Here is a 57671-nt window from a genome sequence, read left to right as displayed (position 1 = left end):
TCCCCGGCCCTTCTCCCACAAGGGGAGCAAAGAACAAGGAGCCATTGCTCGCAACGGCTCCAATAGAAAGGCCCCGCCATCACTGGCGGGGCCTTTTCGTTACCGAAACCCGAGCGACTTAGGCAGTCGGGGTCAGGGTAATGGTGACGCGGCGGTTCTGGGCTTTGCCGGCTGCGGTGCTGTTGGTGGCAATCGGCTGATCCGGGCCAACACCAGTGGTAGCAATACGGCTGCCTGCAACACCCTGACCAATCAGCTGGGCGGCAACGGCATCGGCACGCTCACGGGAGAGCTTCATGTTCAGATCGCGGGAACCAGTGCTGTCGGTGTGACCGACTACGTTCAGGCGAGTCTTGTCGAACTCGGCAACCACCATAGCCACGCCGGACAGGGTGTTGGCGCCGGCCGCTTTCAGCTGGGAGCTGGAGCTGTCGAAGGTGACGTTGTTCGGCATGTTGAGGATCAGATCGTTGCCATTACGGGTAACGCTGACGCCAGTGCCCTGCAGCTTCTCGCGCAGCTTGGCCTCCTGCACATCCATGTAGTAACCGATACCGCCACCCAGCGCGGCACCGGCGGCCACGCCAGTCAGGATACCCTTCTTGCGGTCACCCTTGCTGGAGGAGAGCGCGCCTACTGCGGCACCGGCAGCGGCGCCAGCCAGCGCGCCCCAGGCACCTTTGGAGGTCTGGGATTCACCTGTGTAGGGGTTGGTGGTACAGCCGCTCAGGGCAACGGTCAGTGCCAGAGCAGGCACCAGGATCTTGGCTCGCATGAAAAAACCTCTGTGAAAACAATCCGGCACCATGCCGGGGGCCGGATTGTAACGCGCTGGCACGCCATTGTCTGACGCAAGCCTGAACAGATGGCGAGAGTGATGTTTTTTTGGCCAATCGGCGGGTCGTCAGCGCGGTAACTGACACTCGGCGTGACAAGGACAGCTGACCAGATGATCGTTCACCATCCCCACCGCCTGCATAAAGGCGTAACAGATGGTGCTGCCGACGAAGTTGAAGCCGAGCTTCTTGAGCGCTTTCGACATGGCATCCGACTCCGGCGAGGTCGCCGGAATATCGCCCTGCCGCTGGTTGACGATTGCCCTGCCGCTGGTTGACGATGGGGGCGCCGCCAACAAAGCCCCACAGGTAGTCGGCGAAGTCGATCCCCTGCTCCTGCAACGCCAGATAAGCGCGGGCATTTCTGATGATCGACTGCACCTTGAGCCGGTTACGGATGATGCCGGTGTCCTGCATCAGCCGCTCCACATCCTGCTCGTCGAAGCGGGCAATCTGCACCGGATCAAAGTCGGCATAGGCGCGATGGTAGCTCTCGGTGCGCTTGAGGATGGTGATCCACGACAGCCCCGCCTGCTGGCCGTCGAGGCAGAGCTTGGCAAACAGCTCGCGGGCGTCATAGACCGGCCTGCCCCATTGTTTGTCATGGTATTCGATGTATTCCGGGTCCCTGGTCACCCAGGCGCAGCGCAGTTCCATTTCCTCTCCCTCGTTATTTCAGCAGTTTGCCCAACCCTGCCCACTCCGCAGGCGGCACTGCTCACATCATATACCGGACATCCCGCCCGACCAGCCATGGCGCAGCACCATCCCGCGAATCCGCTGCAATTTCGCCTATTATCCGACCATGCCAGACGGTATACTCCCTCGGTTCACATTCAGCAAATCTTGCTCTGATTTTCACTTCGCGCGAAAAAAATTATGCAAAAATTCGATGTCAAAACCTTTCAGGGCCTGATCCTGCAGCTGCAGGACTATTGGTCCCGCCAGGGCTGTACCATCATTCAGCCGCTGGATATGGAAGTGGGTGCCGGTACTTCCCACCCCATGACCTGTCTGCGTGCCCTGGGCCCGGAGCCCATCGCCTGCGCTTACGTGCAACCGTCCCGCCGTCCGACTGACGGCCGCTACGGTGAAAACCCGAACCGCCTGCAGCACTACTACCAGTTCCAGGTGATCATCAAGCCTTCCCCCGACAACATTCAGGAACTCTATCTGGGCTCCCTGAAAGAGCTGGGCATGGATCCTGAAATCCACGACATCCGCTTCGTGGAAGACAACTGGGAAAACCCGACTCTGGGTGCCTGGGGTCTGGGTTGGGAAGTGTGGCTGAACGGCATGGAAGTGACCCAGTTCACCTACTTCCAGCAAGTTGGCGGCCTCGAGTGCAAGCCGGTCACCGGCGAGATCACCTACGGTCTCGAACGTCTGGCCATGTACATTCAGGGCGTGGACAGCGTCTACGATCTGGTCTGGTCTGACGGCCCGCTGGGCAAGACCACCTACGGCGACGTGTTCCACCAGAACGAAGTGGAGCAATCCACCTACAACTTCGAACACGCCGATGTGGAGTTCCTGTTCCACTGCTTCGAGCAGTACGAGAAGGAAGCCCAGAATCTGCTGGCACTGGAAAAACCGCTGCCGCTGCCTGCCTACGAGCGCATTCTCAAAGCCGCTCACTCCTTCAACCTGCTGGATGCCCGCAAGGCCATCTCGGTCACCGAGCGTCAGCGCTACATCCTGCGCATTCGCACCCTGACCAAGGCCGTGGCAGAGGCATACTACGCCTCCCGCGAAGCGCTGGGCTTCCCGATGTGTCAGCGCAGTGAGAACAAGCAAGGTTAAGGAACGGACATGGCACAACATACATTTCTGGTAGAGATCGGTACTGCTGAGCTGCCGCCCAAAGCCCTGCGCTCCCTGGCCGAAGCCTTTGCCGACAACTTCAAAGCCGAACTGACCAAGGCCGATCTGGCCTTCGGCGACGTCGAGTGGTTTGCTTCACCGCGCCGTCTGGCGCTGAAGGTGAGCGAGCTGGCTGGCGAACAGCCGAGCAAGAGCGTCGAGAAGCGCGGCCCGGCCGTAGCGCAGGCGTTCGATGCCGAAGGCAAGCCGACCAAGGCTGCCGAAGGCTGGGCCCGTGGCAACGGCATCACCGTTGAGCAGGCCGAGCGTCTGGTCACCGACAAGGGCGAGTGGCTGGTTCACACCGCCAAGGTTGAAGGTCGTCCGGCCGTCGATCTGCTGGGCGAGCTGGTTAGCCAAGCACTGGCCAAGCTGCCGATCCCGAAAATGATGCGCTGGGGCGACAAGACCATCCAGTTCGTGCGTCCGGTCTTCACCGTGACCCTGCTGCTGGATGGCGAGCTGGTGCCCGCCCACATTCTGGGTATCAACTCTGCCCGCACCCTTCGCGGCCACCGCTTTATGGGCGAGAGCGAGTTCACCATCGACAACGCCAGCCAGTACCCGCAGATCCTGCAGGAGCGCGGCATGGTGATTGCCGACTTTATGGCGCGCAAAGCCAAGATCAAGGCTGACGTCGAAGCGGCCGCTGCCGCCTTCGGTGGCGTTGCCGATCTAGACGACGCTCTGCTGGAAGAGGTGACTGCACTGGTCGAGTGGCCGGTGGTGCTGACCGCCAACTTCGAAGAGAAGTTCCTGGCCGTGCCGGCTGAAGCGCTGGTGCACACCATGAAGGGTGACCAGAAGTACTTCCCGGTCTACGACAAGAGCGGCAAGCTGCTGCCGAAGTTCATCTTCGTCACCAACATCGAGTCCAAAGACCCGAGCCAGATCATCAGCGGCAACGAGAAGGTGGTTCGCCCCCGTCTCTCAGACGCCGAGTTCTTCTTCAAGACCGACCTCAAGCAGACCCTGGCCTCCCGCCTGCCGCGCCTTGAAACCGTGCTGTTCCAGCAACAGCTGGGCACAGTCAAGGCCAAGGTCGAGCGCATTGAGACCGTCGCCGGCTTTATCGCCGAGCGTATTGGCGCCGATGTGGCTCAGGCCAAGCGTGCCGGTCTGCTCTCCAAGTGTGACCTGATGACCAACATGGTCGGCGAGTTCACCGACACCCAGGGTGTCATGGGGATGCACTACGCCCGTCACGATGGCGAAGACGAAGCAGTGGCCGTGGCCCTCAACGAGCAGTACATGCCGCGCTTTGCCGGTGATGCCCTGCCGTCCGGTCTGGTTGCCTGCGCCGTCGCGCTGGCCGACAAGTTCGACACCCTGGCCGGTATCTTCGGCATCGGCATGCTGCCGAAGGGTGACAAGGACCCGTTCGCCCTGCGTCGCGCCGCCATCGGTGCCCTGCGCATCATGACCGAGAAGCAGCTGGATCTGGATCTGGTTGAACTGGTTGAAGAAGCGGTACGCGTCTACGGCGACAAGCTGACCAACAAAACCGTCGTCACCGACGTGGTCGACTTTATGCTGGGCCGCTTCCGCGCCGCCTATCAGGACGAAGGCATCGGTGCCGACGTGGTGCTGGCCGTACTGGCCCGCCGCCCGACCCGTCCGCTCGACTTCGATCGTCGCGTCAAGGCCGTCAGCCACTTCCGCACGCTGGATGCCGCCCTGGCACTGGCTGCCGCCAACAAGCGCGTGAGCAACATTCTGGCCAAGGTCGAAGGCGAACTGCCGACTGCCGTCAAACCGGAACTGCTGGTCGATGCCGCCGAGAAGGCGCTGGCCACCCAGGTTGCCGAACTGCAAGCCGAACTGGCCCCGCTGTTCGCTGCCGGTGACTATCAGGCTGCCCTCACCCGTCTGGCCGCCCTGCGCGAGCCGGTCGACACCTTCTTCAACGAAGTGATGGTGATGGCCGACGACGAAGCCCTCAAGGCCAACCGTCTGGCACTGCTGAACAACCTGCGCAACCTGTTCCTGCAAGTCGCGGATATCTCCCTGCTGCAGTGATTCTGGTTTAGTAAGTGATATTAAAAACGGCGCCGCAAGGCGCCGTTTTTGTTTGTTCAAAACATTTAAAAAATCTATTTTAAAAATCATTGTCTTAAGCGTTATTGTAACTCTGACCTTTTACTCATATTTTCATGATATCAATTGAATATTATTTGATAAAACGTAAGAATCATGCTCTCAAACGGAGGAATGATACATGGCCACCAATTACTCAATTCGTATTGACTTTGATAGAGAGCAAGAAAATCCTCAGCGAGTGTTCATCGCTATGGCCATGTATATTGAAGGATTTAATGCATTACAAGAGTCTTTTATGCAAGGTTTTGGCAAGGGTATCGAATTTGATACTTCCCTTGAAAAAACTAGAGAAGGGTCATGCATTGCAGACATAGCTATAAAAGTGAAAGATATAATAAGAGGTGTTCGCTTAGAGAGTCTTTACGATTGTATTATGAAGGAATCAAGAAAGAGATTAGTACATCGGAGAAAATTGATTCAGAAACAGATGTGAAAACATTTATAAAAAATGTTTACTCTGCTTCAGGGGCAAGCTCACCCCAAGATAAATTATTTACTTGTCATGGTGATGCAGACCCTATAGATATAGCTGACGCACTTAACAAATATACAAAGCCAATAGTGAATTGAGTAAGAATGATAAAGTTCAGTTCGGGAGAGGAGATGATTTAACCGACATTAGTGAAACCTTCTCATGTCCAAGAAATGGCAGCCAAATATTTTCTAACACTGTAGAGGATTTCCCTGCCAAGGAAATTCTTATTGTTCGTCGTCCATCATATGTGAAAGGTTTACAATGGGATTTTGAAAGAACTCATGGTAAAAATAAAAAGATAACTGCAGCAATGCTAGATGATGTTTGGTTCGAAAAGTGGGTTAGACACGAAGATGCACTATGGCCAGGGGATGCACTACATGCGTATGTCAGAAAAAAAAGAAAAACAAATAAGCTAAGACCTCACCTCGCATCATACGAGAAAGAAATTGTTAAAGTCATACGCGTAGTCCCTCAAGGGGAAGTACAACAACTAAGCTTGGAGCTAGATCATGAATAAAAGAAATTATGATGTGGCGAAGAAAGAAGTTGTATTTATTGCACTTCCCTTACTTCTTCTATTCATAATAAAGTTATTTGACGATGCTTTAATGTCATTTGTTAAAATATCTGACTTCTCATTAGCTTTATCTATGATGTATGGTCAACTGCTGGCAAAAAGCCTTGATGTGCCTGATACAAAAAAACGTATAGAAAGATTTAGTACATATCAGGTTTATATCTTTGCGATATCAATGATATCCATAACAATGTATATTTCATTTAATCTCATCCCATCTGTCAGGGTCGAATTCTATATTGCCCAGATAATTATCTTTATCGTGGGGATTATCTTTTATATTCCTATGTCGACTCTGATGAGTGACCTTTCAAAGAAATAACCCGTAGGTTCGATTAGCCGTCAGGCGTAATCGGACGTTCGCGTAAATGGATTCTCTCGCCATAACGGCCAGCCGCACTTCCCCCTCCAGCTGGCCGCCCCTGTTTCACGGCAACAACCTTAATCAAAGCCTCTCGATCGTCCGATTACGCTGCGCTAATCGAACCTACAGGGGGGTGATCAGCTGTTATCATTTGAGACAGTGCCCAGCGCCGCCACGCCCAAGAGGAAAGTCATGGATATACCTGCCGCCCCATCCCCCGCCATCTGCCAGCTGTGTCAGGAACAGGTGGATCTCGACTTCGACTTCACCATGGCCTTTCAGCCCATCGTCGATTGCAGCAAGCGCACCATCTTCGGCTACGAGGCGCTGGTGCGAGGGCTCAACAACGAGCCGGCGCAGAGCGTGATTGCCCGGGTCAACGACGGCAATCGCTACCGCTTCGACCAGCTGTGCCGGATCAAGGCCATCGCGCTGGCCGCCCGGCTCGATATGCGGGGCATGCTGAGCATCAACTTTCTGCCCAATGCGGTCTACCGCCCGGAGCGCTGCATCCGCACCACCCTGCAGGCGGCCCGCGAGCATCTCTTTCCCATCGAGCAGATCATGTTCGAGCTGACCGAGGTGGAGCAGGTGCAGGATAGCCAGCATCTCCGCGGTATCGTCGATCACTATCAGGCGCTCGGCTTCAAGACGGCGATCGATGACTTTGGCGCCGGTTACTCAGGCCTCAACCTGCTGGCCGATTTTCACCCCAATATCGTCAAGCTCGATATGCACCTGCTGCGCGGCATCGACCAGGACCCAACCCGACAAGCCATAGTCCGCCACTGTCTGGCGCTGTTTGCGGAGCTGCAGATCACCCCGCTGGCGGAGGGGATCGAGACCCGCGAAGAGATGACCTGCCTGCGGGAGATGGGCGTCAGCCTGATGCAGGGCTATCTGTTTGCCCGTCCCGGCTTCGAAACCCTGCCCGAGGTGGATTTCGCCAGCCTCTAAGCCATATCGGCCTGCCCTGCCCCCCTCAACCCACTCCCGCCTGAATAAGAAAACGGACACCCGAGGGTGTCCGTTTTTATGTCATATCACCTTGCCCCGAGGGGCTGTGTGCTGACGGTTTACAGATAGCTCTCATCGACGCCGATATGAGCCAGCGCAGCCAGTTCGAGCGGTGTCAGCTGGCTGGCGGAGTCGATCATGGTCGGCTCGCCACGGGCGGACCCGGGCAGTTGCAGCCGCTCCTTGAGCGCATCGGTCAGGCTGCCCACCAGATTGCCCATGCGGGTCAGGCGGGAGACCAGCACGGCCTCAGGGCTGCTTGCGCTATCGGCAAAGCCGGAGACCTGAGCCACCGCGAAGTCGCAGATAGCCCTGGCCCGATCACCAAAAGCCCCTTCCAGCTGTTGCAGTACCTGCCGTGCCTCGCTGTCGCCGAGACGCCCCAGCTCCGCCTGCATATGGCCGGTGTCAAAGCGCAGTCGCGCCCCGGCATCTAGCCGTTCCTCTCGCGGCTTGAGCGCGGTATGGTCCACCCACGCCTGCTCGGTCTGACCGGCAAACTGCATCAGGCCGCCCAGCACCAGCCGCTGGTTGGGACGCGCCGAGGCGAGGCTGTCGAGGGCATGACCAAGGGAAGAGCCCTTGGCATCGCTGCCGCTGGCCAGCGAGAGCGCCAGAGTGCGCAGGGTTTGCAGGTCGCCGCGGGTCTGCAACTTGGCCATGTGGGAACTGTTGAGGGAGCCATCGGCAATGTGTTGATGCAGGGCATTGAGATCGCTGCTGCTCAGGGTCACCTCGGTCGAGGTTTGATCCCGCAGCAGGTAGCTGGCCTGATAGCTGATAAGATCCAGCGCCAGCTTGTAGCCGGTGGCCGGGGTCTGCCGCGCCATGACGACCTGTTCGCGGGCAGCCCCTTTGCTCTCACCGCGTTGGACGGGCACCGCATCCGCTGTTGTGGCCGCGCTTTGCGCCGGTTCGCCAGCGATTTCAGCCTTGACGGCCCGCTGCAGGTCGGCCACTTCACCCATCGCGGTGTGCAGCTGGCTCATCGCCTCCTGCAGCAGTTCGGAGGTGGCGCTGGCGAGCAGGTCGGTCACCTTGCCCCCCACAGTGCCCCACTGCTGGAGCGGGATACCGGCGATGGGGCGGGCCAGCAGCCCGGCAGCCAACTCCCGGAGTTCCGGCTGCTGGGAGCCGACGACAACAGCCTGCAACGCGGTGCAGAGAGAGCGCAGTGGGCCGTTGCCGGTCGCCAGAGTGGCGTGCTCCTTACCCAGTTGTTCGGCGCCGATGTTGTTCAATACGTCCGCCTTGGCAAAGCCACCCAGCGAGCTACCAAATGCAGCCTGCTTCATCAGGCGCTGAAGATCCTCGGGAGAAGTGGCGGTTTGCGTCTTCGGCGCAGCGGCACTCTTGCCGCTCCCAAGCAGGTTGCCAATCCACTCTTTGATGGCCACAAACGGGCGGGCCAATTGGGCCCCCAATCGCGAAAGCTGCCCCTGCCCTTTTTGCGGTTCGCTGCGGTTGCCCAGCAAGATCGCATCTTGCCCGGTAGCGACCTGACGCGCCTCCAGCTGGCCCATCCGGCCAACCCCTGTGGTTGCATCACTGTGGTGAGCGACGGCCTGTGTGCCGACGGTGTTTGCTTGAATCTGCATGATGATTGTCTTCTTGTGATGTTTCGCCGTCAGTCTAGGAGAGGCCATCAACAGGGACTATCGGGATTGGTCGCGATTTTTGTACTGAGCGCGGCGTGCTATCTCGCTGGCCGAAAAGCTAAAAAAAGAGAGCCACCAACTTGCACTGACCCCCCTATAGCCCACTCCCGCCAGAATAAAAAACGGACACCCGAGGGTGTCCATTGGTATCAGTTTTCGTGCTATCTGGTCACGCCAGATCGAGGCCGCGCATCTTCAGACGGATATCAACCTCTTGCGGCTTGTCGGCACCGCCCGACCCTCTTGCCAAATCCAACGCATCCAACAGCCCCTTGCTATGGCCGCTTTGTTCCCCCAACTGGGCCTCTTCCAGTACCCGCCTGGTGACTCCCCGCTCATCTTTGGCACTCAGCAACACCCGCATATCCGTCGCCTTGTTATAGAGGATCTCCTGCTCATCCCCTTCAACGGATATGTCGCTGACATCGATCCCCGAGCGGCCAAATACCGTGGAAATAGTGCCTGAACCACCAAAGCTGGTGGCCACCTTGGGATCCCGGGAGGTGGAAAAATAAGCGGTATCATGACCGACTTGCCCCTCTGCCACCCCGCTGAACGCATCGCCACCGTGGGTACCGCGGAAGGTCTTGACCAACTGCTCGGCGGGAGTGCTTTTTTCAAAAGCAGCAGACATGCCCTGATCGATCAATGCTTGCCCTGCATCCAGCTGCTTTTCCTGACGCAGCGAGCGATTCAGGTGCTGGTACTCGCCATTGGTGTAGAGACCAAGCGCCATGACTTCAGCATCGCTGTAAAAACCGTGGGGCTGTTCACCCAGATATTGTTCAGCCTCCAGGCCAAATTGATTCTGCAAACCCTCAGCCAGCGCCTTGTCGGCAGGCTCACCTTTAACTTCGCTCTCGACGGCATAGCGTAATTGGGCAACCTCATGCATCAGGTCGTTCAATCCGGCTGCAACCTCACCGAGTTGCTCCTGCGTGGCGGAGCTCACCCATTCGCTGGCCTGCCTGCCCGTGGTTCCCCATTGCTGCAGAGCAATCCCGCCCAAATTCAGTTCAAGCAGGCAGGCGGCCTGATGAGTGGTTGCCTCGATTTTTGATCCATCACGAATACCGCTCAGGGCAGTGACCAAGGAACGCAGAGCACCGTTGCCAGTCGCCAGAGTGGTGTGGTCCTTGCGCAGTTGTTCAGCATTGATACTTTTCAGCTCGCTTGTCTTGTCGAGCGCGCTCAGGGTATAGGGCAGTGCCTTTTGCAAAAAAAGACGTTTCTGATCCGCCATGGAGAGGTTTTCTGCTACCTGAGTCTTCGGCGCAGCGGCACTCTTGTCACTCCCCAGCAAGTTGCCGATCCACTCTTTGATGGCCACAAACGGGCGGGCCAGTTGGGCCCCCAATCGCGAGAGCAGCCCCTGCCCTTTTTGCGGTTCGCTGCGGTTGCCCAGCAAGATCGCATCTTGTCCGGTGGCGACCTGACGCGCCTCCAGCTGGCCCATCCGGCCAACCCCTGTGGTTGCATCACTGTGGTGAGCGACGGCCTGTGTGCCGACGGTGTTTGCTTGAATCTGCATGATGATTGTCTTCTTGTGATGTTTCGCCGTCAGTCTAGGAGAGGCCATCAACAGGGACTATCGGGATTGGTCGCGATTTTTGTACTGAGCGCGGCGTGCTATCTCGCTGACCGAAAAGCTAAAAAAAGAGAGCCACCATTAACAGTGCCGCTGGCGGTGACCTGCTCTAATGGCGCCATCATCAATCTGGAGCCATCAATGAACTCTCTTTATCACGCAGCCATCCACCAGCTGTTTCTCTCCCTCTCCCTGCCTGCGCCGCAACAGGAGGAGAGCGTCACCAGCCTGCAGATCGGCGAACTGACCTGCCATCTGACCGAACACCCGGCCGACTATCTGCTGATGTTTACCCGCCTCGACGCAGCCACCAGCGCCCAAGCCGCGGCCCAGAACCTGTTCAGTCAGGACCCATGCAAGCCGGTACTGGGTTTCGATACCGAGAGCCTGACACCGGTGCTGTGGAGTCGTCAGCCCTTGCAGCAACTGGATCGCACCCAGATCCACCACCAGCTGGAACAGCTGGTGCACGCCGCCAGCAAGATCAACAAAGGCCAGGACGGTACCATCCGACCTTGAGCCATTAGCGTGACCACACCCCACGTCACCATAGAGGGGTAACCACACCTCTGGCCTGAGCAAACTGGGCAGCGGGCCCCCGGACTGATATGGTTTTGCCATCAATTCATCAACGACCGAGATATCATGAAACGCAAAACCATGGCCCTGCTGCTGGGCACCCATCTGCTGGTCGCGGCGGCAGGCTTTGCCGCTGGTGTCTACACCCTGCCGATCCTGATCGCGCCACCCGCACCTGATACCGAGCAGGTAGCGGCCAGCCAGCAGCAAGCGAGATTCCACGGCACCTTTCGCCGGGATCTGAAAGACAGCGATCGGCTGCACTGGGGGGAGGGCAAGGTGAGCATAGGGCCGGATGCCGTCAGCCTGATGGGCAAGCTGGCACCCGGGCCGGACTACCAGCTCTACCTCTCCCCCGAGTTTGTCGAGACCGAAGCCGATTTTGCCCGCCTCAAGGATCAGATGGTGCGAGTCGGGCCGGTGAAGACCTTCGACAACTTTATCGTGCCGCTGCCCGCCACGATCGATCCGGCCCGCTACAGCAGCGTGATCGTCTGGTGTGAAACCTTCGGCCAGTTCATCACCGCCGCCCGTTATCAGGATGAGAGTCCGGAGCAGTAACCTCGCCCCAGACCCGCACCATGAAAAAGGGCTGACATCGCTGTCAGCCCTTTGGCTATCAGGCCCGCTCGTCATTAACGCTCCGGCTTGGTCATCTCCCGCAGCAGCTGATCGATGCAGCCCACTACCTGCTCTGAGTTCTGCTCGATCTCGCGGTAGAGCGCCTCCGCCTCTTCATGCTTGTGCTGATTTTTCAGCTCGATAATCTGCTGGATCACCTGATGCAATCTGGCGTGGGGGGCGGCCATCGCCCTGAAGGCGGGTTGATCGCCGCAGCATGCCTGCCCTTCGCTGAAGTACCAGTGGCCAAGGCGGCACTCCTTGTCACTGACCGCCTCGTTGCGCGACAGCCCCTCCTGCCCATCCAGATAGGCGCGCACCCGAGTCTTCCAGCCCATGTGAGCGGCGCGGGCGCGACTCAGCACCATCCGCACGTTGGAGCCATCCTGGAACTGCCCGGCCAGATCCCCCAGCTTGTCCACCAGGGTCGCCACATGGCTGGCGATATGGGCGGTATCCCGCGCCACCAGCGTGGTGGCCTGGGAGATCTCGTGGACGCTGACGATATTGCGGGTGATCTCGTCGCTCACCGAGGATTGCTCTTCCGAAGCGGCAGCGATCTGGGTGTTCATGTCGCGAATGCTGTTGACCGCCCCCTTGATCCGGCCGAGGGCTTCTCCCGCCTGATTGGCCCGCTCCACCGACTCCCCCGCCCGCGAGACGCTGTGTTCGATCATGGTCACCGTGGTGCCCACCGCCCGTTGCAGTTGCTCGATGGTGCCGCGGATCTCGGCGGTGGAGTGCTGGGTGCGCCCGGCCAGCGAGCGCACCTCGTCGGCCACCACCGCAAAACCGCGCCCCTGTTCACCGGCCCGGGCCGCCTCGATGGCGGCGTTGAGGGCCAGCAGGTTGGTCTGCTCGGCGATGGACTGGATCACCGCCAGCACCGAGCCAATCTGCTCGCTGGCCTTGGCAACCTCTTTCACCGTGTTGCCCGCACTGGCGATCTCCTCGGCCAGCTGTTCGATCATGTTGACGCTCTGCTGCACCACCTCATCACCGGTGACCGCCTGATTGTCCGCTTCGTTGGCCGCTTCGGCCGCCTGCGCCGTGTTGTTGGCCACCTCGTGTACCGTGCTGGTCATCTCGGTCATGGCGGTGGCGAGCTGGGTGGCCTGTTCCTGCTGGCGCGTCATGTTGCCAAGGTTGCCCGACGCACTGCGCGACAGCCGCTCACTCTCGCCAGCCAGTTCGCCCAGAGTAGCGGTGAGCTGGCTGATGGTGTCGCGGATCTTGGCAACAAAGCCATTGAACGCCGACCCAAGGCGGCGGATCTCCTCCGGCCCCGCCACCGGCAGCTTGCTGCCGAGATCGCCGGAGCCATTGGCCAGCGCCTCCAGCGCCTTGACGCTGTCGAGCAGCGGACGGCTAAGACGCGCCAGCAGCAGCACCAGCGCCACCGCAATCAGAGCGGTGCCAAGTAGCACGATCATTACCATCTGCCAGCTCTGGCGTACCAGTGCGGCAGCAACCTCACTGTGATCACGCGCCAACTCGATCACCCCGACCGCCTTGCCGGAGAAGTCGCGCAACGGTGCCGCCATCACCAGAAAATCGCTCCCCTGCTGCTTGATGGTGGTGAAGCGGCTCTCTCCCGCCAATACCTCCTGATACCAGTCCACCGACTCACCAAGCATGGAGGTACCAGTCAGCATAACGGGCTTACCCTGTTCAAACAGATAGATGGCAAGGCGACTGTCCTTGCCCAGCAGATCGGCAAACAGCGAGGTGTCGAGGGCGCGGCCAAACTCCACCGAGCCGACCGACTGACCATTGAAAGTGACCGGCACTACGCCGCGGATCCCGGTGCCGCCCTGACCGGTCTCCAACCCGCCGACCGGTTGATGATTGCGGTTCACCTCGACCACTGCCAACCGTGTAGTAGAGAGGTCGTCGCCATGATTTGCGGGCTTGTGTACCCGATAAAGGGAAGTAGCCGGGGGGATGTGAAAGTGAAACTGCTGGATCCCCTGCGCCTTGAGGGCGGGCCAGAGCGGATCAAACAGATTGGCGAGGGTCTGCCAATCCTTGTCGGCCACAGCTCTGGCTGCATCCGGCCGCTGGGCGATCAGGGTTGCCGCCAGCACGGTTTCATGGCTGGTGTTTTTGATCACCGCTTCCACATTCTGGAGCTGGCTCCGCAGTGCAGCCTGCTCGGCCGCGAGCGCCCGCTGGCGATTTTCAAACAGGTTAAAGGTAAGCAGCACCACGGCGAGCAATACGATGCCGCCGATTGCCAGCAGCGTGATCTGGTGACCCAGCTTGCGAGGGGGGAACATAAGACACCATCCTTGACAGTCATACCCAACCTACAGGATGGAACGGTTAAGTCGGGAGTCCATCAGAACTTAACCCTTTGTTGATATTGATCAAACGATTAACAGGCAAAATGCGAGGTGGGTCAAACGGGGGGAATATTCACTCACAAGACCGAGATCGGCACTGCGAGCCACAGGTTGAAAGTAAACCGCCCATAAACAAAAACCCCTCCAACGTGACAGAGGGGGTTTTTCGTGTTGGCAACGGGTGCGGATTAACGCAGCGGTTTGACCGAGCGACGGACAATCAGCTCGGGCTGTACCGTCATCGACTCCACTTCCAGCTCCTTGTTGCGGATCCGGCTGACCAGATGCTTCACCGCCAGCTGGCCCAGTTCGGCCTTCGGGTGACGGATGGTGGTCAGCGGCGGGCTGGAGAAGCGCGCCATCTCCACATCGTCGTAGCCGATGATGGAGATATCGTCCGGCACCTTGACTCCGGCTTCCCAGGCAGCGCAAATCGCGCCGATCGCCATGGGATCGTCAAAGGCAAAGACCGCGGTCGGACGAGGCTGCAGGGCCAGGATGCGCTGCATGGCATCGAAGCCGCTCTGGCTCTCGTAGTCCCCTTCAAAGACCTGTTCATCTTTAAGGGTCAGACAGTGCTCGCCCAGCGCATCACGTACCCCGTCCAGTCGCTGCTGGGTGGTCGGCTTGGAGAGCTGGCCAGTGATGCAGACGATGTCGCGGTGCCCCAGCTCCAGCAGATGGCGTACGGCCATGCGGGCGCCGATGCGGGCGTTGTCGTTGATGACGTTGGCGAAATCGCACTCCGTGCCCCAATCCAGTACCACCTGCGGCACGTTCTTGTGGATGCGCAGCATGTCACGCAACGGGGTGTCGATATCGGTACCCAATACCAGCAGTCCATCCACCCGTTTTTCCATCAGCATTCTCAGGTAATGCTGTTGGCGAGGCGGCTGGTTTTCGGTGTTGCAGAGGATCAGGCTGTAGCCCTGTTCGAAGCAGTACGCTTCAACCCCTTGCACCACTTCTGCGAAGAAGGGGTTTACGCTGGTGGTGACCAGCATACCAATGGTCTTGGTCGAATTTATTTTAAGACTGCGCGCTACCGAGTTGGGCGCGTAGTTGAGTTCTGCCACCGCCTCAATCACTTTCTGGGTCGCGTCTTCGCTGACCCGCCGAGTGTGGTTGAGCACATGTGAGACGGTGGAGATGGATACGCCTGCGCGCGAGGCGACATCCTTGATAGTGGCCATCTCTGTCTCCTGACTGTCAAAGGCGGAACATTAGCAGATTTCCCGAATAAAGGCTTGGTTTTAACGAGCTCTGCCACGGAATTGTCAATGCCGGCTAATTTAGGCGCTCATTTCTGTTTGCGCAAATGGATTGTGGTCAAAATGGGAGCGCTGTCAGAGTAAAATATCACCAGATTAATCCTCTGGCGTTTGTCAGAATCGCCTCTCGTTACCAAGATGTTAAGTCAACAAATCGAAATTAAGCTCTGATTAGCCGAAAATAACAGGTCATTTATTTCAAAATCCGCCCATTCAACCCCCTCTGGTTAGTATCTTTAACAGCTTGTTATTGCCCCGTGAGGAATGATAGAACCATACCTATAGCCGGATGCACGGGATGTAGATCCGGAATGGCACACGGAAATGAAACAATCCACTGATTAAGGGACGAATCAATGCATAAGTTGAGCAAAATCACAGTTGGCGCAGCGGTTTCTTTGGCTCTGTTTGGATCGATCTCCATCGCCCACGCGGCAGACACCATCAAGATAGGTATCGCAGGCCCGGTCACCGGCCCGGTCGCCCAGTACGGGGACATGCAGTTCACCGGCGGCAAGATGGCGGTCGAGCAGATCAACAAGGCTGGCGGCATCAATGGCAAGCAGATCGAAGCGGTCGTCTATGACGATGCCTGCGATCCCAAACAGGCGGTGGCCGTCGCCAACAAGGTGGTGAACGACGGCGTCAAGTTTGTGGTCGGCCACCTCTGCTCCGACAACACCCTGCCCGCCTCCGACATCTATGAAGACGAGGGGATCCTGATGGTCACCCCTGCCTCCACCAACCCCAAGATCACCGAGCGCGGTTACCAGCTGACCCTGCGCACCATCGGCCTGGATAGCGATCAGGGCCCGACTGCCGCCAAGTACATCATCGAGCAGGTCAAACCCCAGCGCGTGGCCGTTATCCACGACAAGAAGCAGTACGGTGAAGGGATCGCTTCCAGCGTCAAAGCTGCGCTCGACAAGGCTGGCGTGAAGGTGGTGGCCTTTGAAGGGATCACCGCCGGTGACAAGGACTTTTCCGCCCTGATCGCCAAGCTGCAGAAAGAGAACGTCGATTTCGTCTACTACGGCGGCTACCACCCGGAGCTGGGTCTGATCCTGCGTCAGGCTGGCGAGAAGGGGCTGAAAGCCAAGTTCATGGGCCCGGAAGGGGTGGGTAACAAGGATATCTCCGCCATCGGTGGCCCGGCTTCCGAAGGCCTGCTGGTGACCCTGCCAAACAAATACGATCTGGTTCCTGCCAACGCCCCGCTGGTGGCGGCGTTCAAGGCCAAGGGTCAGGACTCCTCCGGCCCGTTCGTCTGGACTACCTACGCCGCGGTGCAAACCCTGGCAGCCGGTATCGCCAAGGCGGGTGAAGATGACCCGGCCGCCGTTGCCGCCGCCATCAAGGCTGCGCCGATCGATACCGTGATGGGCCCCCTGACCTGGGCACCGAACGGAGACCTGAAAGGCTTCGAATTCGGTGTGTTCCAGTGGCACGCTGACGGTACTTCCAGCCAAGTCAAATAATCTGCCGATCGGGGGTGAGTACGCTCACCCCCTCCTCTCTTTGCGGGCAAGTACAGGGAACGCAGTATGTCCGAACACCTCCTCTATCTGGTTCAGCAACTGCTGAACGGATTAACCATAGGCAGCACCTATGCGTTGATCGCCATCGGCTACACCATGGTCTATGGCATCATCGGCATGATCAACTTCGCCCACGGCGAGGTGTACATGATCGGCTCCTATGTCGCTTTTATGGTGATGGCGGGGCTCATGATGATGGGCATCGACAGCACCTTTCTACTGCTGGGAGGCGCCTTCCTGGTCAGTATCATCATCACCGGCACCTATGGCTGGAGCATCGAGCGGGTCGCCTACCGGCCACTGCGTGGTGGCAACCGGCTGATCCCCCTCATCTCCGCCATCGGCATGTCGATCTTCTTGCAGAACATGATGCGGATGGCTCAGGGCTCACGGGATATCGCCATGCCCAGCCTGATCTCCGGTGGCTGGACCCTGGGGGGGAGGATGGTTTTCAGGCCAGCCTCTCTTATATGCAGCTGATCATCTTCGTGGTGACTTTCATCACCATGCTGGCGCTGACCCAGTTCATCGGCCGCTCCCGCATGGGCCGCGCCTGCCGCGCCTGCTCGGAAGATATCAAGATGGCCAACCTGCTGGGCATCGACACCCACGTGGTCATCTCCATCACCTTCGTGCTGGGGGCCGCGCTGGCCGCCGTCGCCGGGGTGCTGCTCGGCATGTATTACGGCGTCATCAACCCCTACCTCGGCTTTATGGCCGGTCTGAAGGCCTTCACTGCCGCTGTATTGGGTGGTATCGGCAGCATTCCGGGCGCCGTACTGGGCGGCCTGCTGCTCGGCGTGGTTGAAGCGCTCACCGCCGGTTATCTCAGCACCGAGTACAAGGATGTGATGGCGTTTGCCCTGCTCATTTTTGTGCTGCTCTTTATGCCGACCGGCATTCTGGGTCGTCCGGAAGTGGAGAAAGTGTGATGAAACATCAATTTATCCACGCCTGTATCGCCAGTCTGGTGCTGCTGGTGCTCTCCTTCTGGCTGCTCGGCTTCAAGCTGGAGACCGATGGCTCCAGCCTGCAGGTAGTGAGCCGCCTCGATGTGTCGCTGGCCTGGCTGCTGGGGGGAGCCACCATTGTTTTCTGGTTCCAGATGCTACGCGGCCAGATTGCCAAGCTGTTTCAGGCCTCCATCAGCGGCTTCTCGGTCGGCTTCACCAAGCTGGTGCTGCCGAGCCCGGAAGAGGCGCCCAAGCTCTATAACCTCACCGCCGTGCTGGTGCTGCTGTTTGCGGTGAGCTGGCCCTTTATGGCCTCTCGCGGCGCCATCGATCTCGCCACCCTCACCCTGATTTACATCATGCTGGGGCTGGGGCTGAACGTAGTGGTCGGCCTCGCCGGTCTACTCGATCTCGGCTATGTCGGCTTCTATGCGGTCGGCGCCTACAGCTATGCCCTGCTCAACACCTACTTCGGACTGAGCTTCTGGGAGTGCCTGCCCATCGCCGGGCTGATGGCCGCTACCTTCGGCTTCCTGCTCGGTTTCCCGGTGCTGCGGCTGCGGGGGGACTATCTGGCCATCGTCACCCTGGGTTTTGGCGAGATCATCCGCATCCTGCTCAACAACATGACCACCCTGACCGGCGGCCCGAACGGCATATCCGGAATCCCCAAACCGACGCTGGGGGGGTTGGAGTTCAACCGCACCGTCAAGGATGGGGGCTTTGATACCTTCCACAACTTCTTCGGCATTACCTACAACGCCAACCACAAGGTGATCTTCCTCTACCTGATGGCGCTAGTGCTGGTGGTGGTGACCCTGTTCGTCATCAACCGCCTGCTGCGCATGCCCCTTGGCCGCGCCTGGGAAGCGCTGCGGGAAGACGAGATCGCCTGCAAATCGCTGGGGCTCAACCCCACCATCATCAAGCTAACCGCCTTCACCATAGGCGCCACCTTCGCAGGCTTCGCGGGGAGTTTCTTTGCCTCCCGGCAGGGCTTTATCAGCCCGGAATCCTTCGTCTTTATCGAGTCGGCCATCGTGCTGGCGATTGTGGTGCTGGGTGGTATGGGCTCCCAGATCGGGGTGGTGCTGGCAGCTATCGTGATGACGGTGCTGCCGGAGCTGGCCCGCGAATTCAACGAGTATCGCATGCTGATGTTCGGCCTCTTGATGGTGTTCATGATGATCTGGCGGCCACAGGGATTGCTGCCAATGACCCGTCCGCATCTGGAGTTGAAGAAATGAGTACACATCAGAAGTTAATGGAAGTCTCTGATTTGTCGATGCGCTTCGGGGGCCTGCTGGCCGTCAACGGGGTAAAACTGGATATCGACAAGGGCGAGGTGATCTCCATCATCGGCCCCAACGGCGCGGGCAAGACCACCATCTTCAACTGCCTGACCGGCTTCTACAGCCCGAGCGGCGGCACCATCCGCTACAAGGGTGAGGAGATCCAGGGGCTGCCCGGCCACTTCATCGCCCGCAAGGGGATTGTGCGTACCTTCCAGCACGTGCGGCTGTTCAAGGAGATGACGGCGGTGGAGAACCTGCTGGTTGCCCAGCACCAGCACCTCAACACCAGTTTTATCGCCGGTCTGTTCAAGACCCCGGCCTTCCGCCGTGCCGAGCAGGAGGGGCTGGAGCGGGCCGCCTTCTGGCTGGATAAAGTGGGCCTCAAGGATCTTGCCAACCGCGCCGCCGGTAATCTGGCCTACGGTCAGCAGCGCCGGCTCGAGATCGCCCGCTGCATGGCGACCCGTCCCGAGCTGCTGATGCTGGACGAACCGGCCGCCGGTCTCAACCCGAAGGAGACCGACGAGCTGGACGAGCTCATCATGAGCCTGCGGGACGAATTCGGGGTCTCGGTGCTGCTGATCGAGCACGATATGAAGCTGGTGATGGGCATATCCAACCGCATCTTCGTGGTCAGCCAGGGCACCCCGCTGGCCCACGGCAAGCCGGATGAGATCCGTAACAACCCGGCAGTGATCAAGGCCTATCTGGGCGAGTCGTAAGGACAAAAAGATGTTAGAACTTCGCAACGTATCGACCCACTACGGCAAAATTCAGGCACTGCACGATGTCAGCGTCGAGGTGAAAGAGGGGGAAATCGTCACCCTGATCGGCGCCAACGGCGCAGGCAAGACCACCCTGCTGATGACACTCTGCGGCGAACCCAAGCCCAGCAGCGGCTCCATCTGGTTTGAGGGGGAACAGATCAGCTCCCTCACCACCGCCCGCATTATGCGCAAGGATATCGCCGTGGTGCCGGAGGGGCGTCGCATCTTCGCCCGCCTGACGGTGGAGGAGAACCTGCTGATGGGCGCCTTCTTCGTCGACAAGGCCGAGCAGCATGGCCTGCTGGATCAGGTGTTTACCTTGTTCCCGCGCCTGCACGAGCGCCTGCAACAACGGGCGGGCACCATGTCCGGCGGCGAGCAGCAGATGCTGGCCATCGGCCGCGCCCTGATGAGCAAGCCGCGCCTGCTGCTGCTGGATGAACCCTCGCTGGGGCTGGCCCCCATCGTCATCCAGCAGATCTTCGACACCATCGAACAGTTGCGGCAGAAGGGGATGACCATCTTTCTGGTGGAGCAGAACGCCAACCAGGCGCTCAAGCTGGCCGACCGCGGCTATGTGCTGGAGAACGGCCACGTGGTGCTGCAAGACACGGGCGCCGCCCTGCTGGCCAACCCGGCAGTGCGGCAGGCCTATCTGGGCGGTTAACCCACAGCCCCGCATGCCATATCGACAAGGGAGCCGCTGGCTCCCTTATCTTTTGTGGGGTTAGTTTGCGCCCAAGCTTGCGGTACACTGGCCCGTAATCAACCTATTCGCAGGACATCCCGATGGACCAGTTTGCCCATATCAATGCCCATGATGCCCACCAGAAACTGAGCGCGGGTGAAGCCCGTCTGGTGGATATTCGCGACCCGCAATCCTTTGAAGCGGCCCACGCGGTCGGCGCCTTCCACCTCACCAATGGCACCCTGGTGCGCTTTATGAATGAAGTGGATTTCGATACCCCGGTCATCGTGATGTGCTATCACGGCAACAGCAGTCAAGGGGCGGCCCAATACCTGCTGCAACAGGGTTATGACGAGGTCTACAGTCTGGATGGCGGCTTCGAGGCGTGGCGCAGGGAGTTTCCCATCGAGGCAGGCGAGGCATGATCCAGCTGCTGGTGCTCGACAACGCCCGCATGGCGCAGGCGCTGGTGGACTATCTGGCGACCCTGGGCATCTCCTGCGAGCTGACCCAGTCCGAGCTGGGGGTCACCATCTGGCTGGCGGACGAGCAGCGCCTCGCTCAGGCCCAGCTGGAGGTGAAGCGCTTTCTGGCCGAGCCTGGCCACCCGCGCTATATGGAAGCCTCCTGGCAATCCGGCCGCGCCGATGCCCGCATCGACTACAGCAAGGGGATGACGGATCCCATCACCGATTTCCTTCATCAGGCGGGGCCACTGACGCTGGTGGTCATCATCGCCTGTCTCGCCATCTACGGGATCGAGGCCATCGGCCTGCCAATCTACGATGAACTGGCATTCCACCCGACGCTGGCCCAGTTCACCGACTGGCAGGCGTGGCGTTATTTCACCCCCGCCCTGATCCACTTCTCGGTGCTCCATCTGGTGTTCAACTTGCTGTGGTGGTGGTATCTCGGCGGCCAGATCGAGCAGCGCCTCGGCAGCGGCAAGCTGCTGATCCTGCTGCTGGTGGGCGCCGCCCTGCCCAATATCGCCGAGTTCTTTGCCAGCGGCCCGCTGTTTGGCGGCCTCTCCGGCGTGGTCTATGCCCTGCTCGGCTACTGCTGGCTGCGCAGCAAGCTGCAACCGGCCTGCGGCCTCACCCTGCCACCGGCACTGATGGGCTTTATGCTGTTCTGGTGCTCGGCTTCTTCGACATGCTCGGCACCAGCACCGCCAACATCGCCCACCTGACCGGTCTGCTGGTCGGCCTGCTGCAAGGCTGGCTGGATCGCAACCACCAGCCGACCTGATTTTTCAGCAGCCGCAGAAACAACAACGCCGCCCCGAGGGGCGGCGTTTGCTTGGCAGCACAAATGGTAAAAAGCCGCCGCGATCTCGGCAAAGTGAGGGAATTGTCGGTAGAATGTCCGCCAACGCTTTAAGGAGGACATCATGATCGACCCGAAGAAACTGGAAGAGATCGCCAAGCAGGTGCACAACTCCCTGCCGCCCGGCATTCGCAGCATGGGTGAAGAGGCCGAGAAGAAGATGCGTCAGGTACTGCAAGCCCAGCTGGGCAAGCTGGATCTGGTCAGCCGCGAAGAGTTCGACGTGCAGACCAAGGTGCTGCTGCGTACCCGTGAAAAACTGGCCGCCCTCGAAAGCAAGCTGGCTCAGCTCGAGCAGCAGCTCGGCGCCAAAGGCGAATAACGAAAACCCCAGCTCGGCTGGGGTTTTTGCTTTGTATTGAACCTGTAAAAACCATCACACCTGAAGCAGATACCAGGCCCGCTTGCCGCGTGCCTTGGCCTCATACATGGCACGGTCGGCCACCTCCAATGCCTGCCGGAAGCTCAATGGCTCCTCCTCCCACAGGGCGATGCCGATACTCAGCCCCACTCGTTGCGGGCAACCGGGTTTGGGCACATATCCGTGCATCCGGCTGATCAGGGCGTCAGCCAGCTGCGCCAGGACATGGCTCGACACATCCCGGTGCAGATGCACCACAAACTCGTCACCGCCGTAACGGCCGCACAGGGCCGAGCCAGGCATGATAAGGCGCAGCCAATCCGCCATCTGCTGCAACACCAGATCGCCGCAGGCGTGCCCCAGCTGGTCGTTGATCCCCTTGAAATCATCCAGATCGATAAAGAGCAGCGCCCCCGCGCCTTGCGGCTGCAGCTGGGCAAACGCCTTGCCAAACCCCTGCCGGTTGAGCAAACCGGTCAGTGCGTCGCTGTTGGCACGCTCCGCCAGTCGCTGCTCATAAGCCTTGCGCTGGGTGATATCGATATGGGAGCCCATGATCCGCAGCGGTTTGCCATCTCCATCCCGATCGACGACCCGTCCCCTATCCCACAGCCAGGTGACCTCGCCTTGCGGATTGATGGTGCGGTATTCGGCTTCATAGAAGGGGGTTTTACCCTCAAGGTGGGCAAAGTAGCTGCCCATGGCATGGGCGCGATCGTCGGGATGGAGCTTGGCGCTCCACTGATCGAAATGAGGGGCCATATCACCGGCCTGAAAGTTCTGCAGATTGAAGACCCGCAGCTCGCCAGTGGGAATAGTGCCCTGCCAGAGACAGATGCCGGTGCCATCGAGGGCGGCATTGAGCTTCTCCTGCAACAGGCCATTTTCATGCTTCAAAGCGGCGATCTCTGCCTGCAAACGGGCCATTTCACCGCCATGAGGGGACGGGCTCAGCGTTGCGACCCGCTCGACAGAGCCGGTCTCTCCCCTGTCATCCTCCGCAGATGCCCTGCCCTCTTCACTCAACACGGCGCCTCCTTGTGCTTGCTCTATGGATGCTCTTGTCAATCCCCCACAAAGATGCCATCAGCTAGGTTAGATTAGTAGCCATTCATAGCCAAAATATTGAAAAATAATGGGATAACGCCGCGATAATCCAACCATTCGGGATGATCCGGTACTGCGGGAGCCCTAAAAACAAAAGCCCCCGGCAAAACCGGGGGCTGCGTCATCCAAGCGGGGATCCCGTCAGATAAATTCGTAGGCGTCACCAAAGATGCGCTCCGGCTCGGCGCCAAGGATCTTGAACTCCTCACGCGCGGCACCCGCCATCTCGAAACGGCCGGCGACATAGATGTCGTAGTCGTGGAGGCTGACGAAGTCATCCATGATCGCCTTGTGTACCAGCCCGCTCTTGCCGGTCCAGTCAGCCTCAGGCTCCTGCACCACCGGGATAAAGGTCAGCGGCGCGTAGTCACGCTCCCACTGCTGCATCTGCTCCAGCTCATAGAGCCAGTGAGCCTGACGCACCCCCCAGTAGAAGAACACCGGGCGCTTGCTGCCTGTGTCGAGCAGGTACTCCAGAATGGAGCGGGCGTAAGAGAAGCCAGTACCGCCCGCCATCAGGATCAGCGGACGGGGAGACTCATCGCGCAGGAACGCCTTGCCAGCCGGCAATTCGACCTCGATCTCCCCCTGCTCGCGCATGCGGGCCAGCACCTGACCGGCGTAGGCGTTCTCGGGAGTAGCACCGATTTGCAGCTCCAGCACGCCCGGGCGGGTCGGCGAGTTGGCGATGGAGAAGGGGCGCTTGTCCGAATCACTCATCACCACCAGCAGATACTGGCCCGGCTTGAAGCTGATCGCTTGCTGCGGCGCCAGGGCCACATGCCAGATGGTGTCGACATATTCGCGCAGTTCCTCTACGCGGCATTTGATACGTTGCATTCTTGTCCTTGTGGCGGGCTCGCTCGGCCCGCTTCGCTCATTGTTTCACTATGGAGTGACGACCAGCAGCCCTGGCCCCGTCAGTCGAGAATACTCAAATCAGTGCGGATCGCATCACTTTTTGCAGCAAAGCTGTCATGTTTGCCTCATCCGAGGATATTGAGCTCATCCCAGATGGCATCGACCTTCTGCTTCACCGCCTCATCCTGAACTATGGGCTGACCCCACTCCCGATTGGTCTCGCCCGGCCACTTGTTGGTGGCATCCAGCCCCATCTTGGAGCCTAGGCCAGAGACCGGCGAGGCGAAGTCCAGATAGTCGATCGGGGTGTGCTCGATCAAGGTGGTGTCCCGTGCCGGGTCCATCCGGGTGGTGATGGCCCAGATCACATCCTTCCAGTCGCGGGCGTTGACGTCATCGTCACACACCACCACGAACTTGGTGTACATGAATTGGCGCAGGAAGGACCAGACCCCCAGCATCACCCGCTTGGCGTGGCCCGGGTAACGCTTCTTGATGGTCACCACCGCCATCCGGTAGGAGCACCCCTCCGGCGGCAGATAGAAGTCCACAATTTCGGGAAACTGCTTCTGCAGCAGTGGCACGAACACCTCGTTCAGCGCCAGACCCAACACCGCCGGTTCATCGGGCGGACGGCCGGTGTAGGTACTGTGATAGATGGCATCGCGCCGCTTGGTGATGTGGGTGATGGTGAAGACCGGGAACTCGTCCACCTCGTTGTAGTAGCCGGTGTGGTCGCCATAAGGGCCTTCCGGCGCCATCTCACCCGGCTCAAGATAGCCTTCCAGCACGATCTCGGCGCTGGCGGGCACCTCCAGATCGCAGCTGATGGCCTTGATCACCTCGGTACGGCTGCCGCGCAGCAGACCGGCAAAGGCATATTCGGAGAGAGTATCCGGCACCGGCGTCACCGCGCCGAGAATGGTCGCGGGATCGGCACCGAGCGCCACCACCACCGGGAAGCGCTCACCGGGATGGGCCTCCTGCCACTCGCGAAAATCGATGGCACCGCCACGATGATCGAGCCAGCGCATGATCAGCTTGTTCTTGCCGATCTTCTGCTGGCGATAGATGCCGAGGTTCTGGCGTTTCTTGTAGGGGCCACGGGTGATGGTGAGGCCCCAGGTGACCAGCGGCGCCACATCGCCGGGCCAGCAGTGCTGGATCGGGATCTGGTCGAGATCGACCGCATCTCCCTCCTGCACCACCTGCTGGCAGGGGGCGGAAGAGAGGCGCTTGGTCGGCATGTTGAGCACCTGCTTGAAGATCGGCAGCTTCTCCATCAGCTCCTTGAATCCCTTGGGCGGCTCGGGCTCCTTGAGATAGGAGAGCCAGACCCCGACCTGACGCAGGGCGCCCACATCGGGCTGCCCCATGCCCATGGCAACCCGATCCGGGGTGCCGAACAGGTTGGTCAGCACCGGCATGGTGTAGCCTTTGGGATTTTCGAACAGCAGAGCCGGGCCACCCGCACGCAGGGTGCGATCGCTGATCTCGGTCATCTCCAGATAGGGATCTATCTCGCGGGTGATCCGCTTGAGTTGTCCGTTTTGTTCCAGCTGCGCGATGAAATCACGCAAATCCTTGTATTTCATGCAAGTTCCCAACCGGGTTCAGGAGGTCACGCATTATAACCCCGGCTGCCCATCGGGTGTACCCGAATCGGGCAGCAGACTCGGTGCAATGGGTGGCATGTCACGCTGGCCGAGACGTCTGGCCAGCGCAGAGAGCAGTTTGGGCTCGTCCACCTCCATCAACAGACCAGCCACCAGCGCCCCGTATTGGCGGTTGGAGAGTTCCGCCAGCAAGTATTTCTGGGCTTGCGGCGGCAAGGGCGAGAGCGCGCTCAGCTGACGCAGGGCGGCCCCCTTCAACCCTTCATTGCCACTGGCGGCAATCAGCAGATCGCTGGCAGCACTGCCGTGATGGAAGCGGTTGATGGTAGAGAGTGCGCGCAGCGCATCCTGATCTGCCGGCCGCCGCCACAACATGCCATAGAGCGCCGGTTCCCCGGTGCGCTGCAACAGATGGAACAACAGGTGATTGTCGGGCAGATAGATATTCTGGCTGGCCAGTGCTTGCGCCTCCCGCATCCAGATCGGTTGCGGCAAGGTGTCGAGGGCCAGCAACAGGGCTTGCTGCTGCATGGCGAGATCGGGGTTACTGTTGTAGTAGATGGACTTTAGCTGGAAGCTGCCCTGGGCAAGCTGCTGCCGATAGTGCTGCACCAGTGATTGCAGTTGCCACTCCCCCAGCAACTGACGGGCGCGAGCGGCAAAATCATAAACAGGTTGCTGCACCAGAAAACCGTCGACCTGCTGCTCCATGAGCCACTCGGGGGCCTTATCGGCCTGAGCCGCGACCCACTGTTGCAACGCAGGGGATGCAGGGGTGGTAGCGGGAATATCCCGCAGCAGCTGCAACAGCAGGAACTCCCGCCGCTCGCGGCTCAGGGTCGCCAGCAGAGAGTCGATGGCTGCAAATTGCCCCTCCTGCAGACGGCCCGCCAGATAGCGTTGGTGCGTCTGCAACGTCTCGGCTGTCACCGCGACCGGAGCACTCTGCGCGCAGGCGGGCATTGCACTCAGCAACCCCAGCAATAACCAGAAAACAGGCTTCATGACGTCTCCATCCATGTGACATCGGGATCTCATACTACTAGGGCGACCGGAAAACAGATAAACAAAAACCGCGACCAGGGCCGCGGTTTCGTCATTTTCTGACCGGACTTACTTCTGCTGGCGCCGCATGGCGTCGAAGAACTCGTCGTTGGTCTTGGTCATCGCCAGCTTGTCGATGAGGAATTCGATACCGTCGATCTCACCCATCGGGTGGACAATCTTGCGCAGGATCCACATCTTCTGCAGCTCGTCACCTGAGGTGAGCAGCTCTTCTTTACGAGTACCTGAGCGGGTGATGTCGATGGCCGGATAGACACGTTTCTCGGCAATCTTGCGCGAGAGGTGCAGTTCCATGTTGCCGGTCCCCTTGAACTCTTCGTAGATAACCTCGTCCATCTTGGAGCCGGTATCGATCAGCGCGGTGGCGATGATGGTCAGGCTGCCGCCCTCTTCAACATTACGCGCGGCGCCGAAGAAGCGCTTGGGACGGTGCAGGGCGTTGGCGTCCACACCACCGGTCAGTACCTTGCCGGATGACGGGATGACGGTGTTGTAGGCACGGGCCAGACGGGTGATGGAGTCCAGCAGGATCACCACGTCTTTCTTGTGCTCGACCAGACGCTTGGCCTTCTCGATCACCATTTCGGCAACCTGAACGTGACGGGAAGCAGGTTCGTCAAAGGTGGAAGCGATCACTTCACCTTTCACCATCCGCTGCATCTCGGTCACCTCTTCCGGACGCTCGTCGATCAGCAGAACGATCAGTTCACAGTCCGGGTGGTTGTAGGCGATGCTCTGGGCGATGTTCTGCAGCAGCATGGTCTTACCGGCCTTGGGCGGCGCCACGATCAGGCCACGCTGGCCTTTACCGATGGGGGAAGCCAGATCCAGTACACGGGCGGTGATATCTTCAGTAGAGCCATTACCCCGTTCCATACGCAGACGTTCGTTGGCATGCAGGGGGGTAAGGTTTTCAAACAGGATCTTGTTGCGGGAGTTTTCCGGACGGTCGTAGTTGACCTCATTGACCTTGAGCAGTGCGAAGTAGCGTTCGCCCTCTTTCGGTGGCCGGATCTTGCCGGAGATGGTATCGCCAGTACGCAGGTTGAAGCGGCGGATCTGGCTCGGGGAGACGTAGATATCGTCAGGGCCTGCCAGATAGGAGCCGTCTGCACTGCGCAGGAAGCCGAAACCATCGGTCAGGATTTCCAGCACACCGTCGCCAAAGATATCTTCACCACCCTTGGCGTGCGCCTTGAGGATTGCAAAAATAATATCTTTCTTGTGCGCCCGAGCCAGATTTTCCAACCCCATGGATTCGCCAAGCTTGACCAGCTCGGACACAGGAGTGTTCTTTAATTCAGTCAGATTCATAGTGGTGAAAGTCTGTAAGCAAGGATTGAAATGAGGAGACAGTCTGCTGGATTGATGCTGATCGGATTTGATTGCCAGGCTGTGGTTAGCAAAGAGTCAGGCAAAAAGGTTAGCAAACGAGCGATAAACTAGCACCAATCGGGATGAGCGTCTAGGTGATAAAACACAAGGAGCGCATTATTGCAATGCGCTCCTCTTTAATTATTACAGGTTGCCGTCCAGGAACTCTTTCAGCTGAGTCTTGGACAGTGCACCGACCTTGGTCGCTGCCACTTCGCCATTCTTGAACAGCAAGAGGGTCGGGATACCACGAATGCCGTACTTGGGCGGAGTATCAGAGTTATGGTCGATGTTCAGTTTGGCTACGGTCACGCGACCTTCGTACTCTTGGGCAACTTCTTCCAGGATCGGGGCAATCATCTTGCACGGACCACACCACTCGGCCCAGAAGTCGACCAGAACGGCGCCATCGGCTTTGATTACATCTGCCTCGAAGCTGGCATCGCTCAGCTGAACAATCTTGTCACTCATCTCCAACTCCAGTCAGTAATTAAGGCTTTATTGACATATCAACAAAGGCAATAGTTGCCCTATTTGAAATGATCCTGTTTATTATTGCAAGCCTAACCTGATAACCTACCGCCATGAGCAAAACACACTTAACGACCGACAAATTCGCCCAAATGGGCCTCGAACCCGAAGTTCTGGCTGGTCTGGAATCAAAGGGATTTCACTATTGCACGCCCATCCAGGCACTGTCTCTGCCACTGCTGGTAGAAGGTCACGACCTCGCCGGTCAGGCCCAGACAGGAACCGGCAAGACCATTGCCTTCCTGGCCGCGACATTCAACTATTTGCTGACTCACCCGCTGACCAAGCCCCGTCTGGTTAACCAACCCAGAGCCATCATCATGGCACCCACCCGGGAACTGGCAGTACAGATCTATAACGATGCCGACAGCATCGCTGCTTCTACCGGCCTGAAACTCGGCCTCGCCTACGGTGGCGAAGGTTACGACAAACAGCTGGCAGTGCTGGAGCAGGGCGTCGACATCCTGATCGGCACCACCGGCCGCATCATCGACTACTTCAAGTCCAAGGTGATCGATCTGAGCAACATTCAGGTCGTGGTACTGGACGAAGCGGATCGCATGTTCGATCTGGGCTTCATCAAGGACATCCGCTTCCTGTTCCGCCGCATGCCGCCCGCGACCGAGCGTCTGAGCATGCTGTTCTCAGCCACCCTCTCCCTGCGCGTGCAAGAGCTGGCCTACGAACACATGAACCATCCGGAACATGTGCAGGTAGAGCCGGAGCAGATGACCGGCGTGCGGATCAAGGAGGAGCTGTTCTACCCCTCCAATGAAGACAAGATGTTGCTGCTGCTCTCCCTGATGGAAGAGGAGTGGCCGGAAAAAGCGATCGTCTTCGCCAACACCAAGCATGTCTGTGAAGACGTTCACGCCTGGCTGGAAAACGACGGCCATCGCGTCGGTCTGCTGACCGGTGATGTGCCACAGAAGAAGCGGATGAAGATCCTCGAGGATTTCACCAAGGGTGCGCTCGATATTCTGGTCGCCACCGACGTGGCCGCCCGTGGTCTGCACATCCCTGACGTGACCCACGTCTTCAACTATGACCTGCCCGACGACGCCGAAGACTATGTACACCGTATCGGTCGTACCGGTCGTGCCGGCAAGAGCGGTCACTCCATCAGCCTGGCCTGTGAAGACTATGCCTTCAACCTGCCGGCCATCGAGGAGTACATCCACCACGCCATTCCGGTCAGCAAATATGATCGCGAAGCGCTGCTGGATGACGTGACCCCGCCGAAACGGGTGTTCCGCAACCGTCAGCCGGTGAACCGCAACATGCGGGATCGTCAGGGCGGTGGCAACAGCAACAACCGTCGTCGTCCGCCGCGCAAGAGCTAAGGACAGGCCCGTTGCACAACTCGCCTCTCTATGCCGCCATCGACCTCGGCTCCAACAGCTTTCATATGCTGGTGGTGCGCGAGGTCGCCGGTGCCCTGCGCACTGTCGCCAAGGTCAAGCGCAAGGTTCGCCTCGCAGCCGGGCTCGATCCGGAATTTCGTCTCAGCCGTGCCGCCATGGAGCGGGGCTGGGACTGTTTGCGTCTCTTCTCCGAACAGTTGCAGGACATTCCGGCCGACAACATCCGGGTGGTGGGCACCGCCACCTTGCGGCTTGCCACCAACGTCGACGAGTTCCTCAGCGAAGCGGAACGGGTTCTCAACCACAGCATCGAGATCATCTCGGGCGAGGAAGAGGCCAAGACCATCTATGAGGGGGTCTCCTGGACCTCTGCCGGGGAAGGCAACCGGCTGGTGATAGACATCGGCGGTGCCAGTACCGAACTGGTGATCGGCGAACATAGCGAAGCAAAACTGCTCAACAGCCTGCACATGGGCTGCGTCACTTGGCTCAACAATCACTTTGGTGATGGCGAGCTCTCTGAAGCCCGTTTCGAGCAGGCGATTGCTGCCGCCAAGGCGGTGCTGGAGAAGGTGGCGGAAGATTACCGCGCCCTCGGCTGGCGCACCTGCGTCGGCGCCTCCGGCACGGTGCAGGCGCTGCAAGAGATCATGCTGGCGCAAGGGAAGAGCGAACGGGTCACCCTGCCGAAACTGCAGGAGCTGATGGGTCAGGCCATCGCCTGCGGCAAGCTCGACCGGCTGCAACTGGAAGGGCTGGCGGCCGAGCGGCTGACCGTGTTCCCCTCCGGCCTCGCCATCCTGATCGCCATCTTCGAAACCCTCGATATCGAGAGCATGACCCTCGCGGGTGGCGCCCTGCGTGAAGGACTGATCTACGGTCTGCTTGGCAACAATCACGACTGTGATGCCCGGGATCGCACCGCCGACAGCCTGATCAGCCGCTATCAGCTGGATAAAGAGCACGCCGAACGGGTGCGCGATACCGCCGTCGAGGCGTTCAACCAGCTGCAACCAGCCTGGCGACTCTCCAAACGCTACGGTCGTCCGATCTTGCGTTATGCCGCCCTGCTGCACGAGATCGGCCTCTGTATCGAGTACAAGAAGGCGCCGCAACACGCCGCCTACATCATCGACAACATCGACATGCCGGGCTTTACCCCTGCGCAAAAGAAGCTGTTGTCGGCCCTGCTGTTCAACCAGCGGGACGAATTCAAGCTGGAACCGCTGGAAAAGCAGGGTGCAGTCACCGGTCGTCAGGCGATCCGGCTGGCCCGTATCCTGCGCATCGCACTGATCCTCTGTATGCGCCGCACCCAGGGCACTGTGCCCAGCTTCATCCTGCAGGCAGAAGAGGAGTCACTGACACTGACACTGCCCAAGGGCTGGATGGATGAACACTACCTGCGCGCCAGCGAGCTGCGGCTCGAGGTGGAACGCCAGCAGAAGATGGGCTGGCCGACCCGCGTACAGGAAGCCTGACTCAGCAACCTGCCTGTTTTGGAGCCGATCATGCCGGATTATCAACCCATCAGCTGCGATCTCTACGACTGGCTCGAAATTGCTGCCAGCTGGCAACTGCCGGTAACCCTCACCAGCCACGATGGTCGCCAGCGGGATGACAAGATCCGCACTATCGAAGCCAGCGAAGGGGTCGAGTATCTGCTGCTGCACAGTGGCGAGCGGCTCAGTCTGGCGGAACTGGCGACCCTGCGCCTGAACTGGCAAGGGGAAGAGAAGCTGATCAACTTCGCGCCAACCAACTGAATCCAGTATGAAAAAGGAGGGCCAACATGACGTTGGCCCTCCTTTTTTGCATCCGCAACTCGCACCGACCGTTAACTCGCCGCCAGCGCCGCCATCACATAGACATCGAAGCGGTTGCTCTTGGTTTCGATGGCCATGCTGGGTTTATGCTCGTTGAGCCAGCCGGCGTAATCCGGCCGCTTCACCACCACCCGCTTATCAGCCATCTTGAGCGCGGCAGGCAACAAGGCATCCGCATCGAGATCCGGCCCCACCAGCGACTGGAACACCCGCATCTCTTTTTTTACCAGCGCCGACTTCTGCTTGTGCGGGAACATGGGGTCGAGGTAGATCACCTCGGGCCGCTCCGGCAGCGCCAGCAGGTTGTCCACCGCCGGGCCTTGCAGCAGGTGCATCCGCTCGCTGACCCAGGGGCCAATCTCGGGATCCTGTGCCGCCCGCGCCAACCCGTCCTGCAATAGAGCAGCCACCACGGGACTGCGTTCGATCAGGGTCACCTTGCAACCGAGGGAGGCGAGCACGAAGGCATCGCGCCCCAGCCCGGCGGTAGCATCCACCACGGTCGGAGTGGCTCCGGCCTTGAGCCCCACCGCCTTGGCGATGGACTGACCGCGACCGCCGCCAAACTTGCGGCGATGCGCCACCGCCCCTTCCACGAAGTCCACATAGACAGCACCCAGCTTGGGCTCGTCCAGCTTGCGCAGTTCCAACCGTTCCGGGGTAAACACCAGGGCAAACTGGGGAAGGTCGAGCTGGGCAAGCTGGCTGGCCAGCGCGTCTGCCTGCGCGGCCTTGGCGGGGTCTTCGAGGAGGATTTGCATGGTCTTTGGATGCGTTCTAAGTTCAGTGAACCGAGTGTACCACAGCCCCTTCAAGTCGCTGTAGGGAGGAAATCCCATGAACCTGTTCATTGCCCTGCTCCTCGCAGCCCAGAGCGGCACAAACCTGAAGGTCTGCGGCGTAGACTGGCCTCCCTTTTCCTATGCCGAACAGGGCAACCTGAAAGAGGGCATTTCGGTGGAGATCCATCAAGAGGTGGCGCGCCGCCTTGGCATGAACCTCACCCTGCTTGAACTGCCTTGGGGGCGCTGCGAGCAATATGTCAGCACCCAGCTGGCGGATGGCATTCTCGACAATGCCCCTCTCCCCGGTTGCTATCACTCTGACCTTGCCACCGCCTTCTATCCTCTGGCCGCCTATGTGCGTACCGACAGTCCGTTACAGAACTTCTCGTGGGAGATGGCCAAGGGGCTGAAAGTAGGGATGGTCAGGGGGTATGACTACACGGCCAAGATCAGGAACTTCACTGGCTGGGAGCCCATCAAGGTTCACTCCGACAAACAGCTGCTCCTGATGCTGGAAAAGAGCCGGGTCGATATAATCATCCTGGACTACTTCTCTGCCCCCATTCTGTCGAGAGAGCAGGACGTCAGGATCCGCGCCCTCACCCCCTTTATCGATTCGACGCCACTCTACCTCTGTTTTGGCAAACAGAAGGCTGACCTGCTGCCTACCTACAACAAGGCGCTGCAACAGTTGCAGGATGAGGGAGTACTGGATCGCATCTATCTGCGCTATCTCGGCGAGGATTACCGGACATTGAAAACCAAACAGGAACAGATGACATCGCAGGAGTAAGCGCCACTAGCTGATCTGCAGAAACATCCCTTTGTCATTGAGCTGCAGATATTCGGTGAGATCGTCATAGGCCAGCGGGCGGCTGAGCAGATAACCCTGGGTGAAGGCGCACCCTTTCTGGCAGAGGAAGTTGAGCTGCTCGCGGGTCTCTACCCCCTCGATCACCACCTGCATGCCGAGGTTGTGCACTATGTTGATGATGCCATCGAGCAGCATCCGATCCTGCTCGTTGAAGGGGATATGGCGCACGAAGGAGCGGTCGATCTTGACCAGATCTACCGGGAAGGTGCGCAGATAGTTGAGGGCCGAGTAGCCGGTACCGAAATCGTCGATGGCCAGCTTGCAGCCCGCCTCGCGCAGGGCATCGATCCGCACCCTGTGCTGATCGCTGCTCTCCATCAGCAGAGATTCGGTGATTTCGATGACGATGTCAGCAGGATCGAGCCCGAAGTGCTGGATCACCTTGAGCCACTCGCTCGCCTCTGGGTCGATGGTCTGGAACTCCATGGTGGAACGGTTGATCGACATCTGCAGATCAGGGAAGCCGGATTGCTGCAACCGCGCCAGATCCCGGCAAGACTGCCACAATACCAGCGCACCCAGCCCCTGAATCAACCCCGCTTCTTCCGCCAGCGGAATAAACTCGGCAGGGGAGACCTGTCCCCATTGGGGGTGATACCAGCGCACCAGCGCCTCCAGCTTGGCGACCCGTCCGCTGCGATTGTCCCAGATGGGCTGGTAGGCCATGGTCAGCTGCTCCAGCTTGATCGCTTCGGCCAGATCCTGCTGCATCTGGTGGCGCTGGCGCACCTCTTCCCGCATGGATGAGCAGTAGGCACCGAGCAACCGTCCCTGCCGCTTGGCCGCAAACAGCGCCTGTTCGGCGTTGCGCAGCAGCTCGTCGCTCTCGCTGCCATCAACCGGACAGAGAGTCATGCCGATGGTCGCGGTCACATAGAGATGCTGGTTGGCCAGCATAAAGGGGCGGGCGAAACTGCCGATCACCTGCTTGGCAAACACCTCGGCCTGACGGCGGGTGACGATGCCGGGCACCAGGAACGCGAACTCGTCGCCACCGATGCGGGCTACCAGATCTTCGGTGCGCACCCGGCTCACCAGTCGATCCGACACCTCCCGCAGCAGGGCATCGCCAGCATGGTGATCCATGCTGTTGTTGACCGCCTTGAAGTTGTTGAGGTCGAGCACCATGAGCGCGAAGCGCTCGCCCCGCTCGCAGAAGCGGGTGAGGCAGCGGCCAAACAGCCAGCGGTTGGGCAGGCTGGTGAGGTTGTCGTAGTTGGCCTGGGTCGCGATCTTCTGCTCTGCCACCTTGGTCTGGGAAAGATCGCTGAAAATGGCGATATATTGCTGGATTTTGCCAGCTTCACGCAGGGTGCTGATCATCAGCTGCTGCGGATAGAGCTTGCCGTTCTTGCGCTTGTTCCACACCTCGCCACGCCACACCCCCACCCGCTCCAGCGCGTGGTACATGTCGGCATAGAAGGTCTGATCGTGCAGCCCGGACTTGAGCATGCTGGGACGCTGGCCCCGCACCTCGTCGCTGCTGTAGCCGGTGATCTGCTCGAAGGCCGGGTTGACCGAGATGATGCGGCTGTCGGCATCGCACACCAGAATCGCTTCGGAGAGGTTGTCGTAGACCCGGTGGGAGAGCTTGAGCTGCTCCGCATGGCGCTTGAGGGGATCGATATTCTCCAGCAGCACCATCAGGTAGTCCGGCTGCTGCTGCTCGTCGCGGATCAGGGTGACAGTCACCCGCCCCCACAGGATCTCGCCCCCCTTGCAGAAGTAGCGCTTCTCCTGGGTGAAACTGCTGCGCTCGCCGCGCCGGATCTCTTCGTAGCACTCAAGGCTGCGCTGCCAATCCTCCGGGTGATTGATGTCGGAGATGGAGCGATGAAGCAGCTCGTCGAGGGGATAGCCCAACATCTTCTCGATAGCCGGATTGGCCCAGAGAATGCGGCCGGTGAGATCGAGCTTACCGATCCCCACCGGGGCCTGAAACAGCATGCTCTGCAGCACATGGGGGGTATCAGGCAAGAGTTGCGGCAGCTGGCGTTGCAGCATCAGCGCCAGTTCGCGACCGGCCAGCGGCCCCAGCAACCGGAGCAGCCCCATCACCTTGGTCATATTGGCCTGCGGCTGACGATAGAGCAGGCAGCAGATACCTATGATCTCGCCATCCGCATCCTTGAGGGCGATCCCGGCGTAGGCCTGGGCTTGCCACGCATCGGCAAGTGGCATCGCGGGGAACAGCTGCAACAGACGATCGCTGAACCAGGCTTCCCCCTCCTGCCAGGTAATGGCATCGGGAGAGTCAGTGATTGGCAGCGTCAGGGTATCGGGGTCAAGAGAGGAGGGATGGGCAGCCTGAACCGTAAGATGGGAAGCATTTGATTCCCTGCTGGCGATCAGGACGACATCAGCCATCACAGCAGCGGCGATTTCACTCACAAAGGTATCGAAATATCCCTGGCCGCTCGAATGAGCCAGACTGGAGATGATTTGATAGACGGAATCGAGTGCTCGCCTCATGGCAAGTGGCTTTCTCTCCTTGAAGGTTAGAACACGACTCTACTGAAGAGCCGTGGGCAGTGCAAATATGCAATCAGCAAGATATTAAAAAGCCTTGAAAAAAGGGACCAAAAGGTCCCTTTTTGTCGCAGAAATCACGACTCGATCCCACTATGCCGCAAAACAGTGTACCTGCTTGAAGCTCACACAGGCTGCGGGTCAGGAATCTCAGGCGGCAATACCGCTGTGTCGCAACAGCGCATCCACCTTGGGCTCACGACCACGGAAGGCTCGGAACAGCTCCATCGGCTCCTTCGAGCCACCCTTCTCCAGAATATTCTTCAGGAAGGATTGGCCGGTTGCCGGGTTGAAGATCCCCTCCTCCTCGAAGCGGGAGAAGGCATCGGCAGAGAGTACCTCGGCCCACTTGTAGCTGTAGTAGCCCGCCGCATAGCCACCCGCGAAGATGTGGGAGAAGCTGTGCTGGAAGCGGTTGAACGCCGGTGGTGTCATCACTGCTACCTGACTACGCACCTCATCCAGCAGCGCCGGGAGCTGTGCCGGATTGGCCGGATCAAACTCCTGATGCAGGCGGAAGTCGAACAGGGCGAACTCCAGCTGGCGCAGCATCTGCATGGCCGCCTGGAAGTTGCGGGCGGTCAGCATCTTCTCCAGCAGATCGGCAGGCAGCGGCTCGCCGGTCTCGTAGTGGCCGGAGATAAAGGCCAGCGCCTCGGACTCCCAGCACCAGTTCTCGAGGAACTGGCTCGGCAGCTCCACCGCATCCCAGGCCACGCCGTTGATACCGGCGACACCGGCCACATCGATGCGGGTCAGCATGTGGTGGATGCCGTGGCCAAACTCATGGAACAGGGTGACCACTTCGTTGTGGGTGAACAGCGCCGGTTTACCATCCACCGGGCCGTTGAAGTTGCAGGTCAGGTAGGCCACCGGTTTTTGCAGCGAGCCATCCTGACGGTAGCGACGACCCAGACAGACATCCATCCAGGCCCCGCCCTGCTTGTGCTCGCGGGCATAGAGGTCGAGGTAGAAGCTGCCGCGCAGCTCGTCGTCGGCATCGAAGATGTCGTAGAAGCGCACGTCCGGGTGCCAGGTGTCGATACCGAGGCGCTCGCGCACCTTCATGCCGAATACCCGCTTCACCACTTCGAACAACCCCTTCACCACCTTGCTGGCGGGGAAGTAGGGGCGCAGCTGCTCGTCGGAGATGGAGAACTTGTGCTGTTTGAGCTTCTCGGCGTAGTAGGCGAGATCCCAGGCTGCCAGCTCGCTCTGACCATGCTGCTCGGCGGCGAAGGCGCGGATCTCCTCCAGCTCGGCCTTGCCTTGCGGCAGGGATTTGGCCGCCAGATCGGTGAGGAAGCTCACCACCTGTTCGGTCTTGTCCGCCATCTTGGTGGCCAGGGAGAGCTCGGCATAGTTGGCAAAGCCCAGCAGCTGGGCCAGTTCGCGGCGCAGGGTGAGCAGCTCGCTCATGATGGCGGAGTTGTCCCACTTGCCCGCATTGGGGCCCTGATCGGAGGCGCGGGTGGTGAAGGCCTCATACATCTCGGCGCGCAGCTCGCGGTTGTCCGCGTACATCATCACCGGCAGGTAGGAAGGGATATCCAGAGTGAACAGCCACCCCTCTTTGCCTTTAAGTTCAGCCATCTGACGGGCAGCGGCACGCACGCTGTCGGGCAGACCGGCCAGCTCGGCTTCATCGTCCACCAGCTTGTGCCAACCCTGGGTTGCGTCCAGCACGTTGTTGCTGAAACGGGAGGCCAGCTCGGAGAGGCGGGCCTGAATTTCACCGTAGCGCTGCTGCGCCTCGGCAGGCAGACCGATACCGGAGAGGCGGAAGTCACGCAGGGTATTCTGGATCTCCTTGCGCTGGGCGCCGCTCAGCAGCGGGAAATCATCGCTCTGGGAGAGGGCCAGATAGGCCTGATAGAGCCCTTCATGCTGACCGACATAGGTCTGGAATTCAGAGAGCAGCGGCAGGCAGGCATCATGGGCCTCGCGCAGCGCTTCGCTGTTGAGTACGGAGTTGAGGTGGCTGACCGGTGACCAGATCCGTGACAGGCGGTCATTTACCTCTTCCAGCGGGGCAATCAGGCTATCCCAGGTATGGGGATCACGCTGGGCCAGCACATCGCTGATCTTCTGCTTGCAGTCAGCAATCGCCTGAATCACGGCAGGCTGAACCTGCTCCGGCTTGATCTGGCTGAAAGGGGGCAGCGAATCCATTGTCAGCAAAGGGTTATTCATCCCGGTTACCTCTTGTTTGGTCTTGAACAGACCGCTTTAGCAGCTCTGTATGGCTTTCTAACATGTGGCCAAGCCACGCAATAATCAAGCGGGAATCCGCCGCAACCCTGTACTTTTCCAGCCATTGCGACCCGGATCTCTGCCGTTGCTGCAGTTTTGCCATCAACAGCCAGTAACAGGATGAATATGTGGGCCTTTTTTGGCTCTTACCGCTACTTTCAAGGGGCAAAAAGCCGCCATTTACCGGCGCCACAGCTGCCAGCCAAGTACCGTCATGCTCAATCATGGAAACGGACAAAATGTGTTAGCTGTAACAAATTATCAATATTTTTCAGTCAATTAGAATCAAAACCAACTATTGATTAATTTATTTTCAAGAATCTATCATAGGCAACCTGCCATGCAGGTCACTTGATTCTCTGTGCTGCACAGAAATCGGGTGAAAAAGGCAAAGTGACCCGAAAGGGCGCGACGCAAAGCCACCGGTCTAAGGGAAAACACCTATGACAGCGGGGCTGCCCCCGGGGACGTCCGGTCACAACCGACGCCCCATTTGCACCGTACGGAGAGACGATGAACAAACTCAAATTATCCCTGCTTGGCTGCCTGCTCGGCATGGGCGCCCCCATGGCATATGCCGCCAGTGCCGGTCAGGCGATGGTCAACCCCCAGTCCGGCGTAGTGGTCGGCTACTGGCACAACTGGTGTGACGGCTCGGGCTACAAGGGCGGTATCGCCCCCTGCGTCAAGCTCGATCAGGTCAACCCGCAATACAACGTGGTCGATGTCTCCTTCATGAAGGTGTATGGCAGCGATCCCATCCCCACCTTCAAGCTCGACCCGGCCATCGGCATGAGCGAAAGCCAGTTTATCGAGCAGATCGCCGAGCTGAACCGTCAGGGCCGTGCCGTGCTGCTGGCGCTGGGCGGTGCCGATGCACACATCGAGCTGCGCAAAGGTCAGGAGCAGGCCTTTGCCGACGAGATCATCCGTCTGGTGGAGACCTACGGCTTCGACGGGCTGGATATCGACCTGGAACAGGCCGCCATCACTGCCGCCGACAACCAGACCGTGATCCCGGCGGCCCTGCGTCTGGTCAAGGATCACTACCGCGCCCAGGGGAAAAACTTCCTCATCACCATGGCGCCGGAGTTCCCCTATCTGACCCAGACTGGCGCCTACATCCCCTATATCCGCAATCTGGAAGGGTACTACGACTGGATCAACCCTCAGTTCTACAACCAGGGTGGCGACGGTATCTACATCGATGGCATCGGCTGGATTGCCCAGAACAACGATGCCCTGAAAGAAGAGTTCATCTACTACATGGCGGATTCGCTGAGCAACGGAACCCGCGGCTTCTACAAGATCCCCCATGACAAGCTGGTGTTCGGCATACCGACCAACATCGACGCCGCCGCCACCGGCTATGTGCAGGATCCGCAGAAGCTCTACAACGCCTTCAACCGCCTGAAGAGCGAGGGGCAACCGCTGCGTGGCGTGATGACTTGGTCCATCAACTGGGACATGGGCCGCAACGCCGCTGGTCAGTCCTACAACGAATCCTTCATCAAGAGCTACGGCCCCTTCATCCACGATCAGGAGATCACGCCCCCGGTCGACAACGGCAAGCCGGTGTTCAGCGGCCTGAGCGATACCCGCATCAAGCAGGGTACCGCCTTTGATCCGCTGGCAGGTGTCAGTGCCAACGACAAGGAAGATGGCGACCTGACTGGCCAAATCCAGGTGGAAGGCTCGGTAGAGAGCCAGCGCATCGGCCTCTACCCCCTCACCTACAAGGTGAGCGATCGCGACAACAACGTCACCGAGCAGGTACGTACCATCGAGGTCTACAGCATGAAGCCGGTGTTCAGCGGCGTCACCGACACCACGCTGGAACTGGGTACCCCCTTCGATCCGATGACAGGCGTCAGCGCCCATGATGAAGAAGATGGCGACCTGACCGCCCAAATCAAGGTCAGCGGCAACGTCGACAGCAGCAAGGTCGGCCGCTACACCCTCACCTATCAGGTGAGCGACAGCGCCGGTCAGCAGGTAACCCAGCAGCGCAACGTGACCGTCAGGGAGCAAGGCGCCGTCTGTGAAAACAGCTGGGATGCCAAGATGGTCTACGTGGGCGGCGACATCGTCAGCCACAACGGCAAGAACTGGCTGGCAGGCTGGTGGACCCAGAACGAAGAGCCGGGCACAACGGGTGACTGGGGCGTCTGGCGCGTACAGGGCGACAGCGACTGCGGCGGCACAACGCCCCCCGCCGAAGGCAGCAGCGACTTCACCGTCAGCGCCATGGCGAGCGAGTACACCATAGTCAACGGTCAGGTCAGCATCCGCTTCAACCTGACCACCGCCAACCCGGTACAGATCACCGCAACTCTGGAGCAGAGCGGCCACAGCCACGGTACCACCAGCAGCCAGGTGAACGGCACCAGCACCCTGGTACTGCAGGGCAGCAATGTCACCGATGGCAGCTACGACGTGGTGATCACCGGTCTGGCAGATGGCCAGCAGCCGGTGGTACAGCGCTTCCCGGTTGCGCTGACCGAAGAGAACAGCGGCGGTGGCGAAGGTGACTACCCGGCCTATGCCCCCAACACCAGCTATCAGGCTGGTGATCGGGTCAGCAATGCCGGTGGCAACTACGAGTGCAAACCCTGGCCCTACAGCGGCTGGTGTAGCGGCTCGACCAGCCACTATGCACCGGGTACCGGCAGCGCCTGGAGCGATGCCTGGATCAAGCTCTGACCTTGCCCCAACCACTAACGGGGGCTGACAGGCCCCCGCCCATATCCTGCCCGTCGGCCACGCTGCCGATGGGCAGGATGCACTGACCCGGACGGGTTAGCCCCTCTCTTTTACATGCTTGCCAACCACCAAAAAACATCCAACAACAACCAAGATAAGGAAATCACCATGCCAAGAACCACCAAGCTTGCCACCCTGCTCGGTTTGCTGCTGTCGGCCCATGTCGTGGCCGATGAGCGCGAACAAGCCTATTTCAAACAAACCTATCAGGAGCACTACGAGCAGATGACGGCGCTCCTCGCCGCGCTGCATCAGAGTGCGGCTGACGAGCAGAATGTGATCATCAAGGATGGCAAGCGCCACCTTGCCATCAACGGCCTGCTCTACCCGCTGACGGCGGATAACCACATCCTGTTCGATCTGCCCAAACCCCACTTTTTCGACGAAACAGCCATTCGTAACGTCTTTGATTTCTTCGATGAGGAGTGGGAGCTGACCTGGTACGACGGTGGGGTCGTAGCGGTCAACAAGCGCTTTGGCAACTATGACTACGGCAACGGCTGTCTGCTGGAGTACTTCCCCCACGGCCAGATCCAGAATGGCGAACGCACCCGGGTGGTGATGGAGACCAGCTCCTGCAGCGTCAACTCGTTTGCCACCTCGCTGCAATATATGGACAAAGGCGAGGAGCTGGCGGCCGACCAGCTGGGGCTGGACGCCAGCCTGATCACGGCGGTCGAGCGCTATCAGGATCGGCTCTATGTCAGCCAGAACGGCAATCCGGGCCATGTGGCCATTATCGATATCCCGAGCCGCCAGCAGATTGGCGAGCTCCGCGGCACCGCAACCGGCAGTGCCACGGCCTACAACCAGGTCAGCGAACTGTTTGTCCGCAACAACCTGCTCTACGTGGTCTCGCGCTACTCGCACCGGGTCGATATCTTCGATCTGGCCGATGAACATCGCCATGTCACCACCCTGGGAACCGGTCGGGATTCCGGCAGCAACAGCCTGCACCGCGCCCAGGCCGTCTTTGCCAATCAGGATTACGTGCTGGTGGCCGATGCGCTGAGCGAGATCAAGGTCTACCACCAGCAGGATGTGACGCCGGAGAACAGTCTCAAGACCCCCATCGCCGGTCGGCTCGCCTTTGAAGGAAAATACAGCCACCGTCTGGTGCAACTCCATCAGGTGGGTGACTATCTGCTGGCCCACACCGCCGGCAAAAACTACTACATCTATGACCTGCGCAAACTGGCTGATGCCATCGCCAGCAACACACCGCTGGCGCCTGAGCAGGTGATCGCCGACAGCAATCTGCAAAAAATCGACATGGATGGCGATCGGCTGGTGGTGAACTTCAAGGACCGCATCGAGTGGCATGATGCCGATACCCTGATCGCCAACGACTTTCAGTTCAAGAACCCGACCTTTACTGTCCGGGAGATCAACCAGCAGCCCGTGGCGGCGCTGAAAGATCTCCAGCTGGCGGGCTCGGCGCTTGTCACCGCCAACGAGCGCGGCCTGGGTTTCAACCAGCTGCTGAGCAAGGAGATCAGCTTCACGGCCGACGAGCAGTTGCCGGCTCGCCCGCTGATCTTCGATCAGCTGATGCCGGCCGCAGTCAGCTACATACTGCGCAATGACGAACCCTACGAGGTGCTGATCGATCGCGCCCAGCGTTCGGTCAACATCAATTCGCTGGTCAAGACCGAGCTGCTTGATAACGACACGGTGCGCATCACCAACTATGCCGCCAGAGAGCTGCATGACATCAATATCGAGTCACGCCTGAACGGTATCAACAAGTGGCTGATCCTGGGCCAGCTCGATCGCCTGCCCGCCTATGCCCAAATCACCCTGCCACTGAGCGCCTTTGGCGAGCAGGGACGCTTCAACAGCGCCAGCCGCGATGGCGTGTTTGATCTCAACAACCTGCTCGACAACAGCATCAATCTGCCTGCCCAGTTCGAGCACAGGTTCAGCTCCAACTCGGATCCGTTTGCCCAGAAGCTGGCACGCCTCAAGCCAAGCTGGAACGTGCGCTTCGCCACCAACACCAGTGGCTCCTGGCGCCCCATCAATGCCCTCTACGCCCGCGAATGGCTGATCATCGCCACCAACCTGGCCTACATGGTCTCGACCGAGGAGTTCAAACACGTCTGGTACAACTTCAAGGCGGTGAACGGCTACGAGATGTTCGGCAATGGCGGCAACAGCTATGTGCCGAACGGGATCTTTACCGCAGCCGATTATGACTACTACTACCACAGCCTGATGAAGCGCCCCTACCTCAACCTGGGGATCACCGCCATGGGGGGCGGGCTGGGGAGTGGTGGCATCACCGGGGTCGATACCTTTAACTTTGTCAGCCACTACTACGGCGGCTGGGGCATCATTGCCCACGAATTTGGCCACGGCTTCGATGGGAAGTCCTACAGCCATGAGAGCGCGTTTGCCCGTGGCAGCCACGGCTGGCATCCCCTGATGACGGGCATGGCCAACTACCATATCCGCAAGGGCGACCTGCCCTATCTGGACGATGATCTCAATGGCTTCCACAAGCCGGAAAATGACATCTATCGCTACAACTCGGTCAGTCAGGGGGCTCGCAAGCACCGCGCTGACAGCCACATGTACTATACCGACCACTACTTCATGCAATTCTCCACCATGCCGCAAGGCTGGGTAGCCAACGGCAGCGACTTCAGTGCCGGGCAGCTGGCGGCCCTGAACAATCAGGAGCGACTGCTGATGGGCTGGATCCCCAAGGAGTCGGAGAAAGGCAATCTCTGCCGATTCACCTTCCAGGATGGCGAGCAGTACTACGGCTACGTCGAACAGCAGGCTGATGGTCTGCTCTGTGATGCCGGATCCCTGATCCGTTATCGTCAGCCCGATGGCCAGTTTGTGCCGCTGGTCTCGGCCATCAACCAGTTTGACTGGCTGTCACTCCACCACAAGGGCAAGCTGGATCAGCCAGTGCTGCACCAGAATGGTCGCCAGCTCTGCTACAAGAATGTGGCGGGCTTTTACGGTATCGGCTTCGTTAATGACAACAAACAGTGCACCCAGTTGCCCAACGTCTATCAGACCAATGGCAAGCACTGGCTGACCAGCTCCGGCTGGACCGGTCTCACCTACCTGAGCGGAGACTTCATTCTGCCCACTACCGGTAGCAGCAGTGACTTCACCGTCACCGATCTGGCGGCCGAATATCTCATCGTCAACGGCGCGCTCGACTTCAGTCTGACGCTGACCACCGCCAACCCGGTGACCGTCACCGCGACCCTGTTGCAGGATGGCAATCCGGTCGCCACCGGCAGCGCCCTGATCGATGGTCTGGGTTCCCTGCAGCTGGCACTGTCGGGCCTAGCGGCCGGCAGTTACGAGCTGCTGCTGGCGGGCATGGCTGAGGGGAGCAAGCAGGGCTTCGAGCGCCGCTTCACCCTGGCATTGGTGGAACAGGCTCCGGGTGGTGACGGTGGTAACGGCAGCTACCCGGCCTATGTTGCGGGCACCGCTTATCAGAGTGGCGAACGGGTCAGCAATGCCGGTGGCGACTACGAGTGCAAAGCCTGGCCCTACAGCGGCTGGTGTGGCGGCTCGACCAGCCACTATGCACCGGGTACCGGCAGCCACTGGAGCGATGCCTGGACCAAGCTGTAATCATCCGCTCGTGACCAAAAGAGAGCCATAACGACAGAGGGGGAGCCATCGGCTCCCCCTCTCGTTTATCTCTTCAATCCGGCTTAACGGGCATCTTCCTTCAACCACTGCGCCACGCGCTTGGCGAAGTAGGTGAGAATGCCATCGGCACCGGCCCGCTTGAAGCAAAGCAGAGACTCCATGATGGTCTCCTTCTCTTTCAGCCAGCCGTTCTGGATCGCCGCCATGTGCATGGCGTACTCGCCGCTGACCTGATAGGCGAAAGTCGGCACGCCGAACTGATCCTTCACCTGACGAACCACGTCCAGATAGGGCATACCCGGCTTGACCATCACGCTGTCGGCCCCTTCCTGAATATCCAGCGCCACTTCGTGCAGGGCTTCGTTGCTGTTGGCCGGGTCCATCTGATAGGTGGCCTTGTTGCTCTTGCCGAGGTTGCCGGCAGAACCGACCGCATCGCGGAACGGGCCGTAGTAGCAGGAGGCGTACTTGGCGGAGTAGGCCATGATCTGGGTGTTGATGAAGCCGTTCTCTTCCAGCGCCGCGCGGATGGCGCCGATGCGGCCATCCATCATGTCGGACGGCGCGACTATATCGACCCCAGCTTCGGCGTGGGAGAGTGCCTGCTTGATCAGGATCTCGGTGGTGATGTCGTTCAGCACATAGCCTTCGTCATCGATGATGCCATCCTGCCCGTGGGTGGTGAACGGGTCGAGTGCCACGTCGGTGATCACCCCCAGCTCCGGGAAGCGAGCCTTGAGGGCGCGCACGGTGCGCTGGGCCAGCCCGTTCGGGTTGTAGGCCTCTTCCGCCATCAGGCTCTTGCTCTCCAGCGGGGTGACCGGGAACAGGGCGATAGCGGGCACGCCCAGCGCCACCAGCTCGGCGGCTTCCTCCAGCAGCAAATCGATGGAGAGACGATCCACCCCCGGCATGGAGGGAACGGCTTCCCGACGGTTCTCCCCCTCCAGCACGAACACCGGATAGATGAGATCGTTGACGGTCAGTACGTTCTCGCGCACCAGACGACGGCTGAAATCATGTTTGCGCAGACGGCGCAGGCGGCGGCCCGGAAAGGCGCCCGGAAGAGTTGTAGCCATGAATCACTCCTGGAGAGGAAGTTGGAAGAACGCGGCGGAGGTGGCCCGGGTATGGGCCAGCAAGGCCTCGGGCGCTTCACCACGACAGGCCGCCACCACCTGGGCGATGTGCGGCAAAAAAGCGGGTTCGTTGCGTTTCGGGCGCGGTTTCAGATCCCGCGGCACCAGATAAGGGGCATCGGTCTCGATCATCAGCCGACCGGCCGGAATACGGGCCACCTGTTCGCGCAGCAGCTGACCGCGGCGTTCGTCGCAGAGCCAGCCAGTCACCCCGATATGCAGACCCAACGCCAGACACTCGTCCAACTCCTCGTCGGAGCCGGTGAAGCAGTGCAGCACGGCTCCCGGCAGTTTCGGCAACCAGGGACGGAGGATCTCGATAAAACGGGCGTGGGCATCGCGGCAGTGGAGAAACACCGGCATCCGGAGCTCGGCGGCCAGTGCCAGCTGGGCGTCGAATACCGCATCCTGCACCGGGCGGGGGGAGAAGTCGCGGTTGTAGTCGAGGCCGCACTCGCCAATAGCCACCACCTGCGGCAACGCCGCCAGTTCGCGCAAGGCGGGCAGGGTTGTCTCGTCGACACTCTTGGCATCGTGAGGGTGTACCCCGGCGGTGGAGAAGCAGTAGCCCGGCCAGCGGGCGGCCAACTCAGCGCTCTCGCGGCTGCCAGCCAGATCGGTACCGGTGAGGATCAGCGCCTCCACTCCGGCGGCACGGGCGCGGGCCACCAGCTCAGGCTGTTCACCGACGAACTGGCTGCTGGTCAGGTTTAAACCGATATCGATCATGGAATGAGACGTTCCGAACAAAAGGAATACATATCAGGTATTCGAAAACCATCTACCGAATGGGGTCTTACCATACGCCTCGAACGGGAGCATGGAAAGAGGAAGGGAGCCTCAGCTCCCCTCGTTCTGCTATTCCTGCGGACTTCGTCATCCTCTCACCGTCCGGCGAACAGGTGACGAACAGAGCCTCAGCTCTCCACATCCGGTTGTTCCTGTTGCTCTTCATCCTCTTTCTTCACGTAGAAACGGGCGAAGAACAGACCTATCTCCCACAGCGCCCACATCGGAATGGCGAGCAGGGTCTGGGAGAAGACATCAGGCGGCGTCAGCAGCATGCCGACCACAAACACCCCGACGATGACGTAGGGACGTTTCTCCTTCAGGTTTTGCGGTGTGGTCACGCCAGTCCAGCAGAGCAGTATGGTGGCCACCGGAATTTCGAACGCCACCCCGAACGCGAAGAACAGGGTCAGTACGAAGTCCAGATAGCTGGCGATATCGGTAGCCACCGTCACCCCTGCGGGTGCGGTACTGGTGAAGAAACCGAACACCAGCGGGAACACCACGTAGTAGGCGAACGCCATCCCCGCATAGAACAGCAGGGCACTGGAGACCACCAGCGGCATGATCAGGCGCCGTTCGTGCTGGTACAGACCGGGGGCGATAAAAGCCCAGGCCTGATAGAGCAGATAGGGGATCGCCACGAAGAAGGAGACCACCAGCGTCAGCTTGATCGGCGTCAGGAAGGGGGTCGCCACATCCGTCGCGATCATGCTGGTCCCTTCCGGCAGCTGGCTGAGCAGCGGCTGGGCCACGAAGTCGTAGATGTTGTTGGAGAAGTAGATCAGCGCCAGAAACACCACGAGGATGGCGGTAATGGAGCGCAGCAAGCGGGTTCTCAGCTCAACCAGATGGCTGATCAGGGGTTGTTCGGCCTGACTCATGACTTCACCTCCCCTTTTACTGCGGAGTCGCTGACCGGCACCAGCTCGCTCTCCCGCTGGCTGTTGACCGGCGGCACGTCGTGGCTCAGCTGCACCGCAGGCTCAACCGGCGTGGCAGGCTCAGCCTGGGCGACCGGCTCGGGGCGTGGCGGACGGATCTCGTTCTCCACCTGATAGGGGCGATTGACCGACTGGGCCGCCGCCTTGAGCTGTTCGATGGACTCCTGCAGCTCGGGGCTCAGGTTGCTCATCTGCAACTGTTCGGCCTTCTTGAGGTCGTTATGCAGCTCTTGCAACTTGAGCTCCTGCTCCAGCTCGGACTTGACCGAGTTCGCGGTCGAACGAATGAGGCGGATCCAGTGGGTAGCCGTGCGGATGGCAACCGGCAGCCGCTCGGGCCCCAGTACCACCAGTGCTACCACACCGATAACGACCAGCTCCCAAAAACCGATATCGAACATGGCTTAGGCCTGGTCTTTGTCTTTCTGCTTGGCGGTCTCACTGCTCTGAGTGGCCGCTTCGTTCAGCTGTTTCGGGGGAAACTCGGCATCTTTCTGCTCGGCCTTGGCATCAGCCGGCTCGTCGGAGAGGGCTTTCTTGAACCCTTTGACCGCCGCGCCCAGATCACCGCCAATGCCGCGCAGTTTCTTGGTACCGAACAGCAGCACGACGATGACTGCAATGATCAACAATTGCCAAATACTGATACCACCCATGATTTTCTCTCCAGAACAGGCGCCTGACGGCGCGGTTGTTGATTAATGGGAACGGGTTCGCAACCAGCCGACCAGCCAGCAGAGGGCTGCACCGGCGAGACTGGCTTGTCCCCACTCAATATGTTGTTTTTGGGTCAGCAAGAATACACCCGCCAATAGCAGGCTGGCTCCAACCCCTAAGAGGTAGCGGGCCTGCCCCTGCCGACGGCTGTGACGGCGGAACTCGGCAAACATCTGGTCGAAATGACGCTGCTGATGACGGGTCTGGCGCAGGGTCTCATAGACCAGCTCCGGCAGCTCCGGCAGCTTCTCCGCCCAGAATGGCGCCTTCTCCTTGATGGCGTTCAATACCGACTTTGGCCCCACCTGTTCGTGCATCCAGTTCTCGAGGAACGGCTTGGCGGTCTGCCACAAATCGAGCTGCGGGTAGAGCTGACGCCCCAACCCTTCCACATAGAGCAGGGTCTTTTGCAGCAGCACCAGCTGCGGCTGCACCGTCATATGGAAGCGACGCGCGGTGTTGAACAGGTTGAGCAGCACGTGACCGAACGAGATCTCGGAGAGCGGCTTCTCGAAGATAGGCTCCAGCACGGTGCGGATGGCAAACTCGAACTCGTCCACCTTGGTGTCTGCCGGTACCCAGCCCGACTCCACGTGCAGCTCCGCCACCCGACGATAGTCTCGGTTGAAGAAGGCGAGGAAGTTCTCCGCCAGATAGCGTTTGTCTTCCCGATTGAGGGTACCGACGATGCCGCAGTCGATGCCGATCCAGAGCGGGTTTTCCGGATGTTCGTAAGAGACGAAGATGTTGCCCGGGTGCATATCGGCATGGAAGAAGCTGTCGCGGAACACCTGGGTGAAGAAGACCTCTACTCCGCGCTCGGCCAGCAGCTTCATGTTGGTGCCGTTGGCTTCCAGCGCAGGAATGTCGGAGACCGGAATACCGTAGATGCGCTCCATCACCAGCACCTGCTCGCGGCAGAGGTCGGTGATGATTTCAGGCACATAGAGCGCCTCGGAGCCGGTGAAGTTGCGGCGTAGCTGGATGGCGTTGGCCGCTTCGCGCATCAGATTCAGCTCGTCGAGGATAGTCTTGCGATACTCCTCCACCACCTCGATGGGGCGCAGCCGCGCGCTCTGGGGCGCGAAACGGGCCACCAGACGGGCCAGCGTCTGCATCAGCCGCAGGTCGGCTTCGATGACCGGCTCGATGTCGGGACGGATCACCTTGATGACGATCTCGCGGCCACTCTCCTTCAAGCGGGCGGTATGCACCTGGGCGATGGAGGCAGACGCCAGCGGCGTCTCGTCGAAGTCGTCAAACAGGGTTTCGATGGACAACCCAGGCTCAGCTCGATCTGCTGGCGCGCCGCCTGACCACAGAAAGGGGGCACCCTGTCCTGCAGCAGGGCCAACTCCTCGGCAATGTCCGGCGGCAACAGGTCGCGGCGGGTCGAGAGCATCTGGCCAAACTTGATGAAGATGGGGCCAAGAGCCTCGAAGGCGAGGCGAATGCGGGCACCGCGGCTGAGATCCGGTTGTTTGTTCTTGAGCCAGAACAGGGAGCGACGGGCCAGACGACCCGGCCAGGGTTGATAGCGGGCGGGCACCAGTTCGTCGATGCCCTGCTCCAGCAGGATGGTGATGATGCGATAGAGGCGTTTGAACTCCTTCGGGGTCATCAGGTCACCTGCTGTTCGAAGCGGGCCAGCCGCAGTTCGACGGCCTTGAGCTGCTGGGCCAGCACCTCGACGTCATCGTTGAAACTCGCCACTTCCAGCGGGCCGGGGGCGAGGCGGGCCTCTTCGGTCAGATATTCCGCCAGCTGGCTGCGGGTGCGGCACAGTTCGCGGCCGACCAAACGGCGCGCCTGACGGGCACCACTGAACAGGATATGGGCCAGCACGTCGCCGGTATAGCGCGACAGCTCCTCTTCCCAGTCAATATCCAGCTCGCCCAACAGCACGCTGAATGCCTGTACCAGCTGGGGATCACCGCTCAGATCCAGCTTCTCCTCGCGGATATAGCGGGTCAGGGCGGAAGGGTCTTTCAGCAGACCGAGGGCGGTCAGGGAGAGACTGAGCACCGCATCGGCCTCCCCTTCATGCAGGGCCAGCACATCCAGTCGACGCTCGGAGAAGACGAACCAGAGCGGCTTGAGTTCACGCAGCTCCAGCTTGAGCACCTTGCCCACCAGTTTGCGCAGCCGCTCCGGGCTCTGTTTGTCCAGCGCCAGCAACTGGTTGAGGCTGGTTTCGATCACCGCGGTGACCATGGCATCCATCGGCATAGGCAACCTTAAAACTTGTAACCGCGGTGCAGGGCGACCACACCCTGAGTCAGATTGAAGTACTCCACCTGCTCGAACCCGACATTTTCCATCATGCCAGCCAGGGTCTGCTGATCCGGGTGCATGCGGATGGACTCTGCCAGATATTTGTAGCTTTCACTGTCGTTCGCGACAATTTCGCCCATTTTCGGCAGCAGTTTGAAGGAGTAGAGATCATAGAGCTTGGCGATCACTTCGCTGACCGGCTTGGAGAACTCCAGCACCAGCAGACGGCCACCCGGCTTGAGCACCCGGAACATGGAGGCGAGCGCCTTGTCCTTGTCGGTGACGTTGCGCAGGCCGAAGCCGATGGTAATCACATCGAAGTGGTTATCCGGGAAGGGGAGCGCCTCGGCATTGGCCTGCACGTAGGAGACGTTGTTGGCGACCCCCAGATTGCGCAGCTTGTCGCGGCCCACTTTCAGCATGGAGTCGTTGATATCTGCCAGCACCACCTGACCGGTCTCGCCGACGATACGGGAGAACTTGGCGGTCAAGTCACCGGTACCACCGGCCAGATCCAGCACCTTCTGGCCCTTGCGCACACCGGAACAGTCGATGGTGAAGCGCTTCCACAGGCGGTGGATGCCGAACGACATCAGATCGTTCATCAGATCATACTTGGCTGCCACCGAATGGAAGACACCTGCTACCAGAGTTTCCTTCTCGGTCGCGGCCACGGTTTTAAAGCCAAAATGCGTTGTCGTTGCTTGTTCTGACATCCCTTAAACACCCATAGAGCAAAGAATGGCCGCCAGTTTACCAGAGCCACTGGCGTCCGGACACCTTAAACCCGGCTCGCAACCAACTGCATGCCCAGCACCACCATGGCCAGACAGAGGAAGAGATTGAGACCGATATTGAGCAGCGCTTTCAGATAGGCCCCATGTTGAGCCAGCACCACCGTATCGAGGGCAAAGGAAGAGAAAGTAGTCAGGGCACCGAGGATCCCCACCATCAGCAGCGGCTTCATCGGGTGTTCTACCACATGACCATGACTGATGAGGGCGAATGCCACCCCCATGATGAAAGAGCCCACCACGTTGACCACCAGAGTCCCGTAAGGAAAGTGGCGCCCCAGCAGCAAGGCCATCAGTTCGGCAATTCCAAAACGAAGGCAGGCGCCGATGGCGCCCCCTGCAGCAACATAGAACCAGGTTTGCATGGTGTCACTCCCTCAGGGTCAGGCCGCCATTATGTCGCAATGGCGGCCCTTGTGCCCAGAGGCGGAACTAATCGACATCCAGCCTGATTGAAATCTCAGCGGCGAAAATCGATCGGCTCGGGCTGACCCAGCACGATTTCGGTCTGGGCCGGGCGGGTCTGGGCAATCACCTTGCCGTGGCGGACCGAGTAACGCACCGGCACCTGACGGCGCACCGCATCGAAGCCGTTCTCGGCGGGCAGGACCAACAGGTTGGCCGGTTTGCCCACTTCGATACCATAGCGATCCTGCACATTCAGGGTGCGGGCGCTGTGGCTGCTGATCAGCTTCAGACCGTCGTTGATCTGCTCGTAACCCATGATCTGGCAGACATGCAGCCCCATGTGTAGCACCTGCAACATGTTGGCGGTGCCCATGGGATACCAGGGGTCGAACACGTCATCGTGACCGAAACAGACGTTGATGTTCGCCTCCAGCATCTCCTTCACCCGGGTAATGCCGCGGCGTTTGGGATAGGTATCGGTCCGCCCCTGCAGGTGAATGTTCACCAGCGGATTGGCCACAAAGTTGATGTCCGCCATCTTGAGCAGACGGAACAGGCGAGAAGCATAGGCGCCGTTGTAGGAGTGCATGGCGGTGGTGTGACTGGCCGTCACCCGATGGCCGATACCTCTCTCGTAGGCCAGGGTTGCCAACGTCTCGATAAAGCGGGACTGCTCGTCATCGATCTCGTCGCAGTGCACATCGACCAGAACCTGATACTTCTCCGCAAGATCGAAGATGTAATGCAGACTTTCGACCCCATATTCCCGGGTAAACTCGAAATGGGGAATAGCACCGATCACATCGGCCCCCAGCTTGAGCGCCTCCTCCAGCAGTGCCTTGCCGTTGGGGTAGGAGAGGATCCCCTCCTGCGGGAAGGCGACGATCTGCAGCTCGACCCACTCCTTCATCTCCTCCCGCACCTCCAGCATCGCCTTGAGCGCCACCAGATTGGGGTCGGAGACATCGACATGAGTACGCACAAACTGGATGCCGTTGGCGATCTGCCACTTCAGCGTCTGGATGGCACGCTGTTTAACATCCTCATGGGTCAGCAGCGCCTTGCGCTCGGCCCAGCGCTCGATCCCCTCGAACAGAGTGCCGGAGAGATTCCAGCTCGGCTCGCCCGCCGTCTGGGTGGTATCGAGGTGAATGTGGGGTTCGATAAAGGGGGCAATCGCCAGACCGCCCTCCCCGTCCAGCACCCGACCGGCGACGGCATGTTCGTCATGGGGTTCGATGGCGGTGATGACCCCATCCTGACAGCGGATCTGCCAAAACCCTTCCCGATCGGCCAAACGAATATGTTGAATCAGCATTTGTTAGCTTCCTGTACCAGAATCGGCCGCTGGGTGAGGCGAACCAGAATGAAATAGGTGAAGGCGGCGCCCAATACCGCGTTGAGTGGCACTATGCCCGGCAACCACTTGCCGACAGCCACCCCGACTGCCGTGGCGACCAGCGCCTGCCAGCGCACCGTCTCGAACTGCTGATCGGCAAATTGACGGTAACGCTCACGATTGAGCAGGAAATCCATGATGATAATGCCACCGATCGGCGGAATTGCCGTACTCAAAAAGGCCAGCCAGCCGACAAAGTTGTTGTAAAGCCAGAGGGCGCAAGCCGTACCGATGAGGCCGTTGATCACGCTGAGGGGCTTGCTCTTGAGACCGGTAATATTGGCAAAACCGAGGCCGGAGGCGTAGAGCGCGTTGTCGTTGGTGGTCCAGATATTGAGGCCCAGCACCAGAATGGCGGGGATCAACAGCCCCTGCATCAGCATCACTTCCGAGATATCGGCCTGCCCCGTTACCGCCGCACCAGCTGCACCGAAGACGAACATTAGCGTGTTGCCCAAAAAAAACGCCACCATGGTAATCATGACGGCGCCCCAGGGTTTGCGACCAAAGCGGACAAAGTCGGCGGTCAGGGTTCCTGCACTGATAAAGGAACCGACTACCATGGTCAACGCCGTGGTGAACTCGATGGGATTGCTTGGTTGTACCTGCTGCAGTGCAGCCATGCCACCGGTCGAGGTCACCGCCAGCCAGACCGAGTAGCCACCGAGCAGGGCGATAGCCGGTACGGCCACAAAGCTCAGCACCATCAGGGCGGAGATCCCGAAGTAGACGGTTACCGTCATCAACATGCCCGAAATGGCGATCAGCCAGTTCACATCGATCCCAGTCGCCTTCTGTACCGGCAGGGCAAACATCGCCACGCCCACGCCAAACCAGCCGACCTGAGTACCGCCCAGCAGCAGGGATGGCAGCCAGGAACCTTTCACCCCAAAGGAGTAACGAGCCAGCAGATGGGTAGAGAGGCCGGTTGAGGCACCGATATAACCGAGACAAGCGGTGTAGATACCCAGCAACAAGTTGCCGATAAGTACCGCCTTGATGAAGTCATCGAATACCAGCCCGGTACCCAGCGCACCACCGGTCCACATGCTGGCAGAGAAGAAGGTCAGGCCGAGCATCACCAGCATCAGCGACAGCACACCTTTGCGCCCTTTGGCGGGTACCGCCCCCAAACAGTATTCGTTATCCTGCGCCATGCTCTCTCTCCACGTAATAGGCAAAACGCGCCGGATTTTACATGTAAAACGTTTTACGTCAATCAATCATGGTTAAATCTCTGGATAAAACCATCAATAACAGTCAAATGAGTAACCAATTGGGACTCAAATCAGCAGATAAACAGTGTCGGCTGCAAGCAGAGGGGGTTGCGGAATAGGGAATGTAAGGGGACATAAGAAAACTGACAGATGCAAAAAAGCCTCCCTTTTCAGGGAGGCTTTCTATTTAATGGTGCTGATACCCAGAATCGAACTGGGGACCTCATCCTTACCAAGGATGCGCTCTACCGACTGAGCCATATCAGCACACTAACCGGTAAAGACCACGCTGGGCGTAATCTTGAAATTGGGTGCCTGGCAGTGTCCTACTCTCGCATGGCGAATGCCACACTACCATCGGCGCTACCGCGTTTCACTTCTGAGTTCGGCATGGGATCAGGTGGTTCCACGGCGCTATGGCCGCCAGGCAAATTCTTAATCTAGAAAGCTGACGTGAATAACGACTTTGCTAGTTGCTTGTCATTATCACTGAATTAGTTAGTAGTTCGCTTGGTATTTGCTACAAGCCTTAGAACACTTCTTGGGTGTTGTATGGTTAAGCCTCACGGGTAATTAGTATGGGTTAGCTCAACACGTCGCCGCGCTTACACACCCCACCTATCAACGTTGTGGTCTCCAACGGCCCTTTAGGACCCTCAAGGGGTCAGGGATGACTCATCTCAGGGCTCGCTTCCCGCTTAGATGCTTTCAGCGGTTATCGATTCCGAACTTAGCTACCGGGCAGTGCCACTGGCGTGACAACCCGAACACCAGAGGTTCGTTCACTCCGGTCCTCTCGTACTAGGAGCAACTCCCTTCAATCATCCAACGCCCACGGCAGATAGGGACCGAACTGTCTCACGACGTTCTGAACCCAGCTCGCGTACCACTTTAAATGGCGAACAGCCATACCCTTGGGACCGACTTCAGCCCCAGGATGTGATGAGCCGACATCGAGGTGCCAAACACCGCCGTCGATATGAACTCTTGGGCGGTATCAGCCTGTTATCCCCGGAGTACCTTTTATCCGTTGAGCGATGGCCCTTCCATTCAGAACCACCGGATCACTATGACCTACTTTCGTACCTGCTCGACCTGTCCGTCTCGCAGTTAAGCTGGCTTATGCCATTGCACTAACCTCCTGATGTCCGACCAGGATTAGCCAACCTTCGTGCTCCTCCGTTACTCTTTGGGAGGAGACCGCCCCAGTCAAACTACCCACCAGGCACTGTCCGCGAGCCCGATTCAGGGCCCTGCGTTAGAACATCAAACATACAAGGGTGGTATTTCAAGGACGGCTCCAGCGCAACTGGCGTCACGCCTTCAAAGCCTCCCACCTATCCTACACATGTAGGTTCAATGTTCAGTGCCAAGCTGTAGTAAAGGTTCACGGGGTCTTTCCGTCTAGCCGCGGGTACACCGCATCTTCACGGCGAATTCGATTTCACTGAGTCTCGGGTGGAGACAGCATGGCCATGGTTACACCATTCGTGCAGGTCGGAACTTACCCGACAAGGAATTTCGCTACCTTAGGACCGTTATAGTTACGGCCGCCGTTTACCGGGGCTTCGATCAAGAGCTTCGCTTGCGCTAACCCCATCAATTAACCTTCCGGCACCGGGCAGGTGTCACACCCTATACGTCCACTTTCGTGTTTGCAGAGTGCTGTGTTTTTGATAAACAGTCCCAGCCATCTGGTCACTGCGACTCCCAACTGCTCCATCCGCGAGGGACTTCACTGTCAAGAGCGAACCTTCTCCCGAAGTTACGGTTCTATTTTGCCTAGTTCCTTCACCCGAGTTCTCTCAAGCGCCTTGGTATTCTCTACCCGACCACCTGTGTCGGTTTGGGGTACGATGACTTGTAATCTGAAGCTTAGAGGCTTTTCCTGGAAGCAGGGCATCAATGGCTTCCACACCGTAGTGTGTTCGTCTCGTGTCTCAGTGTTGTGTCTCCGGATTTGCCTAGAAACACCACCTACGCACTTTCACCAGGACAACCGTCGCCTGGCCCACCTAGCCTTCTCCGTCCCCCCATCGCAATTACAAGTCGTGCAGGAATATTAACCTGCTTCCCATCGACTACGCCTTTCGGCCTCGCCTTAGGGGTCGACTCACCCTGCCCCGATTAACGTTGGACAGGAACCCTTGGTCTTCCGGCGAGGAGGCTTTTCACCCCCTTTATCGTTACTTACGTCAGCATTCGCACTTCTGATATCTCCAGCATACCTCTCGATACACCTTCGCAGACTTACAGAACGCTCCCCTACCACTCATACATAAGTATGAATCCGCGGCTTCGGTGCCTGGTTTGAGCCCCGTTACATCTTCCGCGCAGGCCGACTCGACTAGTGAGCTATTACGCTTTCTTTAAATGATGGCTGCTTCTAAGCCAACATCCTAGCTGTCTGAGCCTTCCCACATCGTTTCCCACTTAACCAGAACTTTGGGACCTTAGCCGGCGGTCTGGGTTGTTTCCCTCTTCACGACGGACGTTAGCACCCGCCGTGTGTCTCCCGGATATTACTTACTGGTATTCGGAGTTTGCATGGGGTTGGTAAGTCGGGATGACCCCCTAGCCCAAACAGTGCTCTACCCCCAGTAGTATTCGTCCGAGGCGCTACCTAAATAGCTTTCGGGGAGAACCAGCTATCTCCGAGTTTGATTGGCCTTTCACCCCCAGCCACAGGTCATCCCCTAACTTTGCAACGTTAGTGGGTTCGGTCCTCCAGTTGATGTTACTCAACCTTCAACCTGCCCATGGCTAGATCACCCGGTTTCGGGTCTACACCTTGCAACTAGACGCCCAGTTAAGACTCGGTTTCCCTACGGCTCCCCTATACGGTTAACCTCGCTACAAAATGTAAGTCGCTGACCCATTATACAAAAGGTACGCAGTCACCCCGAAGGGCTCCCACTGCTTGTACGTACACGGTTTCAGGTTCTATTTCACTCCCCTCACAGGGGTTCTTTTCGCCTTTCCCTCACGGTACTGGTTCACTATCGGTCAGTCAGGAGTATTTAGCCTTGGAGGATGGTCCCCCCATATTCAGACAGGATGTCACGTGTCCCGCCCTACTCGATTTCACATCAAGGTTGTTTTCGTGTACGGGGCTATCACCCTGTATCGCCGGCCTTTCCAGGACCGTTCCACTAACTTCCAAGATGCTTAAGGGCTAATCCCC

At 59.2% G+C, this 57671-nt stretch carries 44 protein-coding genes, 1 tRNA gene, 2 rRNA genes, 4 pseudogenes and 1 riboswitch (1 of these 52 cut by a window edge); of the genes and pseudogenes, 22 read left to right on the top strand and 29 right to left on the bottom strand.

What is annotated here, in order from left to right; all coding sequences use genetic code 11:
* Positions 1–118 precede the first annotated feature (118 nt).
* The gene (locus ACTG2B_RS00265; protein ID WP_201910524.1) at positions 119–775 is read right to left on the bottom strand and encodes an OmpA family lipoprotein; all 657 of its coding nucleotides are present in this window, start codon (positions 773–775) and stop codon (positions 119–121) included.
* A 129-nt stretch (positions 776–904) separates the two neighbouring features.
* Positions 905–1493 (bottom strand): annotated as a pseudogene (locus ACTG2B_RS00260) (DNA-3-methyladenine glycosylase I).
* Positions 1494–1715: 222 nt separating this feature from the next.
* Here ACTG2B_RS00260 and glyQ point away from each other — a divergent pair.
* From glyQ to ACTG2B_RS00230, 6 genes are all read left to right on the top strand, one after another.
* Entirely contained in the window at positions 1716–2639 is a 924-nt protein-coding gene (gene glyQ / locus ACTG2B_RS00255; protein ID WP_005339464.1) for a glycine--tRNA ligase subunit alpha, read from the top strand.
* 9 nt (positions 2640–2648) lie between these two features.
* Positions 2649–4718 (top strand): glycine--tRNA ligase subunit beta, encoded by a 2070-nt coding sequence (gene glyS / locus ACTG2B_RS00250; protein ID WP_439995006.1) that lies wholly within the window; start codon positions 2649–2651, stop codon positions 4716–4718.
* Between the two features lie 199 nt (positions 4719–4917).
* Positions 4918–5232: a hypothetical protein gene (locus ACTG2B_RS00245; protein ID WP_439995005.1), complete on the top strand. Its 315-nt coding sequence runs from the start codon at positions 4918–4920 to the stop codon at positions 5230–5232.
* 133 nt (positions 5233–5365) lie between these two features.
* The gene (locus ACTG2B_RS00240) at positions 5366–5794 is read left to right on the top strand and encodes a hypothetical protein (RefSeq protein ID WP_439995004.1); all 429 of its coding nucleotides are present in this window, start codon (positions 5366–5368) and stop codon (positions 5792–5794) included.
* A complete protein-coding gene (locus ACTG2B_RS00235) occupies positions 5787–6176 on the top strand; it encodes a hypothetical protein (RefSeq protein WP_107683491.1) in 390 nt (129 codons plus the stop codon). The genes ACTG2B_RS00240 and ACTG2B_RS00235 overlap by 8 nt, the downstream gene beginning before the upstream one ends.
* A 234-nt stretch (positions 6177–6410) precedes the next feature.
* Positions 6411–7175: an EAL domain-containing protein gene (locus ACTG2B_RS00230; RefSeq protein ID WP_439995003.1), complete on the top strand. Its 765-nt coding sequence runs from the start codon at positions 6411–6413 to the stop codon at positions 7173–7175.
* A gap of 119 nt (positions 7176–7294) precedes the next feature.
* On the opposite strand, the gene ACTG2B_RS00225 is transcribed toward ACTG2B_RS00230, so the two are convergent.
* Positions 7295–8833: an ADP-ribosyltransferase gene (locus ACTG2B_RS00225; protein WP_439995002.1), complete on the bottom strand. Its 1539-nt coding sequence runs from the start codon at positions 8831–8833 to the stop codon at positions 7295–7297.
* A 229-nt stretch (positions 8834–9062) separates the two neighbouring features.
* Positions 9063–10424, bottom strand: coding sequence for an ADP-ribosyltransferase (locus tag ACTG2B_RS00220; RefSeq protein ID WP_439995001.1), 1362 nt, complete (start codon positions 10422–10424; stop codon positions 9063–9065).
* A gap of 198 nt (positions 10425–10622) precedes the next feature.
* On the opposite strand from ACTG2B_RS00220, the gene ACTG2B_RS00215 reads away from it, so the two are divergent.
* A complete protein-coding gene (locus ACTG2B_RS00215) occupies positions 10623–11000 on the top strand; it encodes a CesT family type III secretion system chaperone (protein ID WP_201910552.1) in 378 nt (125 codons plus the stop codon).
* Between the two features lie 126 nt (positions 11001–11126).
* Positions 11127–11621, top strand: coding sequence for a DM13 domain-containing protein (locus ACTG2B_RS00210; protein ID WP_101530631.1), 495 nt, complete (start codon positions 11127–11129; stop codon positions 11619–11621).
* Positions 11622–11695: 74 nt separating this feature from the next.
* Here ACTG2B_RS00210 and ACTG2B_RS00205 read toward each other — a convergent pair whose 3' ends face one another.
* Positions 11696–13960 carry a methyl-accepting chemotaxis protein gene (locus tag ACTG2B_RS00205; RefSeq protein WP_439995000.1) on the bottom strand — a complete coding sequence of 755 codons (2265 nt, stop codon included), beginning with the start codon at positions 13958–13960 and terminating at the stop codon, positions 11696–11698.
* 254 nt (positions 13961–14214) lie between these two features.
* Positions 14215–15219 carry a substrate-binding domain-containing protein gene (locus tag ACTG2B_RS00200; RefSeq protein WP_439994999.1) on the bottom strand — a complete coding sequence of 335 codons (1005 nt, stop codon included), beginning with the start codon at positions 15217–15219 and terminating at the stop codon, positions 14215–14217.
* A 434-nt stretch (positions 15220–15653) separates the two neighbouring features.
* Between ACTG2B_RS00200 and ACTG2B_RS00195 the strand changes: the two genes are divergently transcribed.
* From ACTG2B_RS00195 to ubiK, 8 genes and pseudogenes are all read left to right on the top strand, one after another.
* Positions 15654–16775: a branched-chain amino acid ABC transporter substrate-binding protein gene (locus tag ACTG2B_RS00195; RefSeq protein WP_005339442.1), complete on the top strand. Its 1122-nt coding sequence runs from the start codon at positions 15654–15656 to the stop codon at positions 16773–16775.
* Positions 16776–16841: 66 nt separating this feature from the next.
* A pseudogene (gene livH, locus ACTG2B_RS00190) lies at positions 16842–17767 on the top strand (high-affinity branched-chain amino acid ABC transporter permease LivH).
* On the top strand, positions 17767–19035 hold the full coding sequence (locus ACTG2B_RS00185; protein WP_043825923.1) for a high-affinity branched-chain amino acid ABC transporter permease LivM: 1269 nt from the start codon (positions 17767–17769) through the stop codon (positions 19033–19035). Before livH ends, ACTG2B_RS00185 begins: the two are co-directional and overlap by 1 nt.
* On the top strand, positions 19032–19805 hold the full coding sequence (gene livG / locus ACTG2B_RS00180) for a high-affinity branched-chain amino acid ABC transporter ATP-binding protein LivG (protein ID WP_139405517.1): 774 nt from the start codon (positions 19032–19034) through the stop codon (positions 19803–19805). Before ACTG2B_RS00185 ends, livG begins: the two co-directional genes overlap by 4 nt.
* A 10-nt stretch (positions 19806–19815) precedes the next feature.
* Complete coding sequence (locus tag ACTG2B_RS00175; protein WP_005342433.1) at positions 19816–20517, top strand: ABC transporter ATP-binding protein; 702 nt, start codon at positions 19816–19818, stop codon at positions 20515–20517.
* 122 nt (positions 20518–20639) lie between these two features.
* Positions 20640–20963 carry a thiosulfate sulfurtransferase GlpE gene (gene glpE, locus ACTG2B_RS00170; protein WP_005355913.1) on the top strand — a complete coding sequence of 108 codons (324 nt, stop codon included), beginning with the start codon at positions 20640–20642 and terminating at the stop codon, positions 20961–20963.
* Positions 20960–21789 (top strand): annotated as a pseudogene (glpG, locus tag ACTG2B_RS00165) (rhomboid family intramembrane serine protease GlpG). The gene glpE and the pseudogene glpG overlap by 4 nt, the downstream one beginning before the upstream one ends.
* A gap of 142 nt (positions 21790–21931) precedes the next feature.
* Complete coding sequence (ubiK, locus tag ACTG2B_RS00160; RefSeq protein WP_005339429.1) at positions 21932–22189, top strand: ubiquinone biosynthesis accessory factor UbiK; 258 nt, start codon at positions 21932–21934, stop codon at positions 22187–22189.
* Between the two features lie 54 nt (positions 22190–22243).
* Here the strand turns inward: ubiK and ACTG2B_RS00155 are convergent, their stop codons facing one another.
* The 6 genes from ACTG2B_RS00155 to trxA form a co-directional block, all read right to left on the bottom strand.
* Positions 22244–23257: a GGDEF domain-containing protein gene (locus ACTG2B_RS00155; RefSeq protein ID WP_439994998.1), complete on the bottom strand. Its 1014-nt coding sequence runs from the start codon at positions 23255–23257 to the stop codon at positions 22244–22246.
* A gap of 219 nt (positions 23258–23476) precedes the next feature.
* A complete protein-coding gene (fre, locus tag ACTG2B_RS00150) occupies positions 23477–24175 on the bottom strand; it encodes an NAD(P)H-flavin reductase (RefSeq protein WP_439994997.1) in 699 nt (232 codons plus the stop codon).
* 146 nt (positions 24176–24321) lie between these two features.
* Positions 24322–25791, bottom strand: coding sequence for a 4-hydroxy-3-polyprenylbenzoate decarboxylase (gene ubiD, locus ACTG2B_RS00145; RefSeq protein ID WP_158114355.1), 1470 nt, complete (start codon positions 25789–25791; stop codon positions 24322–24324).
* 33 nt (positions 25792–25824) lie between these two features.
* Positions 25825–26817: a hypothetical protein gene (locus ACTG2B_RS00140; RefSeq protein WP_439994996.1), complete on the bottom strand. Its 993-nt coding sequence runs from the start codon at positions 26815–26817 to the stop codon at positions 25825–25827.
* A gap of 108 nt (positions 26818–26925) precedes the next feature.
* Positions 26926–28191 carry a transcription termination factor Rho gene (gene rho, locus ACTG2B_RS00135; RefSeq protein ID WP_005339417.1) on the bottom strand — a complete coding sequence of 422 codons (1266 nt, stop codon included), beginning with the start codon at positions 28189–28191 and terminating at the stop codon, positions 26926–26928.
* 204 nt (positions 28192–28395) lie between these two features.
* Positions 28396–28722, bottom strand: a complete 327-nt coding sequence (gene trxA, locus ACTG2B_RS00130) for a thioredoxin TrxA (RefSeq protein ID WP_005339416.1) — start codon at positions 28720–28722, stop codon at positions 28396–28398.
* A 113-nt stretch (positions 28723–28835) separates the two neighbouring features.
* Between trxA and rhlB the strand changes: the two genes are divergently transcribed.
* From rhlB to ACTG2B_RS00115, 3 genes are read left to right on the top strand one after another with little or no spacing between them, the layout of a single operon-like run.
* Positions 28836–30125, top strand: a complete 1290-nt coding sequence (gene rhlB, locus ACTG2B_RS00125; protein ID WP_005339414.1) for an ATP-dependent RNA helicase RhlB — start codon at positions 28836–28838, stop codon at positions 30123–30125.
* A gap of 11 nt (positions 30126–30136) precedes the next feature.
* Complete coding sequence (gene gppA, locus ACTG2B_RS00120; RefSeq protein ID WP_236317747.1) at positions 30137–31627, top strand: guanosine-5'-triphosphate,3'-diphosphate diphosphatase; 1491 nt, start codon at positions 30137–30139, stop codon at positions 31625–31627.
* 30 nt (positions 31628–31657) lie between these two features.
* Positions 31658–31912 carry a Rho-binding antiterminator gene (locus ACTG2B_RS00115; RefSeq protein WP_236317749.1) on the top strand — a complete coding sequence of 85 codons (255 nt, stop codon included), beginning with the start codon at positions 31658–31660 and terminating at the stop codon, positions 31910–31912.
* Between the two features lie 71 nt (positions 31913–31983).
* On the opposite strand, the gene ACTG2B_RS00110 is transcribed toward ACTG2B_RS00115, so the two are convergent.
* On the bottom strand, positions 31984–32733 hold the full coding sequence (locus ACTG2B_RS00110) for a class I SAM-dependent methyltransferase (protein WP_201975869.1): 750 nt from the start codon (positions 32731–32733) through the stop codon (positions 31984–31986).
* Between the two features lie 76 nt (positions 32734–32809).
* Between ACTG2B_RS00110 and ACTG2B_RS00105 the strand changes: the two genes are divergently transcribed.
* Positions 32810–33550, top strand: a complete 741-nt coding sequence (locus ACTG2B_RS00105; RefSeq protein WP_201939373.1) for a substrate-binding periplasmic protein — start codon at positions 32810–32812, stop codon at positions 33548–33550.
* A 6-nt stretch (positions 33551–33556) separates the two neighbouring features.
* Here ACTG2B_RS00105 and ACTG2B_RS00100 read toward each other — a convergent pair whose 3' ends face one another.
* Positions 33557–36103: a putative bifunctional diguanylate cyclase/phosphodiesterase gene (locus ACTG2B_RS00100; protein ID WP_439994995.1), complete on the bottom strand. Its 2547-nt coding sequence runs from the start codon at positions 36101–36103 to the stop codon at positions 33557–33559.
* Positions 36104–36310: 207 nt separating this feature from the next.
* Positions 36311–38353 (bottom strand): oligopeptidase A, encoded by a 2043-nt coding sequence (prlC, locus tag ACTG2B_RS00095; RefSeq protein WP_439994994.1) that lies wholly within the window; start codon positions 38351–38353, stop codon positions 36311–36313.
* A 437-nt stretch (positions 38354–38790) separates the two neighbouring features.
* A riboswitch (cyclic di-GMP riboswitch) is annotated at positions 38791–38876 on the top strand.
* A 50-nt stretch (positions 38877–38926) separates the two neighbouring features.
* Between prlC and ACTG2B_RS00090 the strand changes: the two genes are divergently transcribed.
* Together ACTG2B_RS00090 and ACTG2B_RS00085 are read left to right on the top strand one after the other, a co-directional pair.
* Complete coding sequence (locus tag ACTG2B_RS00090) at positions 38927–41116, top strand: immunoglobulin-like domain-containing protein (protein ID WP_439994993.1); 2190 nt, start codon at positions 38927–38929, stop codon at positions 41114–41116.
* A gap of 168 nt (positions 41117–41284) precedes the next feature.
* On the top strand, positions 41285–44785 hold the full coding sequence (locus ACTG2B_RS00085; protein ID WP_439994992.1) for a hypothetical protein: 3501 nt from the start codon (positions 41285–41287) through the stop codon (positions 44783–44785).
* Positions 44786–44868: 83 nt separating this feature from the next.
* Here the strand turns inward: ACTG2B_RS00085 and hemB are convergent, their stop codons facing one another.
* The 14 genes and pseudogenes from hemB to ACTG2B_RS00015 all read right to left on the bottom strand — a co-directional run.
* Positions 44869–45885 (bottom strand): porphobilinogen synthase, encoded by a 1017-nt coding sequence (gene hemB, locus ACTG2B_RS00080; protein ID WP_439994991.1) that lies wholly within the window; start codon positions 45883–45885, stop codon positions 44869–44871.
* A 3-nt stretch (positions 45886–45888) separates the two neighbouring features.
* Positions 45889–46674, bottom strand: a complete 786-nt coding sequence (locus tag ACTG2B_RS00075) for a TatD family hydrolase (protein WP_213388182.1) — start codon at positions 46672–46674, stop codon at positions 45889–45891.
* A gap of 188 nt (positions 46675–46862) precedes the next feature.
* Positions 46863–47618, bottom strand: a complete 756-nt coding sequence (gene tatC / locus ACTG2B_RS00070) for a twin-arginine translocase subunit TatC (protein WP_040098487.1) — start codon at positions 47616–47618, stop codon at positions 46863–46865.
* Positions 47615–48079: a Sec-independent protein translocase protein TatB gene (gene tatB / locus ACTG2B_RS00065; RefSeq protein WP_110304509.1), complete on the bottom strand. Its 465-nt coding sequence runs from the start codon at positions 48077–48079 to the stop codon at positions 47615–47617. Before tatB ends, tatC begins: the two co-directional genes overlap by 4 nt.
* Positions 48080–48082: 3 nt before the next feature.
* Positions 48083–48334, bottom strand: coding sequence for a Sec-independent protein translocase subunit TatA (gene tatA / locus ACTG2B_RS00060; RefSeq protein ID WP_005339385.1), 252 nt, complete (start codon positions 48332–48334; stop codon positions 48083–48085).
* A 42-nt stretch (positions 48335–48376) separates the two neighbouring features.
* Positions 48377–50016, bottom strand: a pseudogene (gene ubiB / locus ACTG2B_RS00055) (ubiquinone biosynthesis regulatory protein kinase UbiB).
* Positions 50016–50624: a ubiquinone biosynthesis accessory factor UbiJ gene (locus ACTG2B_RS00050; protein WP_439994990.1), complete on the bottom strand. Its 609-nt coding sequence runs from the start codon at positions 50622–50624 to the stop codon at positions 50016–50018. The pseudogene ubiB and the gene ACTG2B_RS00050 overlap by 1 nt, the downstream one beginning before the upstream one ends.
* Before the next feature lie 8 nt (positions 50625–50632).
* A complete protein-coding gene (gene ubiE / locus ACTG2B_RS00045; protein WP_005342396.1) occupies positions 50633–51385 on the bottom strand; it encodes a bifunctional demethylmenaquinone methyltransferase/2-methoxy-6-polyprenyl-1,4-benzoquinol methylase UbiE in 753 nt (250 codons plus the stop codon).
* Between the two features lie 65 nt (positions 51386–51450).
* On the bottom strand, positions 51451–51828 hold the full coding sequence (gene crcB / locus ACTG2B_RS00040; protein WP_005339378.1) for a fluoride efflux transporter CrcB: 378 nt from the start codon (positions 51826–51828) through the stop codon (positions 51451–51453).
* A gap of 95 nt (positions 51829–51923) precedes the next feature.
* A complete protein-coding gene (locus ACTG2B_RS00035) occupies positions 51924–53189 on the bottom strand; it encodes a cytosine deaminase (RefSeq protein WP_439994989.1) in 1266 nt (421 codons plus the stop codon).
* On the bottom strand, positions 53183–54427 hold the full coding sequence (gene codB, locus ACTG2B_RS00030) for a cytosine permease (protein WP_204419948.1): 1245 nt from the start codon (positions 54425–54427) through the stop codon (positions 53183–53185). Before codB ends, ACTG2B_RS00035 begins: the two co-directional genes overlap by 7 nt.
* Positions 54428–54678: 251 nt before the next feature.
* Positions 54679–54754: transfer RNA gene (locus ACTG2B_RS00025), tRNA-Thr, on the bottom strand.
* A gap of 46 nt (positions 54755–54800) precedes the next feature.
* Positions 54801–54915: ribosomal RNA gene (gene rrf / locus ACTG2B_RS00020) — 5S ribosomal RNA — on the bottom strand.
* Between the two features lie 124 nt (positions 54916–55039).
* Positions 55040–57671: ribosomal RNA gene (locus ACTG2B_RS00015) — 23S ribosomal RNA — on the bottom strand; it runs 258 nt beyond the window's last position.

This window comes from Aeromonas sp. 30P (assembly GCF_051919805.1).
Taxonomy (GTDB): Bacteria; Pseudomonadota; Gammaproteobacteria; order Enterobacterales; family Aeromonadaceae; genus Aeromonas; species Aeromonas veronii.
This window is presented reverse-complemented; position numbering and strand designations above follow the sequence as displayed.

What these genes read in the sequence shown, in the direction of transcription:
- ACTG2B_RS00175 (WP_005342433.1), top strand. Translation starts at nt 19,816, where the DNA reads ATGTTAGAACTTCGCAACGTATCGACCCACTACGGCAAAATTCAGGCA.
- rhlB (WP_005339414.1), top strand. Translation starts at nt 28,836, where the DNA reads ATGAGCAAAACACACTTAACGACCGACAAATTCGCCCAAATGGGCCTC.
- ACTG2B_RS00035 (WP_439994989.1), bottom strand. Translation starts at nt 53,189, where the DNA reads ATGCTGATTCAACATATTCGTTTGGCCGATCGGGAAGGGTTTTGGCAG.
- hemB (WP_439994991.1), bottom strand. Translation starts at nt 45,885, where the DNA reads ATGGCTACAACTCTTCCGGGCGCCTTTCCGGGCCGCCGCCTGCGCCGT.
- ACTG2B_RS00115 (WP_236317749.1), top strand. Translation starts at nt 31,658, where the DNA reads ATGCCGGATTATCAACCCATCAGCTGCGATCTCTACGACTGGCTCGAA.
- glyS (WP_439995006.1), top strand. Translation starts at nt 2,649, where the DNA reads ATGGCACAACATACATTTCTGGTAGAGATCGGTACTGCTGAGCTGCCG.
- ACTG2B_RS00245 (WP_439995005.1), top strand. Translation starts at nt 4,918, where the DNA reads ATGGCCACCAATTACTCAATTCGTATTGACTTTGATAGAGAGCAAGAA.
- ACTG2B_RS00110 (WP_201975869.1), bottom strand. Translation starts at nt 32,733, where the DNA reads ATGCAAATCCTCCTCGAAGACCCCGCCAAGGCCGCGCAGGCAGACGCG.
- fre (WP_439994997.1), bottom strand. Translation starts at nt 24,175, where the DNA reads ATGCAACGTATCAAATGCCGCGTAGAGGAACTGCGCGAATATGTCGAC.
- ACTG2B_RS00200 (WP_439994999.1), bottom strand. Translation starts at nt 15,219, where the DNA reads ATGGCCACTATCAAGGATGTCGCCTCGCGCGCAGGCGTATCCATCTCC.
- ACTG2B_RS00230 (WP_439995003.1), top strand. Translation starts at nt 6,411, where the DNA reads ATGGATATACCTGCCGCCCCATCCCCCGCCATCTGCCAGCTGTGTCAG.
- glpE (WP_005355913.1), top strand. Translation starts at nt 20,640, where the DNA reads ATGGACCAGTTTGCCCATATCAATGCCCATGATGCCCACCAGAAACTG.
- tatA (WP_005339385.1), bottom strand. Translation starts at nt 48,334, where the DNA reads ATGGGTGGTATCAGTATTTGGCAATTGTTGATCATTGCAGTCATCGTC.
- ACTG2B_RS00210 (WP_101530631.1), top strand. Translation starts at nt 11,127, where the DNA reads ATGAAACGCAAAACCATGGCCCTGCTGCTGGGCACCCATCTGCTGGTC.
- ACTG2B_RS00090 (WP_439994993.1), top strand. Translation starts at nt 38,927, where the DNA reads ATGAACAAACTCAAATTATCCCTGCTTGGCTGCCTGCTCGGCATGGGC.
- ACTG2B_RS00075 (WP_213388182.1), bottom strand. Translation starts at nt 46,674, where the DNA reads ATGATCGATATCGGTTTAAACCTGACCAGCAGCCAGTTCGTCGGTGAA.
- ACTG2B_RS00100 (WP_439994995.1), bottom strand. Translation starts at nt 36,103, where the DNA reads ATGAGGCGAGCACTCGATTCCGTCTATCAAATCATCTCCAGTCTGGCT.
- ACTG2B_RS00215 (WP_201910552.1), top strand. Translation starts at nt 10,623, where the DNA reads ATGAACTCTCTTTATCACGCAGCCATCCACCAGCTGTTTCTCTCCCTC.
- ACTG2B_RS00050 (WP_439994990.1), bottom strand. Translation starts at nt 50,624, where the DNA reads ATGCCGATGGATGCCATGGTCACCGCGGTGATCGAAACCAGCCTCAAC.
- codB (WP_204419948.1), bottom strand. Translation starts at nt 54,427, where the DNA reads ATGGCGCAGGATAACGAATACTGTTTGGGGGCGGTACCCGCCAAAGGG.
- rho (WP_005339417.1), bottom strand. Translation starts at nt 28,191, where the DNA reads ATGAATCTGACTGAATTAAAGAACACTCCTGTGTCCGAGCTGGTCAAG.
- ubiD (WP_158114355.1), bottom strand. Translation starts at nt 25,791, where the DNA reads ATGAAATACAAGGATTTGCGTGATTTCATCGCGCAGCTGGAACAAAAC.
- ACTG2B_RS00085 (WP_439994992.1), top strand. Translation starts at nt 41,285, where the DNA reads ATGCCAAGAACCACCAAGCTTGCCACCCTGCTCGGTTTGCTGCTGTCG.
- ACTG2B_RS00225 (WP_439995002.1), bottom strand. Translation starts at nt 8,833, where the DNA reads ATGCAGATTCAAGCAAACACCGTCGGCACACAGGCCGTCGCTCACCAC.
- glyQ (WP_005339464.1), top strand. Translation starts at nt 1,716, where the DNA reads ATGCAAAAATTCGATGTCAAAACCTTTCAGGGCCTGATCCTGCAGCTG.
- prlC (WP_439994994.1), bottom strand. Translation starts at nt 38,353, where the DNA reads ATGAATAACCCTTTGCTGACAATGGATTCGCTGCCCCCTTTCAGCCAG.
- ACTG2B_RS00140 (WP_439994996.1), bottom strand. Translation starts at nt 26,817, where the DNA reads ATGAAGCCTGTTTTCTGGTTATTGCTGGGGTTGCTGAGTGCAATGCCC.
- livG (WP_139405517.1), top strand. Translation starts at nt 19,032, where the DNA reads ATGAGTACACATCAGAAGTTAATGGAAGTCTCTGATTTGTCGATGCGC.
- ACTG2B_RS00220 (WP_439995001.1), bottom strand. Translation starts at nt 10,424, where the DNA reads ATGCAGATTCAAGCAAACACCGTCGGCACACAGGCCGTCGCTCACCAC.
- ubiE (WP_005342396.1), bottom strand. Translation starts at nt 51,385, where the DNA reads ATGTCAGAACAAGCAACGACAACGCATTTTGGCTTTAAAACCGTGGCC.
- ACTG2B_RS00105 (WP_201939373.1), top strand. Translation starts at nt 32,810, where the DNA reads ATGAACCTGTTCATTGCCCTGCTCCTCGCAGCCCAGAGCGGCACAAAC.
- ACTG2B_RS00205 (WP_439995000.1), bottom strand. Translation starts at nt 13,960, where the DNA reads ATGTTCCCCCCTCGCAAGCTGGGTCACCAGATCACGCTGCTGGCAATC.
- ACTG2B_RS00185 (WP_043825923.1), top strand. Translation starts at nt 17,767, where the DNA reads ATGAAACATCAATTTATCCACGCCTGTATCGCCAGTCTGGTGCTGCTG.
- ACTG2B_RS00195 (WP_005339442.1), top strand. Translation starts at nt 15,654, where the DNA reads ATGCATAAGTTGAGCAAAATCACAGTTGGCGCAGCGGTTTCTTTGGCT.
- trxA (WP_005339416.1), bottom strand. Translation starts at nt 28,722, where the DNA reads ATGAGTGACAAGATTGTTCAGCTGAGCGATGCCAGCTTCGAGGCAGAT.
- ACTG2B_RS00265 (WP_201910524.1), bottom strand. Translation starts at nt 775, where the DNA reads ATGCGAGCCAAGATCCTGGTGCCTGCTCTGGCACTGACCGTTGCCCTG.
- tatB (WP_110304509.1), bottom strand. Translation starts at nt 48,079, where the DNA reads ATGTTCGATATCGGTTTTTGGGAGCTGGTCGTTATCGGTGTGGTAGCA.
- ACTG2B_RS00235 (WP_107683491.1), top strand. Translation starts at nt 5,787, where the DNA reads ATGAATAAAAGAAATTATGATGTGGCGAAGAAAGAAGTTGTATTTATT.
- ubiK (WP_005339429.1), top strand. Translation starts at nt 21,932, where the DNA reads ATGATCGACCCGAAGAAACTGGAAGAGATCGCCAAGCAGGTGCACAAC.
- crcB (WP_005339378.1), bottom strand. Translation starts at nt 51,828, where the DNA reads ATGCAAACCTGGTTCTATGTTGCTGCAGGGGGCGCCATCGGCGCCTGC.
- tatC (WP_040098487.1), bottom strand. Translation starts at nt 47,618, where the DNA reads ATGAGTCAGGCCGAACAACCCCTGATCAGCCATCTGGTTGAGCTGAGA.